Annotated in this window: 55 protein-coding genes and 1 tRNA gene (2 of these 56 only partly in view); 38 read left to right on the top strand and 18 right to left on the bottom strand. The window is 65.4% G+C overall.

Annotated features, from left to right (window positions below; genetic code table 11):
* Positions 1-133 carry the 3' portion of a hypothetical protein gene (locus ED208_RS10595; protein ID WP_123211865.1) on the top strand. The gene continues 74 nt to the left of window position 1, outside the view, so only the last 133 of its 207 coding nucleotides appear in the window; the start codon falls outside the window, past its left edge; its stop codon occupies positions 131-133.
* Positions 134-162: 29 nt separating this feature from the next.
* Here ED208_RS10595 and ED208_RS10590 read toward each other — a convergent pair whose 3' ends face one another.
* The 3 genes from ED208_RS10590 to ED208_RS10580 are packed head-to-tail and all read right to left on the bottom strand — an operon-like array spanning position 163 to position 3,581.
* A complete protein-coding gene (locus ED208_RS10590; protein ID WP_123211864.1) occupies positions 163-1,248 on the bottom strand; it encodes a hypothetical protein in 1,086 nt (361 codons plus the stop codon).
* Positions 1,235-1,813 carry a sigma-70 family RNA polymerase sigma factor gene (locus tag ED208_RS10585; protein WP_123212019.1) on the bottom strand — a complete coding sequence of 193 codons (579 nt, stop codon included), beginning with the start codon at positions 1,811-1,813 and terminating at the stop codon, positions 1,235-1,237. The genes ED208_RS10590 and ED208_RS10585 overlap by 14 nt, the downstream gene beginning before the upstream one ends.
* 52 nt (positions 1,814-1,865) lie before the next feature.
* Positions 1,866-3,581 (bottom strand): vWA domain-containing protein, encoded by a 1,716-nt coding sequence (locus ED208_RS10580; protein ID WP_123211863.1) that lies wholly within the window; start codon positions 3,579-3,581, stop codon positions 1,866-1,868.
* A 197-nt stretch (positions 3,582-3,778) separates the two neighbouring features.
* Between ED208_RS10580 and ED208_RS10575 the strand changes: the two genes are divergently transcribed.
* The 3 genes from ED208_RS10575 (at position 3,779) to ED208_RS10565 (ending at position 6,424) form a co-directional block, all read left to right on the top strand.
* On the top strand, positions 3,779-4,414 hold the full coding sequence (locus ED208_RS10575) for a TetR/AcrR family transcriptional regulator (protein WP_123211862.1): 636 nt from the start codon (positions 3,779-3,781) through the stop codon (positions 4,412-4,414).
* Between the two features lie 71 nt (positions 4,415-4,485).
* Positions 4,486-5,565, top strand: a complete 1,080-nt coding sequence (locus ED208_RS10570) for an efflux RND transporter periplasmic adaptor subunit (protein WP_123211861.1) — start codon at positions 4,486-4,488, stop codon at positions 5,563-5,565.
* Between the two features lie 43 nt (positions 5,566-5,608).
* Positions 5,609-6,424, top strand: coding sequence for an AIM24 family protein (locus ED208_RS10565; protein ID WP_123211860.1), 816 nt, complete (start codon positions 5,609-5,611; stop codon positions 6,422-6,424).
* 293 nt (positions 6,425-6,717) lie between these two features.
* Here ED208_RS10565 and ED208_RS10560 read toward each other — a convergent pair whose 3' ends face one another.
* The gene (locus ED208_RS10560) at positions 6,718-7,629 is read right to left on the bottom strand and encodes a hypothetical protein (RefSeq protein ID WP_123211859.1); all 912 of its coding nucleotides are present in this window, start codon (positions 7,627-7,629) and stop codon (positions 6,718-6,720) included.
* Between the two features lie 102 nt (positions 7,630-7,731).
* On the opposite strand from ED208_RS10560, the gene ED208_RS10555 reads away from it, so the two are divergent.
* From ED208_RS10555 to ED208_RS10515, 9 genes are all read left to right on the top strand, one after another.
* The gene (locus ED208_RS10555) at positions 7,732-8,826 is read left to right on the top strand and encodes a M48 family metallopeptidase (RefSeq protein WP_123211858.1); all 1,095 of its coding nucleotides are present in this window, start codon (positions 7,732-7,734) and stop codon (positions 8,824-8,826) included.
* 93 nt (positions 8,827-8,919) lie between these two features.
* Positions 8,920-11,505, top strand: coding sequence for an efflux RND transporter permease subunit (locus ED208_RS10550; RefSeq protein WP_123211857.1), 2,586 nt, complete (start codon positions 8,920-8,922; stop codon positions 11,503-11,505).
* 45 nt (positions 11,506-11,550) lie between these two features.
* Positions 11,551-11,781: a DUF8778 family protein gene (locus ED208_RS10545; RefSeq protein WP_123211856.1), complete on the top strand. Its 231-nt coding sequence runs from the start codon at positions 11,551-11,553 to the stop codon at positions 11,779-11,781.
* On the top strand, positions 11,768-12,088 hold the full coding sequence (locus tag ED208_RS10540) for a type II toxin-antitoxin system PemK/MazF family toxin (protein ID WP_123211855.1): 321 nt from the start codon (positions 11,768-11,770) through the stop codon (positions 12,086-12,088). Before ED208_RS10545 ends, ED208_RS10540 begins: the two co-directional genes overlap by 14 nt.
* 21 nt (positions 12,089-12,109) lie before the next feature.
* Positions 12,110-13,465, top strand: a complete 1,356-nt coding sequence (locus ED208_RS10535) for a DUF1329 domain-containing protein (RefSeq protein ID WP_123211854.1) — start codon at positions 12,110-12,112, stop codon at positions 13,463-13,465.
* 171 nt (positions 13,466-13,636) lie between these two features.
* Positions 13,637-14,230, top strand: coding sequence for a glycine zipper 2TM domain-containing protein (locus ED208_RS10530; protein ID WP_123211853.1), 594 nt, complete (start codon positions 13,637-13,639; stop codon positions 14,228-14,230).
* 21 nt (positions 14,231-14,251) lie between these two features.
* A complete protein-coding gene (locus ED208_RS10525; protein WP_123211852.1) occupies positions 14,252-14,596 on the top strand; it encodes a hypothetical protein in 345 nt (114 codons plus the stop codon).
* 24 nt (positions 14,597-14,620) lie between these two features.
* Positions 14,621-15,298: a response regulator transcription factor gene (locus tag ED208_RS10520; protein WP_123211851.1), complete on the top strand. Its 678-nt coding sequence runs from the start codon at positions 14,621-14,623 to the stop codon at positions 15,296-15,298.
* A gap of 41 nt (positions 15,299-15,339) precedes the next feature.
* Positions 15,340-16,665: an ATP-binding protein gene (locus ED208_RS10515; protein WP_123211850.1), complete on the top strand. Its 1,326-nt coding sequence runs from the start codon at positions 15,340-15,342 to the stop codon at positions 16,663-16,665.
* Positions 16,666-16,671: 6 nt separating this feature from the next.
* On the opposite strand, the gene orn is transcribed toward ED208_RS10515, so the two are convergent.
* Entirely contained in the window at positions 16,672-17,217 is a 546-nt protein-coding gene (orn, locus tag ED208_RS10510) for an oligoribonuclease (protein WP_123211849.1), read from the bottom strand.
* A gap of 161 nt (positions 17,218-17,378) precedes the next feature.
* On the opposite strand from orn, the gene ED208_RS10505 reads away from it, so the two are divergent.
* The 4 genes from ED208_RS10505 to ED208_RS10490 all read left to right on the top strand — a co-directional run bounded on the left by ED208_RS10505 (position 17,379) and on the right by ED208_RS10490 (position 20,798).
* The gene (locus ED208_RS10505) at positions 17,379-18,746 is read left to right on the top strand and encodes a pyridoxal-phosphate dependent enzyme (RefSeq protein WP_123211848.1); all 1,368 of its coding nucleotides are present in this window, start codon (positions 17,379-17,381) and stop codon (positions 18,744-18,746) included.
* Positions 18,747-18,872: 126 nt separating this feature from the next.
* On the top strand, positions 18,873-19,253 hold the full coding sequence (locus tag ED208_RS10500) for an endonuclease domain-containing protein (protein ID WP_123211847.1): 381 nt from the start codon (positions 18,873-18,875) through the stop codon (positions 19,251-19,253).
* A 17-nt stretch (positions 19,254-19,270) separates the two neighbouring features.
* Positions 19,271-20,428: a trans-sulfuration enzyme family protein gene (locus ED208_RS10495; RefSeq protein WP_123211846.1), complete on the top strand. Its 1,158-nt coding sequence runs from the start codon at positions 19,271-19,273 to the stop codon at positions 20,426-20,428.
* Between the two features lie 28 nt (positions 20,429-20,456).
* Positions 20,457-20,798: a 4a-hydroxytetrahydrobiopterin dehydratase gene (locus ED208_RS10490; protein ID WP_123211845.1), complete on the top strand. Its 342-nt coding sequence runs from the start codon at positions 20,457-20,459 to the stop codon at positions 20,796-20,798.
* A 100-nt stretch (positions 20,799-20,898) separates the two neighbouring features.
* Here ED208_RS10490 and ED208_RS10485 read toward each other — a convergent pair whose 3' ends face one another.
* Positions 20,899-22,596, bottom strand: coding sequence for a proline--tRNA ligase (locus ED208_RS10485; protein WP_123211844.1), 1,698 nt, complete (start codon positions 22,594-22,596; stop codon positions 20,899-20,901).
* Between the two features lie 129 nt (positions 22,597-22,725).
* On the opposite strand from ED208_RS10485, the gene ED208_RS10480 reads away from it, so the two are divergent.
* The 12 genes from ED208_RS10480 to ED208_RS10425 all read left to right on the top strand — a co-directional run bounded on the left by ED208_RS10480 (position 22,726) and on the right by ED208_RS10425 (position 36,287).
* Positions 22,726-25,647, top strand: a complete 2,922-nt coding sequence (locus ED208_RS10480) for a CehA/McbA family metallohydrolase (protein WP_123211843.1) — start codon at positions 22,726-22,728, stop codon at positions 25,645-25,647.
* A 162-nt stretch (positions 25,648-25,809) separates the two neighbouring features.
* Positions 25,810-27,258, top strand: coding sequence for an alanine/glycine:cation symporter family protein (locus ED208_RS10475; protein ID WP_123211842.1), 1,449 nt, complete (start codon positions 25,810-25,812; stop codon positions 27,256-27,258).
* Positions 27,259-27,307: 49 nt separating this feature from the next.
* Positions 27,308-27,628, top strand: a complete 321-nt coding sequence (gene sugE / locus ED208_RS10470; protein WP_123211841.1) for a quaternary ammonium compound efflux SMR transporter SugE — start codon at positions 27,308-27,310, stop codon at positions 27,626-27,628.
* A gap of 371 nt (positions 27,629-27,999) precedes the next feature.
* Positions 28,000-28,641 (top strand): lysophospholipid acyltransferase family protein, encoded by a 642-nt coding sequence (locus tag ED208_RS10465; protein ID WP_123211840.1) that lies wholly within the window; start codon positions 28,000-28,002, stop codon positions 28,639-28,641.
* 14 nt (positions 28,642-28,655) lie between these two features.
* Entirely contained in the window at positions 28,656-29,618 is a 963-nt protein-coding gene (locus tag ED208_RS10460) for an MBL fold metallo-hydrolase (protein ID WP_199720591.1), read from the top strand.
* On the top strand, positions 29,615-30,448 hold the full coding sequence (locus ED208_RS10455) for a CE1 family esterase (RefSeq protein WP_158608511.1): 834 nt from the start codon (positions 29,615-29,617) through the stop codon (positions 30,446-30,448). The genes ED208_RS10460 and ED208_RS10455 overlap by 4 nt, the downstream gene beginning before the upstream one ends.
* A gap of 11 nt (positions 30,449-30,459) precedes the next feature.
* Entirely contained in the window at positions 30,460-31,233 is a 774-nt protein-coding gene (locus ED208_RS10450; RefSeq protein ID WP_123211838.1) for a glutathione S-transferase N-terminal domain-containing protein, read from the top strand.
* Positions 31,234-31,263: 30 nt separating this feature from the next.
* Complete coding sequence (locus tag ED208_RS10445) at positions 31,264-31,632, top strand: VOC family protein (RefSeq protein WP_123211837.1); 369 nt, start codon at positions 31,264-31,266, stop codon at positions 31,630-31,632.
* Between the two features lie 6 nt (positions 31,633-31,638).
* On the top strand, positions 31,639-32,340 hold the full coding sequence (locus ED208_RS10440) for an alpha/beta fold hydrolase (protein ID WP_123211836.1): 702 nt from the start codon (positions 31,639-31,641) through the stop codon (positions 32,338-32,340).
* Between the two features lie 126 nt (positions 32,341-32,466).
* Positions 32,467-33,843 carry an MBL fold metallo-hydrolase RNA specificity domain-containing protein gene (locus ED208_RS10435; RefSeq protein WP_123212017.1) on the top strand — a complete coding sequence of 459 codons (1,377 nt, stop codon included), beginning with the start codon at positions 32,467-32,469 and terminating at the stop codon, positions 33,841-33,843.
* Complete coding sequence (locus tag ED208_RS10430) at positions 33,840-35,351, top strand: thymidine phosphorylase family protein (protein ID WP_233575008.1); 1,512 nt, start codon at positions 33,840-33,842, stop codon at positions 35,349-35,351. The genes ED208_RS10435 and ED208_RS10430 overlap by 4 nt, the downstream gene beginning before the upstream one ends.
* A complete protein-coding gene (locus ED208_RS10425) occupies positions 35,352-36,287 on the top strand; it encodes a ribose-phosphate pyrophosphokinase (RefSeq protein WP_123211835.1) in 936 nt (311 codons plus the stop codon). It abuts the gene before it with no gap.
* Between the two features lie 131 nt (positions 36,288-36,418).
* Here the strand turns inward: ED208_RS10425 and ED208_RS10420 are convergent, their stop codons facing one another.
* The 4 genes from ED208_RS10420 to ED208_RS10405 form a co-directional block, all read right to left on the bottom strand.
* On the bottom strand, positions 36,419-38,770 hold the full coding sequence (locus ED208_RS10420) for a copper-transporting P-type ATPase (protein WP_123211834.1): 2,352 nt from the start codon (positions 38,768-38,770) through the stop codon (positions 36,419-36,421).
* Complete coding sequence (locus ED208_RS10415) at positions 38,767-39,204, bottom strand: MerR family DNA-binding protein (protein WP_123211833.1); 438 nt, start codon at positions 39,202-39,204, stop codon at positions 38,767-38,769. The genes ED208_RS10420 and ED208_RS10415 overlap by 4 nt, the downstream gene beginning before the upstream one ends.
* Before the next feature lie 54 nt (positions 39,205-39,258).
* Complete coding sequence (gene mgtA / locus ED208_RS10410) at positions 39,259-41,877, bottom strand: magnesium-translocating P-type ATPase (RefSeq protein WP_199720590.1); 2,619 nt, start codon at positions 41,875-41,877, stop codon at positions 39,259-39,261.
* Positions 41,878-42,380: 503 nt separating this feature from the next.
* Positions 42,381-44,027, bottom strand: coding sequence for a MobA/MobL family protein (locus tag ED208_RS10405; protein WP_123211831.1), 1,647 nt, complete (start codon positions 44,025-44,027; stop codon positions 42,381-42,383).
* A gap of 245 nt (positions 44,028-44,272) precedes the next feature.
* On the opposite strand from ED208_RS10405, the gene traD reads away from it, so the two are divergent.
* Positions 44,273-44,644, top strand: coding sequence for a conjugal transfer protein TraD (traD, locus tag ED208_RS10400; protein WP_123211830.1), 372 nt, complete (start codon positions 44,273-44,275; stop codon positions 44,642-44,644).
* 107 nt (positions 44,645-44,751) lie between these two features.
* Entirely contained in the window at positions 44,752-45,597 is an 846-nt protein-coding gene (locus ED208_RS10395; protein ID WP_123211829.1) for a DNA adenine methylase, read from the top strand.
* A gap of 3 nt (positions 45,598-45,600) precedes the next feature.
* Here ED208_RS10395 and ED208_RS17090 read toward each other — a convergent pair whose 3' ends face one another.
* Positions 45,601-46,410: an HNH endonuclease gene (locus tag ED208_RS17090; RefSeq protein WP_148044733.1), complete on the bottom strand. Its 810-nt coding sequence runs from the start codon at positions 46,408-46,410 to the stop codon at positions 45,601-45,603.
* A gap of 762 nt (positions 46,411-47,172) precedes the next feature.
* On the opposite strand from ED208_RS17090, the gene ED208_RS17085 reads away from it, so the two are divergent.
* Complete coding sequence (locus ED208_RS17085) at positions 47,173-47,724, top strand: hypothetical protein (protein ID WP_148044732.1); 552 nt, start codon at positions 47,173-47,175, stop codon at positions 47,722-47,724.
* Between the two features lie 6 nt (positions 47,725-47,730).
* Here the strand turns inward: ED208_RS17085 and ED208_RS17080 are convergent, their stop codons facing one another.
* The 6 genes from ED208_RS17080 to dapA all read right to left on the bottom strand — a co-directional run bounded on the left by ED208_RS17080 (position 47,731) and on the right by dapA (position 51,269).
* Positions 47,731-48,090: a hypothetical protein gene (locus ED208_RS17080; RefSeq protein WP_148044731.1), complete on the bottom strand. Its 360-nt coding sequence runs from the start codon at positions 48,088-48,090 to the stop codon at positions 47,731-47,733.
* A gap of 38 nt (positions 48,091-48,128) precedes the next feature.
* Complete coding sequence (locus ED208_RS17075) at positions 48,129-48,518, bottom strand: hypothetical protein (RefSeq protein ID WP_148044730.1); 390 nt, start codon at positions 48,516-48,518, stop codon at positions 48,129-48,131.
* Positions 48,519-48,521: 3 nt separating this feature from the next.
* On the bottom strand, positions 48,522-49,853 hold the full coding sequence (locus tag ED208_RS10385; protein WP_148044729.1) for a site-specific integrase: 1,332 nt from the start codon (positions 49,851-49,853) through the stop codon (positions 48,522-48,524).
* 99 nt (positions 49,854-49,952) lie between these two features.
* Positions 49,953-50,042 (bottom strand) — tRNA-Ser (locus ED208_RS10380).
* A 28-nt stretch (positions 50,043-50,070) separates the two neighbouring features.
* Positions 50,071-50,388: a hypothetical protein gene (locus tag ED208_RS10375; protein ID WP_123211826.1), complete on the bottom strand. Its 318-nt coding sequence runs from the start codon at positions 50,386-50,388 to the stop codon at positions 50,071-50,073.
* Entirely contained in the window at positions 50,385-51,269 is an 885-nt protein-coding gene (dapA, locus tag ED208_RS10370; RefSeq protein WP_123211825.1) for a 4-hydroxy-tetrahydrodipicolinate synthase, read from the bottom strand. The genes ED208_RS10375 and dapA overlap by 4 nt, the downstream gene beginning before the upstream one ends.
* Positions 51,270-51,396: 127 nt before the next feature.
* Between dapA and ED208_RS10365 the strand changes: the two genes are divergently transcribed.
* The 6 genes from ED208_RS10365 to ED208_RS10340 all read left to right on the top strand — a co-directional run bounded on the left by ED208_RS10365 (position 51,397) and on the right by ED208_RS10340 (position 55,949).
* Positions 51,397-51,933, top strand: coding sequence for a glycine cleavage system transcriptional repressor (locus tag ED208_RS10365; RefSeq protein ID WP_123211824.1), 537 nt, complete (start codon positions 51,397-51,399; stop codon positions 51,931-51,933).
* Positions 51,934-51,950: 17 nt separating this feature from the next.
* Positions 51,951-52,418: a peroxiredoxin gene (locus tag ED208_RS10360; RefSeq protein WP_123211823.1), complete on the top strand. Its 468-nt coding sequence runs from the start codon at positions 51,951-51,953 to the stop codon at positions 52,416-52,418.
* A gap of 133 nt (positions 52,419-52,551) precedes the next feature.
* Entirely contained in the window at positions 52,552-53,994 is a 1,443-nt protein-coding gene (locus tag ED208_RS10355; protein WP_123211822.1) for a PhoH family protein, read from the top strand.
* Positions 53,995-54,021: 27 nt separating this feature from the next.
* Positions 54,022-54,354 carry a hypothetical protein gene (locus ED208_RS10350; RefSeq protein ID WP_123211821.1) on the top strand — a complete coding sequence of 111 codons (333 nt, stop codon included), beginning with the start codon at positions 54,022-54,024 and terminating at the stop codon, positions 54,352-54,354.
* Positions 54,355-54,372: 18 nt separating this feature from the next.
* A complete protein-coding gene (locus ED208_RS10345) occupies positions 54,373-55,149 on the top strand; it encodes a sulfite exporter TauE/SafE family protein (RefSeq protein ID WP_123211820.1) in 777 nt (258 codons plus the stop codon).
* Positions 55,146-55,949, top strand: a complete 804-nt coding sequence (locus ED208_RS10340; protein WP_233575001.1) for an ion transporter — start codon at positions 55,146-55,148, stop codon at positions 55,947-55,949. Before ED208_RS10345 ends, ED208_RS10340 begins: the two co-directional genes overlap by 4 nt.
* Positions 55,950-55,958: 9 nt before the next feature.
* Here ED208_RS10340 and htpG read toward each other — a convergent pair whose 3' ends face one another.
* Positions 55,959-56,020: the final stretch of a molecular chaperone HtpG gene (htpG, locus tag ED208_RS10335; RefSeq protein WP_123211819.1), read on the bottom strand. The gene runs 1,804 nt beyond the window's last position; only the last 62 of its 1,866 coding nucleotides appear in the window; its start codon lies beyond the right edge, outside the window; it ends in the stop codon at positions 55,959-55,961.

Below are 56,020 nucleotides of genomic sequence, written 5' to 3'. Positions count from 1 at the left end.
GCTGCTCTGGCCGCTGGTCTGGCTGATCAGCCTGCCGTTCCGCCTGCTCGGCATCGCGGTGGACGGCGTGTTCGGCCTGCTGCGGGCCCTGCTGACACTACCGGCGCGGGTGCTGGGCGCTAAACCGGGCTGAGCGAGGCCGCCGCCGGGAGCCGGAGCCAGTCAGCGCTCCGGTTCCAGCCGGCGGTACTCGCCCTTGAAGTCAGACTCGCAGTCGCCGGCCAGCAGGCGCCGCCCGGCCTCGGTCTCCAGGGGCTCCAGCCAGAGCCGGCAGTCGCCCTCGCCGCCCAAGCCCAGCAGCTGTTCGCGATCCCCTTCGATGCAGCGGCGCTCGCCGCTCGCCAGCAGCTCGCCGCCGGCCGACCGCAGGCGGTATCGGCCGGGCGGCAACTCCAGCACCCGGCCCTGATCGTCGCGGTAGCGCCACGCGGTTTCCGCGCCGGTGGCGACGGCTGCCTGCGCCAGCGGCCGGGGCGCCGTCTTTGCGGCGACCGGACCGCGCGCCTGCCAGGCCGCAGCCGGCGCTGCCGCGACCGCCGCATCGGCGTTGGCGTTGGCGTTGGCATCGGCAAGGCTCGCCGCCGGACCTGGGCCGTCGGGAGCGGGAGCAGGCGCCATCGACATCAGCGCCGGTGGCGGTGGCGGTGATGGCGGTGCCGGGGTCGAGGTCGGGGTCGGGGTCGGGGTCGGTTCGGCCTGGGCTAGCACCGGCGGCGGCACTGCGGCGACGGCAGCGGCCTGCTTCGCCGACGCCTCCGCCTCCCGCTGGCGCGCCGATGCCATGGCGGCCTGGTTCGCCGACAACGCGGCCCGCGCCCGTGCCCTGTCCTGATCCCGCCGCGCTGCTTCAGCAAGGCTACGCGCGGCCTCGGCAGGCCTAGCGGTCGCCGCAGCCTGCTGCTCGGCCAGTGGCGCCGCCGCCGACCCCGAAGCCAGCATCGCCGCCTCCGCGCCATCCGCCTGCTGCGCCGGCAATACCGCTGGCGGCAGGGGCTCGCGCTGCACGCGGCTCAGCAGACCGAAGCCCAGCACCAGGGTTGCGGCCAGCGACAGCGGCAGGCGCCAGCCTTGCAGCACCCCACGCCGGGCCGGCAGCGCGGCCCGGGCCTGCGCCAGCACCTGCGCATCCAAGGCCGGCGGCGGTTGTTCACGGGAGGCGGCGCGGTAGCGCGCGAGCTGCGGCCCCTGGCCGGCGAGGAACTCCTCCAGCTCGCGGTCGTCCGGAGGCAGATGCTCAGGGCCAGACATCGGCAAGCTCCTTTCGCAGTTTGGCCAGCGCATAGCGCAGGCGGGATTTCACGGTTTCCCGGCCCACGCCCTGCTCGGTGGCGATCTCTTCCAGACTCAAGCCGGCCTCGGCCTGCAACAGAAAAGCCTGGCGCTGCTCCGGCGACAGGCCGGCCAGCGCCGTCAGCAGGCGCTGCGCCTGCTCGGCCTGACCGGCGCGTGCCGGCGGACTGCGGTGTTCGGAATCGGCGAGACGCTCGTCGTCCTCGTCCAGCGCGTCCTGCGGTCGACGCAGGCGCCAGTGATCGACCAGCCGGCTGTGCGCCAGCCGGTAGAGCCAGGTGGCGAAGCGCGCGCTCGGCCGGTAGCTGGTCCGGGTGCGGATCAGCGTCGACCAGACCTCCTGAAACAACTCGGCGGCGCTCGCCTGGTCGCAGCCCTGGCGCAGGAAGTAGCGCCAGAGCCCGTCCTTGTGACGCCGGTAGAGCGGCTCGAAGGCGGCGGCCTCACCGGCGGCGTAACGCTGCATCAGCCCTTCGTCACTAACGGAGTCGTCGGCGGCAGGATCGGCGATGGACGCGGGCATGACCGCATCATCGGCCAAAGACCGCGCCGCCGGAAAGGCGAGCCCGAGACTTTCACTCACCGTTCACGGCGGCGCCGGCCGGCGGCCGCGCCGACAAGCCCTGCGCCAAGCCAAGCAGCTGCAGGAAATCACCGAGATTGTTGCCGGCATCCGCCGCCGAGGCGCCGCGCGCCAGGGCCGCGATCTGCGGGTAGTCGTAGCCCTCCAGATAGCGACCATCGCGCAGGCGCTGACCGAAGGCCGCCACCGCCGCCGCCAGCCGCAGCGAAGCACTGGCCTCGGCGAAGCGCTGATGGGCGTCGGGCCGCCGGACCGGCTGCTCGATCAGACGGCTCTGGTCCTGATCCGGCCGCTTGTAGCGCAGGCGCACGAACGCCAGCTCGGCGTTCTTGGCGGTCAGCGTCGGTGACGGCGCGCTGCCATAGCGCAGCGGCTCGTTGCGCTCGCCGCCCTCGCCGACCAGCGCAATTTCGTAGAGCGCGGTGACGCTGTGGCCGGCGCCGATGTCGCCGGCATCGACCGCGTCGTTGCTGAAATCCTCGCGCCGGAGCGCGCGGTTCTCGTAGCCGATCAGCCGGTACTCGCTGACCTGCGCCGGGTTGAATTCGACCTGCACCTTCACATCGCGAGCGATGGTCAGCAGGGTCGCCGCGCGCTGCGCCACCAGCACTTTCTGCGCCTCCTGCAGGGAGTCGATGTAGGCGTGGTTGCCGTCACCGGCATCGGCCGCCTGCTCCATCAGATGATCGTTGTAGTTGCCGCCGCCGTAGCCCAGCGTGGTGAGCGCGATGCCGGTCTTGCGCTTCTCCTTGATGAGATCAATCAGCGACTCGAAGCGGGTGACGCCGAGATTGAAGTCGCCGTCGGTGGCCAGCAGCACGCGGTTGTTGCCGCCCTTGATATAGGCCTTCTCGGCCTGCTGGTAGGCCAGCGTGATACCGGCCGCACCGGCGGTGCCGCCGCCGGCCTGCAGGCGGTCGATGGCCTGCTCGATGGCAGCGGTCTGGTCGCCGGGGGTCGGCTCCAGAACCACCTCGGTACCGCTGGCATAGGTGACCAGGCTGATGCGGTCGCGCGCCGTGAGCTGGCGGGCCAGGAGCTTGAGCGAGGAACGCACCAAGGGCAGCTTGCTCGGCTCGTTCATCGAGCCCGAGACATCGACCAGGAACACCAGATTCGAAGCCGGCAGCGGTCCAGCCGGCTGATAGCCCTTGAGGCCGATGCGCAGCAGCTTGGTGTTGGCGTTCCAGGGCGTCGGCGCCACTTCGGTATAGACCGCGAACGGGGTCTCCGGCGTGCGCGGCGGCGCGTCGCCGTAGTCGAAGTAGTTGATGAATTCCTCGACCCGCACCGCATCCGCCGGCGGCAGCCGCCCCTCGCCCAGGATGCGCCGGGTATTGCTGTAGCTGCCGGTATCGACGTCGATACTGAAGGTGGACACCGGCTGCTCACTGACCTGCCGCACCGGGTTCTGCTCCGGCGCCTGGTATTTCTCGCGGTCCGCTGCCACCGGTGGCGGCAGCGGCGGCGCGGGCGCCATCAGGTAGGCCGCGCCGACGGCGGCCATGCGCTGGCTGCTGCTCTTGGCCTGGGCGCGGGCATCGGCCTCGGCGCGGGTGGCGGCGGCGAACGCGGCGGGTGCCGGAGCGGCCTCGGGGAGCGGTGGCGGCGGCGCAGCTGGCGGCGGGCTGGCGGTGGTCGAGCAGGCCAGCAGGCTGGCGGTGGTCAGCAGCAGGGCGAGGCGGGGCAGACAGGGGCGTGGCGGCATGGGAGTCTCCGGCAGGGTCATCGCCATAAACGGCGCATGCCGGCAAACGGGGTTAAGTCGGCGGAACACAGGCCGGCTCCCAGCCGCTGGCTGCGGGTGGAAGGCAGCTGCGATAATGCCGACCGAACGATCTCCATTCCCGAACCCCGCCGCAAGGACGCCGCGCCCGCCAGGGCGCCATTCGCCGCTCAAGCCCGATGGCCCGAAAACCCGCACACCTGCAGGAAGACACGCTGGGAACCCTGCGCGCGCACGCCTTCGAACTGTTCGGCCGCTTCGGCTACGAGGGCGTTTCCATCGGCGACATCGCCAAGGGCGCCAAGCTCAGCAAGGGGGCGCTGTACTGGCACTTCCCGGGCAAGGAAGCGCTCTATCTGGACTGCCTGAAGCGCCTGCACGACATCTTCAACGAAGACGTGTTCGCACCCATGCGGCAGTCCCCCGACGGCGCGCTGGGCATCGTCATCATGTTCCAGGGCCTGGTGCGACTGTTCGCCGATCCGCGCATCCAGCACGGCGTCGCGGGCTACTGGCTGATTCCCTCGACCCCGGAGACCGCCGAGCTGATCGCCGCCCAGCGCGCCTTCGAGTCGGAGAGCCAGAAAGCCATCGCCGACGCCCTGCGGCGCGGCGTCGCCGCCGGCCAGTTGGATCTCGGCGACGATCTGGAGGACATGGCAAGGGCGATCATCTCCCTGATCGAGGCCTTCGTGCTGCCGATGCGGCACCTCACGCCGGACGAGATCCGGCCGCTGATCGGGGTGCTGGCGCGGACCCTGTTCCGCGCCTATGCCAAGGGCGAGCAGCTGACCGCGCTGGTGGCCCGCATTTAGCGCCCCGACGCGGAACTAAGCCCCAGGCCCCGGGCTCCATCCGGGGCCCCAATCTCGACCCAGGATTCCCAATGCGCTTGAGCCTGCTGACCACGCCGCTGCTGCTAGGCCTGCTGGCCGCCTGCTCCGAAGGCGGCGGCGCGGCCGCCCCCCAGAGCCCGAAGAAGGCCGCACCGCCGGTGCTGGTGCAAGTCGCCTCGGTGGAAAAGCAGCCGCTGCGGCGCAGCCTGAATGCGGTCGGCAGCCTGGAGTCCAACGAGTCGGTGACCATCGCCGCCGAAGTCGCCGGCCGGGTCAGCCGCATCGGCTTCGCCGAAGGCCAGCCGGTGGCGCGCGGCACCGTGCTGATCGAACTCGACGACATCCTCAACCGTGCCGAACTGGCGCAGGCCCAGGCCAATCTGGCGCTGGCCGAACGCAACGACCGCCGCGCCGGGGAGATCGCCCAGCGCGGCCTGATCGCCGCCAGCGAGCGCGACAGCGTCGCCGCCGCCCTGGCAGTCAATCGCGCGGCGGTGCAGATGGCGCAGGCCAAGCTGGCGAAGATGCGCATCCTCGCTCCCATCGCCGGTGTCGCCGGCCTGCGCACGGTGGCTGTCGGTGACTACGTCTCGCCCGGCCAGGCGCTGGTGAACCTGGAGGCAATGAACCCGATGAAGCTGGACTTCCGCCTGCCGGAATCGGCGCTGCCGCTGCTGGCCCCCGGGCAGAAATTGCAGGCCGAGGTCGATGCCTACCCCGGCGAGCGCTTCGCCGGCGAGGTCTACGCCATCGACCCGCGTATCGCCGACAGCAGCCGCAGCATCGCCGTGCGCGCGCGCCTCGAAAACGCCGGCGGCCGCCTCAAGCCCGGCCTGTTCGCGCGCGTGCAACTGGAAACCTCGGTACGCGAGGATGCCCTGGTGGTGCCGGAGCAGGCGGTATTCCCGCAGGGCGAGCAGCTGTTCGTCTACGTGATCGCTGACGCCAAGGCCGAGCTGCGCACGGTGAAGGTCGGCCAGCGCGAACCCGGCCGCGCCGAGATCACCGAAGGTCTCAAGGCCGGCGAGCAGGTGGCGGTGGCTGGCCTGCAGAAGCTCAGCCCCGGCGCCAGCGTGCAACTGCAAGCCGGCGCCGAACCGCCCTCATCCGGCGGCGACGCGGCGCACTGATTTTTCCCTTTCCCCCCAAAACCGACACACGGAGAACCGGCCCATGGCCATGGACGTCATCGACTACAAGCTCTACGGCGAAGACATGCAGTTCGTCGAGATCGAACTCGACCCGGGCGAGGCCGCCATCGGCGAGGCCGGCGCCATGATGTTCATGGAAGACGGCGTGGTGATGGACACCCTGTTCGGCGATGGCTCGGCGCAGAGCAAGGGCTTCTGGAACAAGCTGGCCGGCGCCGGCAAGCGGCTGATTACCGGCGAGGGCCTGTTCACCACCGTGTTCCAGAACCAGGCGCCGGTCGGCAAGAAGAAGGTCGCCTTCGCCGCGCCCTACCCCGGCACCATCATCCCGGTGAACCTGCCCGAAGTCGGCGGCACCCTGATCTGCCAGAAGGACTCTTTCCTCTGCGCCGCCAAGGGCGTGAGCCTGGGCATCGCCTTCCAGCAGAAGCTGGGCGTCGGCCTGTTCGGCGGCGAGGGCTTCATCATGCAGAAGCTGGAGGGCGACGGTCTCGCCTTCGTGCACGCCGGCGGCACCCTGTACCGCCGCGACCTCGCCCCCGGCGAAGTGCTGCGCGTCGACACCGGCTGCATCGTCGCCCTGCAACCCAGCGTCTCCTTCGACATCCAGTACGTCGGCAAGCTCAAGAGCGCGCTGTTCTCCGGCGAAGGCCTGTTCTACGCCCTGCTGCGCGGCCCCGGCACGGTATGGCTGCAATCGCTGCCGCTGTCGCGCATGGCCAACCGCATCGTCATGGCCGCCCCGGCCATCGGCGGCAGCTCGCGCGACCAGGGCTCGCTGCTCGGCGGCGTCGCCACCGGCGGCCTGCTTGGTGGGCTGCTGGGTGGGGATGAGTGAGGCCGCGGGAAGAACTTCGATCAGTGTGAGCGCCGCGCAGCAGCGCCCCGGTGCGGCCAAGGCCGCCTGAAGAGGCCAGAACAGAGCGCGCGCCGCGCAGCAGCGCCCCTCCGCAGCCCGGTTCAAATGGCACTCCGTCGCCGAACCCGAGTCGCGGCTAGCCCTGAGCCCAGCCCAGCCCAACCGCCCCCACCTCAATCCTCCCCCGCACGCGGGGGAGGAGGGACTTGGGCGCGCTGGCGCAGCGGAGGAGGCCAGGAGCGCCGTGATCGAAGCCTGTGGCAAGCTCGTTCCTAGGGCGCACAAGCAAACACACTGAGATAGAAGTCCGTCCCCGAAGCCGAGCGCCCGGCCGTGAAGCTCTGCCCAGTCGCTTCCTCGCCCAGCAGCGCCAGAGCCTCGGCGATCCGCTCCTCGCTGCGGTCGTCGTCGGCCTGCACCTGATTGCGGCCGGCCGGGTAGCCGCCGCCGGCTTCCTGGGCCAGGCTCAGCCAGCGCAGGCGCACCCGGCCGAGATCGGCATGCGCGATCTTGCCGGTCTGGCTGGATTGCAGCGCCAGACGCGCCGCCAACTGCTCTGCGCGGGTCCGACTGGCCGCCCCGCCGGACTCGCAGGCGAACACGTCAATGTCGTAGCCCAGCGCCTTGCCTTGCGCGACGATCTTCTTGTCTGGCCAGCGCGCCGCCGTTGCCGTTGCTGTGGCTGTGGTCGTGGCCGCCACCATCGGCGCGGCGACCAGCGGTGCAGTGCCGGCCACCATCTTGGCGGCGGCCACCGCCACGGGTTCGGCGCGCTGCTCGGCGGCGTCGCTGAGGCACTCCTTGGCGTAGAGCACGGCGTTGCGCTCGGCCGGCGTCAGCGCGGTTTCGCGGATGTGGGCGTAGTTGAGCACCGCCGCGCACCACACCGCCTTGGCGCGTGGATCGCCAACCAGGGCCACGTAAGTCGCCGCCAATACCAGTGAGCCGTCGCTGGCCTCCTTGAGCAGGCCTTCGATCTTTCCGTAAAGCTCGAACTGCTGCTTGTCGCGGTATTGCAGCTCCGCAAAGGCCCGGCCGGCGGTCTCGGCGGCCAGTTGCGCGTCGCCGGCTTTCTGCTTTGCCAGCTCGGCCTGCCAGGCGCCATAGCTGGCAGCGCCGGTGGACACCAAGCCCAGTAGCGCGGCGATGCCGCTGACCCAGTTGTTGAAGCTTCCCTCTGCCATGATGCTTCTCCCTTGATGGTTGTTGCTTTCTGAGCCGACACCCCTGCCGGCCTCCCGATCCTACGCCCGCCGCCCTGCCCACCCCCAAGCCCGCTCATCGGCATGAACTTCACCGCCCTCGTCCACGGTCCCGGTCTGCCCACGACCGGCGCCCGTCTGCCTGTCCAGCTCGACAGCTACCAGTTGCAACTCGGCCTGCCCGAGGGCCGCCGTCTGTCGCTGCCGCTGGGCGAGTTGCAGCTCTCGGTGGGCGGCTTCAACGACAGCGTCTGGCGCTTCGAGTGGCAGGACGGTCAAGGCCGCTGGTCGCTGGCACTGGAGGATGCCGCGCTGCAACAGCAACTGGCGGCGCAACCACCAGCGGCACTGGCCACCGCCATCGCCGGCTTGCGCGGCCATCAGCGTCGTCACCGCGCCGTCTGGCGGCTGAGCGTCGGCGCCATGCTGCTGTGGTTCCTGCTGCCGGCGCTGCTGCTGGGCCTGCTGCTGTGGAATGCCAGCGCACTCACCAGCCGGCTCGCCGGCCTGGTGCCGGTGGCGCAGGAACAGAAGCTGGGCGAAGCCATCTGGAAAGCGCAGCAGCGCCAATTGCGGCTGATCGAGAACACTGAGGCCAACCGCGCGGTGCAAACCATCGGCGAACGGCTCACCGCCGGCTCGCGCTACCACTACCGCTGGTTTCTGGCGCGCGACAACAGCATCAATGCCTTCGCCATTCCGGGCGGTGTGGTGGTGGTCCACAGCGGCCTGATCGCCGCCGCCGGCAGCGCCGAAGAGCTGGCCGGCGTGCTTGCGCACGAGGTGCAGCACGTCGAGCAGCGGCACTCGCTGCGGGCGATGGCGCAGAGCCTGGGCATCAGCGCCGGCCTGGGGATGATCTTTGGCGATCTCTCGGGGATCGCGCAGATGGTCACCGGGCTGAGCCAGTTGTCCTACTCCCGCGAGGCCGAGCGCGAAGCCGACCTGGAGGGCTTGAAAGCCCTGCGCGCCGCGCGGATCAACCCGGCCGGCATGCCCAGCATGTTCGAGACCCTGCAACGCGAAGCCGGCGATTTGCAGCCGCCGGCGCTGCTGTCCTCGCACCCGGCGACCCAAGAGCGTATCGCCAGCCTGCGCGCCGCCATCGCCGCCAGCGGCGACTGGCCCAGCGAGCCGCTGGAACTGGACTGGCCGGCCGTGCAGGCCAGCCTGCGCTGAGGCGGCTGGCAGGTCGCGGCGCATCGCGTAAGCTTTCCGCCAGATCAGCCAGCAAACGGAGGAGTTGTGGCGGCAGACGGCGCGCGTCCCGGAGTGACCGAGGCGATCCTGCGGGCGGTGATTCCGCTGATCTATGCCCGGCGCTGGCTGAGCTTCTCGGTGCTGCTGCTGCTGAGCTTGCTGTTCGGCCTCCAGGCCCTCCAGTTGAAACCGGATGCCGGTTTCGAGAAGCAGATTCCGCTCGAACACCCCTACATGAAGGTGTTCAAGGAGTACCAGCAGGCCTTCGGCGGCGCCAACCTGATCAGCATCGCGCTGATGCGCGAGGGCGGCGCCGTCGCTCCGGGCGCAGAAAAGCCAACGATCTACGACCCGCTGTTCCTCGACCGCCTGAAGACGCTCAGCGACGCGGTGTTCTTCCTGCCCGGCGTCGACCGCACGCGGGTGTCCTCGCTGTTCACCCCCGACCTCACCTATTTCGAGGTGGTGGAAGGCGGCATCAATCTCGGCAACGTGGTGCCGCGCAACTACACGCCGAGCCCGGAGATGCTCGCCGACATCCGCCAGCGGGTGGCCAAGGCCGGGATCATCGGCCGCTATGTCGCCAGCGACCAGAACGGCGCGCTGATCGTCGCCGAGCTGTTGGAGCATCATCCGGTCACTGGCGAGAAGCTCGACTACAAGCGCCTCGCCGACCTGCTGGAAGACCAGCTGCGCCAGCGCATCGCCTCACCAACGCTCTACGAGTACCGGCTGAAGGCCGACCACGCACCCTACCGGGCCGGCGACATCGTCTGGCATGGCTACACCGACTACGGCTGGAAGCTGCGCTACCAGCGCTTCGAGGCCGAGCAGAAGGACGCCGAGGGCCAGGCGATCTTGGTCGACGGCGACGAGTTGAGCGTGAAGGCGGTTGCCAATCCCGACTACGCGCCGGGCTTGAGCGTGCACATCATCGGCTTCGCCAAGGTGATCGGCGATGTCACCGACGCCAGCACCGAGGTGATCGCCTACTTCTTCGTGGCGATGGCGCTGACCCTGGGCCTGCTCTGGTGGTTCTGCGGCTCGCTGCGGCTGGCGCTGCTGCCGCTGCTGGCGGCGCTGGTGGCGGTGGTCTGGGAGCTGGGCCTGCTGCGACTGGCCGGTTTCGGCCTCGATCCCTTCGCGATCCTGGTGCCCTTCCTGATCCTTTCCATCGGCGTCAGCCACGGCGTGCAGTACGTCAACGGCTGGGCCAACGAGGTGGCGGAGAACCAGTTCACGCCGCTGGAAGCCTCGATCCAGACCTTCCGCCGCCTGGCGATTCCCGGCACCATCGCCATCCTCACCGACGTCATCGGCTTTGCCACGCTCGCTTTCATCCAGATCGACATCGTCCGCGAGATGGCGCTCAACGCGGCGATGGGCATGGCGGCGGTGATCGCCACCAACAAGCTGCTGCTGCCGATCCTGCTCAGCTGGGTGCGGGTGGCCGATCCGGCGCAGTTCGCCGCGCGCCACCATCGCCGGCGCGCGATGGGCGAGCCGCTGTGGCGGCGCCTGAGCGTGTTCGCCACCGCGCGCGGCGCGCTGCCGCTCTTGGCGCTGTGCCTGCTGGCACTGGCCTGGGCGATCCATATGTATCCCAAGCTCACCGTCGGCGACGCCCAGGCCGGGGTGCCGGAGTTGCGCCCCGACAGCCGCTACAACCACGATTCGGCGGTGGTGGTGAACAACTTCGCCATCGGCGTCGATATTCTCAAGGTGATCGCCGAGACCGGCGAGTACGGCTGCCTCGATCACCGGGTGATGGACAATCTCGACGGCCTGGTCTGGCGCCTGCAGAACACCGAGGGCGTGGCCTCGGCGCTGGCGCTGCCGACCGTGGCGCGCGAAGTGCGCGGCCTGTGGAACGAGAACGCGCCGAGCTGGAAGGTGCTGCCGCGCAACCGCGACGCGATGGCGCAACTGGTCGGGCGCATTCCCTCTTCCGCCGGCCTGCAGAACCTCGATTGCTCGCGCATGCCGGTGCTGGTGTTCACCAGTGACCACCGCGCCGAGACCCTCGACCGGGTGCTGGCGGTGGTGAAGGACTACCAGGCGCAGGAGGCGCCAGGCAGCGGCGTCAACTACCGGCTCGCCAGCGGCAATGTCGGCGTGATGGCCGCCACCAACGAGGAGATCCGGGCCCGCGAGGTGGTGGTGATCGTCTGGGTGCACCTGACCCTGCTGATCTTCGTCTGGCTGTCGTTCCGCTCACTGGCCGCGGTGATCTGCATCATCACCCCGCTGGTGCTCTGCTCGCTGCTCACCTACGGCTTCATGGCCAGCATCGGCATCGGCATGAAGGCGGCGACCCTGCCGGTGGCGGCCTTCGGGGTCGGCATCGGCGTTGACGACGGCATCTATCTCTGGGGCGTGTTCGCCCACTACCTCGGGCGCGGCTTGAGCCTGCGCGAGGCCTACATGCAGGCCCTGCGCTCGACCGGCAAGGCGGTGCTGTTCACCTCGCTGACCCTGATCGTCGCGGTGGCGATGTGGCTGTTCTCCGGCCTGCAGTTCCAGGCCGACATGGGCCTGCTGCTGGTGACCATGTTCACCGCCAACCTGCTCGGCGCGCTGCTGATGCTGCCGGCTCTGGCCTGGCTGTGCGCGAAGTTCCTGCCGATGAAACCCTCGGGTGGCCTGACGATCCAATAAACATCGTTGCGATAATATATAGACGATGAAAATTGGAGCCATGCCATGACCCAGCTATTGATGAGCCTCCCCGACGCGCTTGCCGCGCGGCTCAAGTCGGCCGTGCCTGCGCGGCAGCGCAGCAAGTTCATCGCCGAGCTGCTCGAACGCGAACTCGACAAGCAGGAGTCCGCCCTCTACCAGTCGGCGCTGGCCGTGGAGCAGGACAGCCGACTGCGGGAGGAAATGGCCGACTGGGACATCACCAGCCCGGACGGCCTCGATGCAGCGCGGTGAGTTATGGTGGGTCAACCTCGACCCCACGCTCGGCTCCGAGATTCGCAAGACCCGCCCCTGTGTGATCTTGAGCGTCGATGCCCTCAATCGCGCCCGAAGGACCGTGGTCGTGGTGCCCTTGACCAGCAGCGCGACCCCACGCCCACCCATCGTGCTAGCCCTGCCCTCGGCCGGCGAAGGCATTCGTGCGGTCTGCGATCAGGTAAGGACCGTGGACAAGCAGAGGCTCTTGAACAAATCCGGACGCCTGACCACCAAGGATATGAACCAGCTCGAAGCCGCCTTGCGGCAGGTGCTGGGGCTGTAAACCCAACGAGGAGAAAACAACATGACTCGCCATCTGCCGGCCCTGCTGCTGGCCGTGGGACTTATCCAGCTACCACCGGCCCTCGCCAAAGTCAGCACCGCCGAAGCAGCCAAGCTCGACACCGAGCTGACCCCCATGGGCGCCGAGCGCGCCGGCAACAAGGCCGGCACTATCCCGGCCTGGGAAGGTGGCCTGCCGCAGAAGGACTATCCGCGCGGGGCGAATCCCTATGCCGAGGACAAGCCGCTCTACACCATCACCAGCGCCAACCTGAAGCAGTACGAGGCCTTGCTGACCGAAGGCCAGAAGATGCTGTTCAAGACCTTTCCGGACAGCTACCAGATGCCGGTCTACCCGACCCGGCGCAGCGCCAGCTACCCGGCCTGGTTCAACGAGGCAACCAAGAACAACGCCACCAGGGTCGAGCTGACCAACGAGGGTTACGGCTTCAAGGGCGCGGCGCAGGGTTATCCCTTCCCCATCCCCAAGAACGGCACCGAGGTGATGTGGAATCACATCATGCGCTACAACACCAAGGGCTTTAAGGGTTACCTCAACGCGATTCCAACCCAGGCCGACGGCAGCTGGGTGGCCGAGCGCAATTACGTGGAGCTGAGCTTCGTCTACAACAACCCGAAGACCACGCTGGACACGCTCAACAACCAGAACCTCTACGCGCTGATCAAGACCGTTGCCCCGCCGAACAAGGCCGGCACCTCCGACCTGCTGCACGTACCCATCGACCGCAAGGCCGAGAACACCGGCGTCTGGGAGTTCAATCCCGGCTTGCAGCGGGTGCGGCGTATCGGCGAAGTCGGCTACGACAACCCCTTGTTCGACGGCCTGATGACCCACGACCAGTTGGACATGTTCAACGGCCCGCTGGACCGCTACACGATCAAGCTGGTCGGCAAGAAGGAGGTGCTGATCCCCTACAACAGCTACCGCCTCTACGACCCCAAGCTCAAGTACAAGGACATCGCCCAGAAGGGGCATATCCGCCGCGACCTCACCCGCTATGAACTGCACCGCTGCTGGGTGATCGAGGCGGAGGTCAAGCCCGGCTTCAACCACCGCTACAAGAAGCGCACGTTCTGGCTCGACGAGGATTCCTGGATCGTGCACTTGCAGGACATCTACGACGAGCGCGGCCAGTTCTGGCGCACCGCCGAGAGCCATTCGATCAACTTCGCCAACGTGCCGGTGGTGGTCAACGGCGTGCAGGTGCATTACGACCTGCAATCGCGCCGCTACGTCGCCATCAACCTCACCAACGAGGAATCCAAGCTGATCGAGTACGACTGGGAAAAGGACCCCAAGTACTTCACGCCGCAGCAGTTGCAGAAGTTCGCCACCGCCGGCAAGACCGGTGGCTGAGCCGGAGCGTGCTTGCGGAATCCGTAGCAATTCGCGCTCCGGGAGAACCCAGCTTCGACGCCCGCCAGCGAATCCCCAAAACAACGGAAAAAATTCAGGGACAATTCAGTTCACCCGCCTAGTGTGCCTACCAGCCCGCAATCCACGCGGGTGCACGCCCTGGAGCCTTCCATGCACAAGCCCACCCTGATCGCCCTCGTCACCGCCAGCAGCCTGTTCACCACCGTCGCTGAGGCCGGAGGTCGCTACCAGGGCGGCTACGACCGCGACTACCGCGAAACCGACTACGCCCAGGTGATTTCCTCGCGCCCGGTCTACAGCCAGGTCCGGGTCAGCCAGCCGCGCCAGGAGTGCTGGGACGAGCGGGTGACCTACCGCGACAGCTACCGTGGCGGTGGCGGCCGTGGCAACTCGTTCGACAACACCGCCGGCGCGGTGCTGGGCGGCGTCATCGGCGGCGCCGCCGGCCATCAGTTCAGCGAGGGCTCGGGCAAGCAGATCGCCACCGCCATCGGCGCGCTGATCGGTGCCAGCGTCGGCTCCAACGCCGTCCGCAACAGCTACTCGCGCGGCGATGATTACTACCGCGAGCGGGTCGCCTACGAGCCGCGTTGCCGCACCGTCGAAGACAGCCGCTACGAAGAACGCATCGAAGGTTACGATGTGACCTACCGCTACAACGGCCGCAGCTACAGCACCCGCATGCCCTATGACCCCGGCAACCGCATTGCGGTCGAGGTCGAGGTCGCTCCGGCGCGCTACTAACCCCTCAAGACCGCCACCGAAATGCCCCGCCTGCTCCTCACCAGCCTGCTCGCCCTGCTCTGGACCGGCAGCGCGTCTGCGGCCGGAGCGCTGGAGCCGGCCCGGCTGATGCAGGTGCAGGCGCCACTGCCGGCCCAGCCACCGCACTGGCCCTCCAATGGGTCGCAACGGCATCTGCCGGCCGCCGGATTCTCTGCGGCCGAAGACCGGACCGAGGAAGACGACCTGTCTGCAGGCGAGGCCGCCCGGCAGGCGCAGCAGTTGAACGGCGGCGGCCGGGTGTTGTCCGTGGAGCAGGCGCACGACGGCTGGCGGGTCAAGCTGATCAAAAACGGCGATGTCCGCATCGTCTTCGTCCCCGATTGAACCCTCACACCACTGAAACCAGCCATGCGCATCCTGATCGTTGAAGACGAACCCGCCCTGCGTGCCCAGATCAGCCAGGCCTTTGCCGACGAGGGTTACGTGGCCGAGAGCGCCGGCGACGGCGAGCAGGGCCTGTACATGGCTCAGGAGTACCCCATCGACCTGGCGGTGATCGACCTCGGCCTGCCCAAGCTGGGTGGTGTCGAACTGATCCGCCGCCTGCGCAAGGCCGGGCGCACCGTGCCGGTGCTGATCCTCACCGCCCGCGACGGCTGGCAGAACAAGGTCGAGGGCCTGGAAGCCGGCGCCGACGACTACCTGGTCAAGCCCTTCGACACTCCGGAGCTGCTGGCACGGGTGCGCGCCCTGCTGCGTCGCACCGGCGGCTGGGCCAGCGCCACCCTGAGCAGTGGCCCCTATGCGCTGGACACCGGCTCCAAGCAATTGCAGGTGGACGGCGTCACGGTGGACCTCACCAGCTACGAATACCGCGTGCTGGAATACCTGCTGACCCATGCCGGCAAGGTGATCTCCAAGTCCGAGCTGTCCGAGCACCTCTACTCGGAGGAAACCGAGCGCGACAGCAATGTCATCGAGGTATTCATCCGCCGCCTGCGCCAGAAGCTGGACCCGGAGGCGACGATCAACCCGATCACCACCCTGCGTGGCTCGGGCTATCGCTGGGACCTGGCGCGCGCCTGAGCCATTGAAGGCCCCGGCACTGCCGGAGCCGGAATCGAGCCATGGGCTCCCTACGCACTCGCCTGCTGATCGCCGCCTCGCTGACCCTGGTGGTGTTCACCGCCCTGTGCGGCCTCAGCCTGGACCGCGCCTTTGAAACCAGCGCCCGGCAGTCGCAGCTGGAGCGCATGCAGGCGCTGGCCTACGCGCTGCTGGGCGTGGCCGAGCCGAACGACTACGGCGAGCTGAGCTTCTCCTCCTACCAGATGCCGGACCCGCGCCTGGAGCATCCGCAGTCGGGCCTGGAGGCGGCGCTGTTCAGCGACAGCGCCGCCCTGCTCTGGGGCTCGCAGAGCCTGCGCGACAACGTGCCCACCCCGCCCTTGCAGCCGGTCGGCGAATGGCGCTTCGAGGAACTCTCCGACCGCTTCGTGCTGCTGTTCGGCCTGCGCTATTCCGGCGAGGCCGATGTCGAGCGCCGCTACACGCTGCTGCTGATGGAAGACAACGGCGCCTACCGCTCGCAGCTCGGCGTCTACCGCCGCACCCTGGCGCTGTGGCTGGGCGGCGCCGCCGTGGTACTGCTGCTGCTGCAGGGCCTGGTGCTGCGCTGGAGCCTGCGGCCGCTGCGCCGGCTGGTGCGGGAATTGCGCGAGGTGGAAAGCGGCAACCGCGTGCAGATCGAGGGCGCCTACCCGGAGGAGCTGCTGCCGCTGACCCAGGGCCTGAACACCATGATCAGCGCCGAGCGCAATCGGCAGTCGCGCTACCGCAATGCCCTGGGCGATCTCGCCCATTCGCTGAAGACCCCGCTGGCGGTGCTGCGCGGGGTCGCCGAGCGCCCGCTGGCAGCGGACTCCTCGAAGCTGCTGGGCGAGCAGCTGCAACGCATGCAGCACATCGTCGACCACCAGTTGCAGCGCGCCGTCAGCCGTGGCGGCCAGCGGGCGCTGGCGGAAGCGGTGCCGCTACGGCCGCTGGCCGAAAAGATCGCGGCCGCGCTGAGCAAGGTCTACGCCCGTCGCGGGCTGAAGATCCAGCTCGACATCCCCGCCAGCGTGCGCGCCCGCGCCGACCAGGGCGACCTCTACGAGCTGCTGGGCAACCTCATGGACAACGCCGCCAAGTACGGGCGCGGCCGCCTGCAGATCGGCGCGGTGCGCGAACGCGAGCGGCTGCTGCTGACGGTGGAGGACGACGGCCCCGGCTTTCCCGACGAGGCCGACGCCCTGCTGGAGCGCGGCGCCCGCGCCGACAGCCGTCAGGAAGGCCAGGGCCTGGGCCTGGCGGCGGTGCGCGAGATCGTCGAGGCCTACGGCGGCGAACTGCTGCTGCAACGCAGCGCCGGCCTCGGCGGCGCCTGCGTGCACCTGCGCCTGGCGATCTGAGCGACTTCAGACCCGGAACAACTGCGCGCGGTAGTGACGCAGCTCTTCCACCGACTCGCGGATGTCGTCCAGCGCCTGGTGGCTGCCTTCCTTCTTCAGGCGCTTCAGGGTCTCCGGCGCCCAGCGTGCCGCCAGCTCCTTGACCGTCGAGACATCGAGATTGCGGTAGTGCAGGAAGCGCTCCAGCTCCGGCATCCAGCGCGCCAGGAAGCGACGGTCCTGGCAGATCGAGTTGCCGCACAAGGGCGAGCTGCGCGGCGGTAGCCACGGGCGCAGGAAGTCCAGCGTCGCCCGCACCGCGTCGGCCTCCATCACCGTCGATTGCCTCACCCGCTCGACCAGGCCCGACTTGCCGTGGGTGCGCCAGTTCCAGGCGTCCATCATCGCCAGCACCTCCTCGCTCTGATGGATCGCCAGCACCGGCCCTTCGGCCAGCAGATTGAGGTTCTTGTCGGTGACCAGGGTGGCGATCTCGATGATGCGGTCCTGCTGCGGATCGAGGCCGGTCATCTCCAGGTCCATCCAGACCAGGTTGTCGGGGCTGTAGGGCATTGCGGATTGCGGATTGCGGATTGCGGATTGCGGATTGCGGATTGCGGATTGCGGATTGCGGATTGCGCGCAGGGTGGCGGTTCAACTCGAAATCCGCAATCCGAAATCGGAAACAGCCCGTGCTAGCCTCGGGCCCATATCCGTATTGGCAAGGAGCAGACATGCGCCGTGATGGCCGCGTGCTCGACACCATCGGCAACACTCCGCTGGTCGAGCTGAAGAACCTGGACAGCGGCCCCTGCCGGCTGTTCGTGAAACTGGAAAACCAGAACCCCACCGGCAGCATCAAGGACCGCATCGGTCTGTCGATGATCGAAGCTGCCGAGCGCGAGGGCCGCATCCAGCCCGGCGGCCGGCTGGTGGAAGCCACCGCCGGCAACACCGGCCTGGGCCTGGCCCTGGTCGCCGCCCAGAAAGGCTACCGGCTGACCCTGGTGATCCCCGACAAGATGGCGCAGGAAAAGGTGCTGCACCTGAAGGCGCTGGGCGCCGAGATCCACATCACCCGCAGCGATGTCGGCAAGGGCCATCCCGAGTACTACCAGGACATCGCCGAACGCCTCGCCCGCGAGACCGGCGCCTTCTACGTCAACCAGTTCGCCAACCCGGCCAACCCCTACGCGCACGAGGCGACCACCGGCCCGGAGATCTGGGCGCAGAGCCAGCAGATGCTCGACGCCGTGGTGGTCGGCGTCGGCAGCGGCGGCACGCTCACCGGCCTGTCGCGCTACTTCGCGCGGGTCGCTCCGCATGTGGAGATGGTGCTGGCCGACCCCAAGGGCTCGATCCTGGTGGACGTGGTCAAGACCGGAACGATCCAGAAGGAGGCCGGAAGCTGGCTGGTGGAAGGCATCGGCGAAGACTTCATCCCGCCCAACTGCGACCTCGCCCGGGTCAAGGCCGCCTACGAGATCCCCGACGCCGAGAGCTTCTTCACCGCCCGCGAACTGCTGGCCAAGGAGGGCATCCTCGGCGGCTCCTCCACCGGCACCCTGCTGGCGGCAGCGCTGCGCTATTGCCGCGAGCAGACCGCGCCCAAGCGCGTGGTCAGCTTCGTCTGCGACAGCGGCAACAAGTACCTGAGCAAGATGTACAACGACTTCTGGATGTTCGAGCAGGGCCTGCTGGAGCGGCCGAGTCACGGCAATCTGCTGGACCTGATCGTGCGCCGCTACGCCGAGGGCTCGGCGGTGACCGTGCGCCCGGAGGACACGCTGCTGCACGCCTACCGGCGCATGAAGCTGTTCGATGTCTCGCAACTGCCGGTGATGGAGGGCGATGCGGTGGTCGGCATCCTCGATGAATCCGATCTGCTCTTGCAGGTGCACGCCGACCCGGCGCGTTTCAAGGAGCCGGTGTCGGCGGCGATGAGCCGCGAGGTCGTCACCATCGCCCCCGGCGCGCCGGTCGCGGAGTTGCTGCCGATCTTCGCCAAGGATCTGGTCGCGGTGGTCGCCGAGGCTGGGCGCTTTGTTGGGCTCATCACCAAGATCGACCTGCTCAACTATCTGAGGAAGCAGTTGGGCTGAGCGAGAACAAACGCCCCCACCCCAGCCCTCCCCCGCAGGCGGGGGAGGGAGCTACTGCGGTGAGAGGGCTCGGGCGGTATGAAATTCCCTCCCCCGCCTGCGGGGGAGGGCTAGGGAGGGGGCGGTATGCGCAATGCCAATACCCAACAACGCGCGATGCAGTTGCGCAAGCAGCTCACCGATGCCGAACGCCACCTTTGGCAGCGCCTTCGCCTGCGTCAGCTGGCCGGCCACCGATTCCGCCGCCAAGTCCCCATCGGTCACTACATCGCTGACTTCGTCTGCCTAGAAAGCTACTTGGTCGTCGAACTCGACGGCAGCCAGCACATTGAGCAAACCGCCCATGACCAGCAGCGCGAATCGGCGCTGAAGGCACTCGGTTATCGGCTAATACGCTTCTGGAATGACGCGGTCTTCAAAGAGACAGAGGCGGTGCTGCAAGTGATACTCGACGCCCTGAACGAAACGCCCCCATCCCGGCCTTCCCCCGCAAGCGGGGGAAGGTGACAAGACAGCAACAGACCATGAAAGACGACGCCCACTTCGCCACCCGCTGCATCCACGCCGGCCAGGCGCCGGACCCGACCACCGGCGCGATCATGCCGCCGATCTCGCTGTCTTCGACCTACGCGCAGGAAAGTCCGGGCGTGCACAAGGGCTACGAGTACTCGCGCAGCCACAACCCGACCCGCTATGCCTACGAGCGCTGCGTCGCTGACCTCGAAGGCGGCGCGCGCGGCTATGCCTTTGCTTCCGGGCTGGCGGCCACCGCCACCCTGCTCGACACCCTGGAGCCGGGCGCGCATGTGATCGCCAGTGACGATCTCTACGGCGGCAGTTACCGGCTATTCGCGCGGGTGCGCGCGAAGTCGGCGGGGCTCAGGTTCAGCTTTGTCGATCTGCGCGAGCCTAAGAACGTCGAGGCGGCGATCACGCCCGAGACGCGCTTGATCTGGGTGGAAACCCCCACCAACCCCATGCTCAAGCTCGCCGACCTCTCCGCCATCGGCGAGATCGCCCGCCGGCACGGCATCCCGGCCTGGGCCGACAACACCTTCGCCAGCCCCTATCTGCAACGGCCGCTGGAGCAGGGTTTCAGTGGCGTGATGCATTCCGCGACCAAGTACATCAACGGCCATTCCGACGTGGTCAATGGCCTCTTGATCGCCGGCGCCGATAACGAATTGCAGGAGCGCCTGACGTTTTTGCAGAACGCGGTCGGCGCAGTGCTTGGCCCCTTCGACAGCTATCTCGCCCTGCGCGGGGTGAAGACGCTCGCGCTGCGCATGCAGCGCCATTGCGAGAACGCGCAGGCGCTGGCCGAGTGGCTGGAAGCGCACCCGAAGGTGGCAAGGGTCCACTACCCCGGCCTGCGCTCGCATCCGCAGCACGCGCTCGCCCAGCGGCAGATGCCGCGTGGCTACGGCGGCATGATCTCCATCGAGCTGAAGGGCGGCCTGGAGGAATCGCGGCGCTTTCTCGAACGCACGCGGCTGTTCGCCCTGGCCGAATCGCTGGGCGGCGTCGAGAGCCTGATCGAGCACCCGGCGATCATGACCCACGCCAGCGTGCCGGCGGCGCAGCGCGCGGCACTGGGCATCTCCGACTCGCTGTGCCGGCTGTCGGTGGGCATCGAGGATCTGGCCGATTTGCGAGCAGACCTGGCCGACGCACTGGCCTAAACTCCGCGCCGAACTCTTGGAGCCACCCATGACCAGCAAACTCGCCGAAAAGCGCTGCATCCCCTGCGAGGGCAAGACCCCGCCGCTGCCGGCCGCCGAAGCCGAGGCGCTGAAGAAGGAGCTGCGCAGCGAATGGGAGTTCGCCGACGAGGGCCGGAAGCTGGTGGCGACCTTTCAGTTCAAGAACTACTACCACACCACCGCCTTCGTGAACGCGGCGGTCTACGTCGCGCACCGCGAAGACCATCACCCGGACATCAGCTTCGGCTACAAGACCGTGCAGATGAGCTGGTGGACGCACACCGCCAACGGTCTCACCGAGAACGATTTCATCTGCGCGGCGAAGATCGACGCGCTGCTGAGTCGCTGAGGCTTACTCACGGGGAGCGTCTCGCCAGACGCGAACGCCCCCACCCCGGCCCTCCCCCGCCTTGCGGGGAAGGGAATCAGCACCTGGTGGTGAGCCTGGACTAGGCCAGCTTGGCGAGCACCGCCTCGACCGTCGCCGGGATCATCTCCGCCGCTGCGGCCGCGCGCTGCTTGTACTCGTACTGCTGCGTCGCCAGGCCCTTGTCGCCAATGACGATGCGGTGCGGGATGCCGATCAGGTCGGCGTCGGCGAACATCGAACCCGGCCGCTGGCCGCGATCATCGAGGGCAACGTCGATGCCCTTGGCCTGGAGCGCGGCGTACAGCGCCTCGGCGGCATCCTTGACTGCCGGTGAACGGTCGCTGCCAATCGGGCAGATCAGCACGCGGAACGGCGCCACCGCGTCCGGCCAGATGATGCCGTTGGCATCGTGCTTCTGCTCGATCACCGCCGCCGCCAGGCGCGAAACGCCGATGCCGTAGCAGCCCATGTAGGGCGTCACCGCCTCACCCGCCTCGTTGAGCACGCTGAAGCGCATCGCCTCGGTGTACTTGCGGCCGAGCTGGAAGATGTGGCCGCCCTCGATGCCACGGTAGAACTTGATGGTGCCGACGCCGTCCGGCGAGGGATCGCCCTCGACGACATTGCGCAGGTCGGCCTGCTCGACATAGCTGCAATCGCGGCCCCAGTTAGCGCCGCTGAGGTGGTGGTCGTTCTCGTTGGCGCCGCAGACGAAGTCCGCTACCGCCGCCGCCGCGTGGTCGGCGATCACCGGCACCGGGCAACCCACCGGGCCGAGATAGCCGACCTCGGCGCCGAACAAGCGCTGTACCTCGGCCGGGTCGGCGAGCGTCAGCGGGCTGGCGACTAGCGGATGCTTGCCGGCCTTCACCTCGTTGAGCTGGTGATCGCCACGCAGCGCAATGGCGACCAGACCGCCCTCGGCGCCCTTGACCACCAGGAGCTTCACCTTGCCGGTCAGCGGCACGCTCAGGAATTTGGACACCTGCTCGCAGGTCTTCTGACCCGGGGTGCTGACCTTGCTCAGCGTCGCCGACGGCGCGGCCGGCGCCGGCTGCGGCAGGGTCGCAGCGGCCTCGATGTTGGCGGCGTAGCTGCCGCCCTCGGCCACCGCCAGCAGGTCTTCACCAGCGCCGGCGAGGATGTGGAACTCCTCCGAGGCCGAGCCACCGATGTTGCCGCTGTCGGCCTGCACGGGCCTAAAGTCCACGCCCAGGCGGGTGAAGATGCGGATGTAGGCCTGGCGCATGTTGTCGTACTCGCGCGCCAAGTCCTCGTGCGTCATGTGGAAGCTGTAGGCGTCCTTCATGATGAACTCGCGCGCGCGCATCACCCCGAAGCGCGGCCGGCGCTCGTCACGGAACTTGGTCTGGATCTGGTAGTAGTTGATCGGCAGCTGCTTGTAGCTGCGGATGTCCTGGCGGGCGGTGTGGACGATCACTTCCTCGTGCGTCGGCCCGTAGCAGAACTCGGCGCCGTGGCGGTCCTTCAGGCGCAGCATCTCGGCGCCCATGATTTCCCAGCGGCCGGATTCCTGCCACAGCTCGGCGGGGTGGATCGCCGGCATCAGGGTCTCCAGCGCGCCGGCGCGGTTCATCTCCTCACGGACGATGCCCTCGATCTTCTGCAGCACCTTGAGGCCGATCGGCATCCAGGTGTAGAGGCCGGCGCCGAGCTTGCGGATGTAGCCCGCGCGCTGCATCAACTGGTGGCTGATCACCTGCGCGTCGGCAGGCATTTCCTTGGTGGTGGCGAGCGGGAAGCGGGAGAGGCGCATGGCGGGGTCCGGATGGAAAGCGCGCGGATTCTAGCGGACCCGGCGCCGCCACAAGCCGGCGACCGTCATCGAATCGTGACCAAAGCGGCCTACCATGACGGATTGATCAGCCCCGCCGGAGACGACTTCATGCGCCATCTGCTCGCCCTCGCCCTTGCCCTGCTGCTGGCTGCCTGTAGCAACTCGCCCAGCGGTGACAGCGGCCAGCCGGACCCGGGTGGCGAGCCCAGCCGCCGTGCCTTGACGGTTGGCGTCGAGGGCCAGGGACAGGTGGTCTCCGCGCCCGCCGGCATCGTCTGCGGCAGCGATTGCAGCGAGAGCTATGCCGATGGCGCGGTGGTCAGCCTCACCGCCAGCCCGGAGTCCGGCCAGAGCTTTCTCGGCTGGGGCGGCGCCTGCGCCGGCAGCAAGCCGTTGTGCACCCTGGTGCTGCACGCCGACACTGCGGTCAGCGCCCGCTTCAGCAATAACAGCGCGCAGGTTCTCAAACTCGGCCGCGAGGGCCAGGGCTCGGTCAGCAGCGATCTGCCTGGCATCGACTGCGGCACGCACTGCGAAGCCAGCTTCGCCACCGACAGCGAAGTCGCCCTGAGCGCCGAAGCCGCCGCTGGCTGGCAGTTCGCCGGCTGGAGCGGCGATTGCAGCGGCAGCACCGACTGCCGCCTCAGCATGAACGCCGCCCGCAATGTCGGCGCCCGCTTCACCACCCTGCCCACTGCCGCGCCGCAGGGCGGCTGGCTGGCCGGCGACATGCACGTACACACCGACCACTCCGCCGACGGCTCGCTGCCGCGCCAGTTGCTCGATGGCCGCGGCGCCGGCAACGTCAGCGTCAGCGACCAGATCGGTCAGGGCGCCCGCGCCGGGCTGGACTGGATGCCGATCACCGACCATCGCACCTACGACCAGCACTACGACCCGCTGTGGACCAGCGACCAGTTGCTGCTGATTCCCGGCGAGGAGGCCAATGGCAGCCCGCACGCCAATCCCATCGGCGCGGTGGACTGGGTGGTGCAGGGCGCGAACTATCCCGGCCGGCCGGGCTGGGCAGTGCTGCAAACCTCGATCTGGGACGCCCACAGCCAGGGCGCGGTGTGGAGCCACAACCACCCGGACGACGGCCATCTCAATGACGACGGCACGCCCAACGAGCGCGCCAATGCCATCGGCGCCGACGTCATCGAAATCTGGAACCGTGGCAGCGGCATCGAGGCCGAACTCAAGTACGCCGAGGGCCTGTGGAACGCCGGCTACCGCTTCAGCGGCGTCGGCGGCTCCGACAATCACTTCCGCGAACTCTGGCTGCTCGCCGGCCCCGGTCAGCCGGCCACCCAGGCCTTCGCCGGCGAGGCCAGCGAGCGCGCCATCCTGCAGGGCCTGCAACGCGGTCGGGTCTACCTCAACGGCGGCAACAATGGGCTGTTCCCGAGCTTAAGTCTGGAAGCCGATCTCGATGGCGACGGCGTCTACGAGGCAATGGCCGGCGACGAGTTGGTGGCGGCCTCCGGCAGCGCCGGCAAGCTGCGTCTGCGGATCCAGAACGCCATCGGCAGCACCGTCACGCTCTACCGCAATCCGGGCAAGAACGCCGGCGCGGTGGTGGCCAGCTACACGCCGTTCCAGCTCGAACAGATCCACGAGATCGACATTCAGGCCGAGGATGGACAGAGCTGGTACTACGCCGAAGCGCGCGGCCTGGGCTTCGACAGCCTCAACACCAATGACATCGCCAGCATCTTCAACCCGGTGCGCCTGGTCGATGCCCGGCAGGCGATCACCGCGCCGATCTTCATCGGCCCCAGCCTCGCCAGCCCGCAGCCGGCGGAAGCGATCCCGACCGAAATCGCTGGCGACGACGGCGGCCGCCGCCTGTTCGGCAGCCTCGGCCGCTTTGCCGGCTTCCCCGATCTCGCGGTGAGCGAGGGCCTGCGCCATCTGGTCGCGGAAGTGCACGAGGAAGGCAGCACCAAGGTGATGTACCGCCGCGTCGCCGCCGACGGCCGCGCCGGCCCGGCCTTCGATCTCGCCCCCGAAAGCCGCAGCGCGCGCTTTCCGCGCATCACCGCGTTAGGCGAGGAGGTCTGGGTGGTCTGGCAGGACGAGCGCGCCGGCCAGGTGCCGCGCCGGCCTGCGGTCTATCTGCGCCATTCCAGCGACGGCGGACTGAGCTGGCAGGCGGAGCAGGTGATCCGCAGCTTCGCGGGTCGCGCCGAGCGGCCGGTGATCGCGCTACGCCCCGACGGCAAGCCGGTCCTGGCCTGGCAGGAGATCCGCGCCGCCGAGCCGATGGACGTGTTCGCGCAGGTCCTGGGGCTGGATGCCGAGCCGGTGAACGTCAGCCGCATCGGCAAGAGCTTCCAGGCCGCCAACCTCTTCGACAGCCGCAGCGCCATCTACCCGGCCTCGGTGTGGCCGACGCTGGCGGTGCGCGCCGATGGCCGGATCGCCCTGGCCTACCACGACAATCGCAGCGACGCCGACCCGCTGTGGACCGGCCAGACGCTCAGCGGCGACAGCAGCGATGTCGATAACTGGCAGATCCGCATCCACACTCGCGACGCAGATGGCGACTGGAGCGAGGCCGCCAGCCTCGGCGCCGACGACCGCGCCGACCGCCACGCGGCGCTGGCCTACGCCGGCGACGGCAGCCTGATCTGCGTCTGGGACAGCAAGGCGCTCGACGCCGCTGGCGCCAATCTCTCGATCCGCCATGCGCGCTCCAGCGATGGCGGCACCAGCTTCCTCACCGGCGAGACCCTGCTCGGCGGCGAGGAGCAGGCCTTCAGCCAGTACCCGCGTCTGGGCCTCGACGCCGATGGCCGGGTGCGCGCGGTGTGGACCGACAACCGCTCGGCCGACTGGCGCTGGAAGACCATGACCGCCGTGTTCGATCCCGGCCAGGGCTGGAGCGGCGGCACGCTGCTCACCGGGCCGGGCAACAACACCTGGGCGGCGACCAGCGGCGGCGAACTGCTGTTCGCCAGCAGCCGCAACGGCCAGCGCCTACAGCGTGACCCCACCCAGCAGGTGTTCCTGCGTCCGCTGCCCTGAGCTTGCGCGGCAACAGCGCGACGGCGCCGGGGCGAACAGCGCTGGTAATTTTCGCCCGCGCTCCCGATCAGGCCGGGTTTCGCCCCGGTTCTTGCTAGTCCCAGGCCCGCGTCCATACTCTCGGCCGCGACCCGCCCTAGCTAGAACCGGAGCCCCAACCCCGTGGATGCCCTCGTCAATGCCGTCAACGACCTGATCTGGAGCAAGGCGCTGATCGCGCTCTGCCTGGGCACCGGTCTGTACTTCTCGATCCGCACCCGCTTCATGCAGGTGCGCGGCTTCGCCGAGATGCTGCGGCTGATGTTGCGCGGCAGCGCTTCAGCCTCGGGCGTGTCCTCGTTCCAGGCGCTGGCGATGTCGCTGTCCGGCCGCGTCGGCATCGGCAACATCGCCGGTGTCGCCACCGCCATCGCCTACGGCGGTCCCGGCGCGGTGTTCTGGATGTGGATGGTCGCCTTTCTCGGCGCCTCCACCGCCTACATCGAATCGACGCTGGCGCAGATTTACAAGGAGAAGGACGAGCAGGACCAATACCGTGGCGGCCCGGCCTACTACATCGAAAAGGCCATGGGCCAGAAGTGGTACGCCTGGATCTTCGCGGTGGCCACCGTGTTCGCCACCGGCCTGCTGCTGCCGGGCGTGCAGGCCAATGGCATCGCCGCCAGCATGCAGGCCGCCTGGGGCGTGCCGCCGCTGGCCACCGCCACCGGCATCGGCCTGGTGCTGGGCTTCATCATCTTCGGCGGCCTGCGCCGCATCGCCGGCTTCGCGGAACTGGTGGTGCCGTTCATGGCGCTCGCCTACATCCTGGTGGCGCTGGCGATCCTGATCGTCAACGCCGCCAAGGTGCCGGAAGTCATCGCGCTGGTGTTCCGCAGCGCCTTCGGCTTCGAGGCGGCGTTCGGCGCGGTGCTCGGCCTGGCGGTGGAATGGGGCGTGAAGCGCGGCATCTATTCCAACGAGGCCGGCCAGGGCACCGGCCCGCACCCGGCGGCGGCCGCCGAGGTCAGCCACCCGGCCAAGCAGGGCTATGTGCAGGCCTTCTCGATCTACGTGGACACGCTGATGGTCTGCTCGGCGACCGCCTTCATGATCCTCGCCACCGGCAAGTACAACGTCATCAATCCGCACGGCGGCCTGCTGGTGGAAGCCCTGCCCGGCATCGAGCCCGGCCCCGGTTTCGCGCAGCACGCGGTGAGCACGGTGATGGCCGGCCAGGGGCCGGGTTTCGTGGCGCTGGCGATCCTGTTCTTCGCCTTCACCACCATCGTCGCCTACTACTACATGGCGGAAACCAACATCGCCTACATCAACCGCAAGGTGCACCGGCCGTGGATGATCCTGGCGCTGCGTCTGGGCATCCTGGCGGCGGTGGTCTACGGCACGCTGCGCAGCGCCAGCACCGCCTGGGCGCTGGGCGACATCGGCGTCGGCCTGATGGCCTGGCTGAACATCGTCGCGATCCTGATCCTGCAGAAGCCGGCGCTGCTGGCGCTGAAGGACTACGAGGCGCAGAAGAAGGCCGGCAAGGACCCGGTGTTCGACCCCGATGCCCTGGGCATCAAGAACGCCGGCCTGTGGAAAGAGATCAACCCGCCCAAGCGCGACTGAGCGGCGTCGAACCGGTAGTCTCCGGCCATCGCAAACGGAGACGGCGCGCATGGCCTGGGCACTGCTGGTACTGGCGGGACTGCTGGAAATCGTCTGGGCCCTGGGCCTGAAGCACACCGAGGGCTTCAGCCGCCTCTGGCCCAGCCTCTGGACGCTGGCGGCGATGGCCGCCAGCTTCGGGCTGCTGAGCCTGGCCCTGAAGAGCCTGCCGGTGGGCACCGGTTACGCGGTCTGGGTCGGCATCGGCGCGGTCGGCACCGCCATCGTCGGCATCGTCTGGCTGGGTGAACCGGCCAATGCCGGGCGGCTCGTGAGCCTGGGGCTGATCCTGGTCGGCATCGTCGGCCTGAAGCTGTCCACCCCGAGCTAGGGCCTGTCACCAATTAGAACGTCGCTGCGTTGCCGGTCAAAAGCGCGTCAGGCAAGGCGCCGGCCGACGCGAAGGCTGGAGCCTTCGCTAGGCGGGCAACGTGGCATGACGCGCTTTTGGCCAGCAACCCTTCGGGGCGGGACGGTTTTGGGGCATTGCAGCGTCAGCAAGAGTTTCAATAGGCCCGCTATTGCGCACTCTTGCTTCCTTGCACTGCCCCAAAACCGCCTTCCGCCGCAGCAATGTTCTAATTGGTGACAGGCCCTAGCGCGCCGACGCCCCTAGCAGAAAAGCGGGCCGCTGGCTTCGCGCACAATACGCGCGGCTCATTCCCGGCCACCGCCCGACTTCCAACTCATGAGACTGTCCCCATGAACCTGCACATCGGCTCGCAGGTTCCACGACGCGGCAACGCGTTCTCTCGCGGCCTTGCCCGCCTGGTGTTGCGCCTGCTCGGCTGGCGCCTCGAAGGCGAGATTCCCGACCTGCCGAAGATGGTCCTGATCGGCGCCCCGCACACCTCCAACATGGACGGGGTGATCGGCCTCGGCACCCTCATGGCGCTTGGCCTGGACGCCGGCACCATGATCAAGGACAGCGCCTTCAAGGGCCCGATGGGGCCGCTGCTGCGCTGGTTCGGCGCCATCCCGATCAACCGCAAGAGTCCCAAGGGCGTGATCGAGCAGAGTGTCGATGCCTTCAACAGCAAGCCGGCGCTGCTGCTGCTGATCGCGCCGGAGGGCACCCGCCACGCGGCGCCGGACTGGAAGCGCGGCTACTACTTCATCGCCCAGGGCGCCGGGGTTCCGGTGCTGCCGGCGGCGGCCGACTATCGGCGCAAGGTCGTCACCTTCGGCCCGCCGCTGTACCCGAGCGGCGACTACCCGGCCGACTTCGCCAAGCTGCTCGCCTTCTACGGCCAGCATCTGGCGCCGCAGCATCCCGAGCGCCTGTCGAAGCCGCTCTGCGAGCTGGCCGGCCAGCCCTGGCGCCCGGAAGCCGACGACGACTGAACAGGACACCCGCCATGGACATGACGCCTTTCCCCGCCCAGGACCTCGGCCACGGCATCACCTGCCTCGACACCTTGCAGGAGCGGCCCGGCATGGCCTGCTGCTACCTGCTGGAGCGCGGCGACGATCTCGCCTTCGTCGAAGCCGGGACCTCGCCCGGCGTGCCGCGACTGCTCGCCGAACTCGACGCCCGTGGCCTGGCCCGCGAGCGGGTTCGCTATGTCATCGTCACCCACGTGCACCTCGACCACGCTGGCGGCGCCGGCCTGCTGCTCAGCCAGCTGCCGCAGGCCAAGCTGGTCGTGCATCCGCGCGGTGCCCGGCATCTGATCGACCCCTCGAAGCTGATCGCCGGCGCCACCGCCGTCTACGGCGCAGAGGCGATGGCGGCGATGTACGGCGAGATCGTGGCCGCGCCCACCGAGCGCGTGATCGCGCCCGGCGATGGCGAGTCGCTGCCCTTTGGCAATGGCGAGCTGCAATTCATCGACTCGCCCGGCCACGCCCGCCATCACTTCAGCGTCTGGGATGCCGAGAGCCGCGGCTTTTTCACCGGCGATACCTTCGGCCTGTCCTACCGCGACTTCGACGACGCCGCCGGACCCTGGCTGATCCCCACCACCACGCCGGTGCAGTTCGAGCCCGAGGCCTGGTATCAGACCCTGGATCGCTACCTCAGCTACGCGCCGCGACGCATGTACCTGACCCACTACGGTGAGGTAGACCAGGTGTTGCTGCTGGCCGAGCGCCTGCGCGCCGGGATCATCCGCTACGTCGCGCTGGCGCGCGGCCTGGCGCAGGCACCCGACCGCCATCAGGCGATCAAGGCCGCGCTGCGCGCCGACCTGCTGGCCGATCTCGCCGCGCGCGGCCACCGGATGCCAGTGGCGCAAGTCGACGCCCTGCTCGCCACCGATCTCGAACTCAATGCCCAGGGCCTGGGCGTATGGCTGGACAACCAGAAAGGCAGCGCATGAACCATCTCCGCCGCTCCCTGCAGTTACTTGTGCTGGCGCTGACCAGCACCCTGGCACCACCACTGGCCAGTGCCAGTTCGACCTCGCCGGGAGCGCCCCCGGAGACTGCGACCTCGGCCTCCGCCGAGGCGACACCGAAGCCGGCGTCCAGCGAGCGCAACTACGCGCTCTACGTGCCCCCAAAGCTGGAGGCCGCGAACCAACCGTCGCCACTGGTGGTAGTTCTGCACGGCTCCAACCAGCGCGGCGCCGATCTGGTTGCTGCCTGGTGCGATCTGGCCAATGAACAGGGCTTTTTGGTGCTGGGGCCGGACTCCCTGGAACCGCGCAAGTGGAATCTGCAGGACGATGGTCCCGGCTTCATCAACACTGTCATCGACGCCGTGAGGGCCCAGCATCCGGTGGATTCTCGGCGCATCTATCTGTTCGGGTACTCCGCCGGTGGCCTCTATGCCCTGACCCTGGGCCTGGTGGAATCCGAGTACTTCGCCGGAATCGCCAGTTATGCGGCGCTGTGGAAGCAGGAATCCGACCAGGCCGCGCTGCAACTGCTGCGGCGCAAGAAGCTGCCGGTGAAGCTGATCATCGGCGAGGCCGACGCGCTGTATACCAGGGAGGCCCAGCGCAGCATGGAACAGGCCCTGCGCAAGCAAAGAGTCGCGGTCAGCAGCACGGTCATCGAGGGACAGGGACACAGCTACGCCGATGTCAGCAGCGAGATCAATCGCCTGGCCTGGGCTTATCTGAAAGACCAGAAACTCCCAGACGAACCGGTTTACATCGACTACGGTCTCGACGACCAATCAAGCGCGGCACCTCCAGCACAGTAGCCGCCACCGCCATGAGCCTGAAGACCGACGTCTACCTCAACCTGCTGGCCGCCAGCCTGCGCGGCTGGCGCGGGGCCATGGCTCTGGCGCCGGCGCGGCGGCAGCCGGCGCAGTTGCTCAAGCTCTACGACATCGAGGCCAGCCCCTACTGCCGACTGGTGCGCGAGGTGCTCACCGAGTTGGACCTTGACGTGTTGATCCTGCCTTGCCCGGTGGGAGGCACGCGCTTCCGGCCGGAAGCCGAGCAGCTGGGCGGCAAGCAACAGTTTCCGCTGCTGGTCGATGACAACACCGGCACCCGGCTCTACGAAAGCGCCGACATCATCGACTACCTGGGCAAGACCTACGGCCGCCGGCTGCGCGGCCACGGTCCGCTGCGGCCGCTGGCGGTGGCCAGCTCCTTCCTGGCCTCGGCAACTCAATGGCGGCCGCAGGGCGGGATCGCCGGACTCAGGGCAACCGCCTCCAAGGCACCGGCGCAGCCGCTGGAGCTGTACAGCTTCGAGGCCAGCCCGTTCTCGAAACCGGTGCGGGCGCGGCTGTGCGAGCTGGAGCTGCCCTACCTGCTGCGCAATACCGGCAAGGCCGCCTGGAAGGATATCGGCCCGCCGAGCTTCCGCGACCGCCTGTTCAAGGGCGAGAAGGGCACCAGCCGCAACCGCCGCTGGCTGGCCGAGCACACCGGCCAGGTGCAAGTGCCCTACCTGATCGACCCCAATACCGGCACGGCAATGTACGAGTCGCGCCAGATTCTGCGTTACCTCAACCAGAACTACGCGGCCTGAGCCGCAGCCCCCCGCAACCGGAGAACCCTCATGATCAGCTACGCCACCCTCGGCACCCGCGACCTGCCCCGCGCCAAGGCCTTCTACGACGCCCTGCTCGGCGAGATCGGCGCCCAGCGCTACATGGACAGCGAGCGCTTCGTGCTCTGGGGCGTGCAGCCCGGCAAACCCCTGCTCGGCATCGCGCTGCCCTACGACGGCAAGCCCGCCACCGCCGGCAACGGCACCATGATCGCGCTGACCTGCAAGGACAAGGCCGAGGTCGACCGGCTCTACCAGAAGGCGCTGGCGCTGGGCGGCAGCGACGAAGGTCCGGCCGGCGCCCGCAGCGCCAACTTCTACGCCGGCTACTGGCGTGATCTCGACGGCAACAAGCTGGCCTTCGTCCACGTCGGCTGAACAGCCGTGGCCGCGCCCCTGCTGATCCTGCACGGCTCGCGCGGCGCCGCCTCGGCGCTGCAACCGCTGGTGGACGCGCTGCGCCCGGCGGGTGCGGTCGAGGCGCTCAACCTGCTCGGGCACGGCGGCCGCGCCATTCCGGATCAGTTCACGGTCGAGGCACTGGCCAGCGATGTACTGCGGCAGATGGACCAGCGCGGCCTGGAAAGGGCGCTGCTGTTCGGCTACAGCTTCGGCGGCTACATCGCGCTGTGGCTGGCGCGCCATCACCCGCAGCGGCTGGCTGGCATCTGCACCCTGGCGACCAAGGTGCGCTACGACGCCGAGACGGTCTCGCACTTCACCCACCTGTCCAGCGTCGAGCGCATCAGCGCGCCCGGCAGCCCGCAACCGGCGATCCAGGCCAGCCTGCATCCGGGCCAGGACTGGCAGGCGCTGGCCACCCGGCTGGCTGCGCTCTACCGCCGTCTGGGCGAGCAGCCCGCTCTCGGCGAGGAGGATTTCCGCGCCATCCGGGTGCCCAGCCTGCTGATGTCGGCGCACGCCGACCAGTTGCTGCCCTGGCAGGAGCTGCTGGACCTGCACCGGCTGATCCCGGGTAGCCATGCCTTCACCTTCGCCGGCCGGGCGCATCCCATCGACGCCCTGCCCCTGCCCCTGCTGGCCGGCGTGCTGGCGACCTGGCTCAGGGACTGCAACCGGGCTTGACCCAGGTCAATGCCGGCCCGGTGCCGGCGCCGCAGCATGCCGCTCACTCGCCAGCCGCATCGCCAGGAGCAGCCCCATGCCCGCCCACGCCCCATCGTGCCCGCATCCGTCCCGGCTACGGCCATGATGAATCTGGGCTTTTACGGGGCCACCGGCACGGTCACCGGCTCCAAGTACCTGCTGCGCAGCGGTCGCGCCCAGGTGCTGGTGGATTGCGGCCTGTTCCAGGGCTACAAGCAACTGCGCCTGCGCAACTGGGGGCCACCGCCGTTCGACCTCGCCCAGCTCGACGCGGTGGTGCTCACCCACGCCCACCTCGATCACAGCGGCTACGTGCCGCTGCTGGTGAAGAAGGGCTACCAGGGCCCGATCTACTGCACCGAGGCAACGCAGGCCCTCTGCCGCATCCTGCTGCCCGACAGCGGCCGCCTGCAGGAGGAAGAGGCGGAAAATGCCAACCGCCACCGCTGGTCCAAGCACGCGCCGGCGCTGCCGCTGTACACCGAGGCCGATGCCTTCCAGGCGCTGGAACGACTGGAGCCCATGCCCTTTGAGCGCGAGTTCGAGCCCGCCCAGGGGCTGCGCGCCCGTTTTCTGCCCGCCGGGCACATCCTCGGCGCGGCGATGGTGCAGTTCACCGACGGCAAGACCCGGCTGCTGTTCAGCGGCGACCTCGGCCGTCCGCAGGACCCGATCCTGCGCGCACCGGCACCCTTGCCGGAGACCGACTACCTGGTGGTGGAATCCACCTATGGCAACCGTCGCCATGAGGATACCGACCCTCTGCAGGAGTTCGGCGAGGTGATCCGCCGCACCGCCGCCCGTGGTGGCGTGGTGATCGTGCCCTCGTTCGCGGTCGGCCGCGCGCAGGGACTGCTGTGGGCGGTCCATCGCCTGAAAACCGAGGGCCAGATTCCCGCCAGCCTGCCGGTGTACCTGAACAGCCCGATGGCGGTGGATGTCACCGCCGCCTACCGTCGCTTCCGCCGCGAACACCGACTCAGCGTCGAGGACTGCAACGCCATGTGCCACGCCGCCCACTACGTCAACACGGTGGAGGAATCCAAGGCACTGAACGAGCGCCACGGCCCGATGCTGATCATCGCCGGCAGCGGCATGGCCACCGGCGGCCGGGTGATCCACCACCTCAAGGCCTTCGCCGGCGATCCCCGCAACACCATCGTGCTGGCCGGCTTCCAGGCCGGCGGCACCCGTGGCGCGGCGCTGCGCGACGGCGCGGAGAGCATCAAGATCCACGGCCAGTACGTGGCGGTGCGCGCCGAGGTGGTGAGCCTGAGCAACCTGTCCGCCCACGCCGACTACGCGGAGATGCTCGACTGGCTCAAGCCCTGCAAGCAGCCGCCGCTGCGCACCTTCATCACCCACGGCGAGCCGGCCGCCGCCGACGCGCTGCGCCAGCGCATCGAGGAGCAGTTGCACTGGGACTGCCTGGTGCCGGACTACCAGGAACACGCGGAGCTCGCCCCGCGCAAACGCCGGTGAGCGGCAGCGCGCTGCCCAGCCTGCGCATCCAGCGCATGGGCATCAACACCTATCAGGAGCCAGTGGCCTATCTGCGCAGCGACAGCCCCGTCTGTCGCGCGCAGGGCTTCGACGCCCATTCGCGGATTCGCGTCGGCCTCGGCGACCGCGCGGTGATCGCCACCCTCAACATCGTCGATCCGCCGCTGCTGGCGCCGGATCGGGTCGGCCTGTCGGAGGCAGCCTGGCGGGCGCTGGGCGGCGCCGACGGCGACCCGGCCCAGCTCTCGCACCCGGAGCCGCTGGAGTCGTTCTCGCAGGTGCGCGGCAAGGTCTATGGCCACTCCTACTCGCGCAGCGGCCTGCAAATGGTGATCGCCGACATCACCGCCGGCCGCTACTCGGAGCTGGAGATGGCGGCCTTCGTCACCGCCTGCGCCGGCAGCGCGCTGTCGCTGGACGAAACCATCGCGCTCACCGAGGCGATGGTCGATGCCGGCCAGCGTCTGCACTGGCCGTCCGCCGTGGTGGTGGACAAGCACTGCGTCGGTGGCCTGCCCGGCAATCGCACCACCCCCATCGTCGTGGCGATCGCCGCCGCCGCCGGCCTGACCATTCCCAAGACCTCGTCGAGGGCGATCACCTCGCCTTCCGGCACCGCCGACACCATGGCGATGCTGGCCCCGGTCGATCTGGAATTGCCGCGCATGCGCCAGGTGGTGGAGCGTGAAGGCGGCTGCGTGGTCTGGGGTGGGGCCATGGGCCTGTCGCCCGCCGACGACCTCTTGATCCGCGTCGAACGGCCCTTGGACTTCGACAGCGAGGGGCAGTTGGCGGCTTCGATCATTTCCAAGAAGCTCGCCGCCGGCTCCAACCACCTGCTGATCGACATGCCGGTCGGCCCCACCGCCAAGGTCCGCAGCGCCCACGCCGCCGATACGCTGGCCCGACGCCTGCACGGCGTCGGCGAGGCGCTGGGACTGAACGTGCGGGTGACGCGCACCGACGGCAGCCAGCCGGTCGGTCGTGGCATCGGCCCGGCGCTGGAGGCCTGGGATCTGCTGGCGGTCCTGCAGAACCAGGCCGGGGCACCCACCGACCTGCGCGAGCGCGCGCTGCTGCTCGCCGGGCAACTGCTGGAGATCGGCGGCAAGGCCGGCCACGGTGAAGGCCTGCCGCAGGCGCGCGAACTGCTGCGCAACGGCAGCGCCTGGCGCAAGTTCGAGGCGATCTGCCAGGCCCAGGGCGGCCTGCGCGAGCCGCCGCGCGCCGCCCACACGCAGGAGTTCACCGCCGGCCGCGACGGCCGGGTGCAGAGCATCGACAACCGCCGGCTGGCGCGCATCGCCAAACTGGCCGGGGCGCCGGCCTCGCCGGCGGCCGGCATCGAGTTGCAGGTGCATTGCGGGGATCGGGTCGAGCGCGGCCAGCCGCTGTACCGGCTGCACGCGCAGTCGCCCGGTGAACTGGCCTATGCCGCCGCCTACGCCGGAGCGCATCCGGAAACCATCCAGATCACGGAGGACTGAATGAGCCCCATCGTCTTTTCGCTGCCCGGACAGGAGGCGCTGGCCGCCCACCTGAGCAGCGCCCTGGGCGCCGAGCCCGGCGCCCTGAACCTGCGCCAGTTCCCGGACGGCGAGACCTATGTGCGGATCGGCAGCGCGGTCTGGGGGCGCACCGCGATCCTGGTCTGCGGCCTGGACCAGCCCAACGGCAAGAGCCTGCCGCTCTACCTCGCCGCCGCCACCCTGCGCGAGCACGGCGCCCGCCGGGTGCTGCTGGTGGCGCCCTATCTGGCCTATCTGCGCCAGGACAAGATCTTTCAGGAAGGCGAAGGCCTGACCTCGCAGCACTACGCGCGCTGGCTGTCGTCCTTCCTCGACGGGCTGGTCACGGTCGATCCGCACCTGCACCGCATCCGCCACCTCGACGACATCTACGCGATCCCGACCCGGGTCGCCGCAGCGGCACCGGCCATCGCCCAGTGGCTGCGCCAGCATCAGCCGAACAGCCTCTTGATCGGCCCCGACGAAGAAAGCGAGCAATGGGTGTCGCGCATCGCGCGCGAGGCCGGCTGCCCCCACCTGGTGTTGACCAAGGAACGCCTGGGCGACCGCCAGGTCGCACTGCGACTGCCGGAGATGGAGCAGCACCGCGAGCACCAGCCGGTGCTGATCGACGACATCATCGCCAGCGCCGGCACCATGATCGAAACCGTCGGCCGCCTGCGCCAGGCCGGGCTGCCGGCACCGACCTGCATCGGCGTGCATCCGATCTTCGCCGGCAGCGCCTACCAGGATCTGATCCATGCCGGCGCCGCGCGGGTGCTCAGTTGCAACACCATCGTCCACGCCAGCAACGCCATCGACGTGCACAACCTGATCGCCGAGACCGTCGCCGAACTGCTGCTGCCGCCCCCCAGCCTCAAGCCGGCCAGCGCCAGTGCGGCGCTGCCGGCTTAGGGAAGTTCCGCGCAAGTCCCAAGCGCTCAGTCATTCCGGCGAAAGCCGGAATCCAGTACCCGCAAGTTCATCACGCCATCCGGGACTGGATTCCGGCTTTCGCCGGAATGACGATCTAATGCAGGGTTTCCTTAGAGTTTGAGCCTGCGCAAACGCAGCGCGTTGGCGATCACCGACACCGAGGACAGGCTCATCACCGCGCTGGCGATCATCGGCGACAGCAGCAGGCCGGACAGCGGATAGAGCACGCCGGCCGCCACCGGCACCCCGAGCGCGTTGTAGACGAAGGCGAAGAACAGGTTCTGGCGGATGTTGCGCAAGGTGTGGCGCGACAACTGCACCGCCTTGACGATGCCGCGCAGATCGCCCTTCACCAGGGTGATGCCGGCCGACTCCATCGCCACGTCGGTGCCGGTGCCCATGGCGATTCCCACCGTCGCCTGCGCCAGCGCCGGCGCGTCGTTGACGCCGTCGCCGGCCATCGCCACCACCCGCCCCTCGCCTTGCAGGCGGCGCACCGCCGCCGCCTTGTCCTGCGGCAGCACGTCGGCGATCACCTCGTCCAGCCCGAGGCGGGCGGCGACTGCGGCAGCGGTGCCGGCGTTGTCGCCGGTGAGCATGATCAGGCGGATGCCCAGCGCCTTGAGCGCCTGCACCGCTTCCGGCGTGGTCGGCTTGACCGCGTCGGCGACCACCAGCAGGCCGGCGAGCTGGTGGTCGAGCACGACATAGATCGTCGTCGAGCCCTCGGCGCGGTGCTGCCCGGCCGGGACCGAGAACGCGGCGACATCCAGCCCCAGTTCCTCGACCAGATGCTGGTTGCCGACCTGCACCTGCCGACCCTCGACCCGCGCCCAGGCGCCACGACCGGGGTCGGAGCCGAAGTCGCTGGCCGGCGCCAGGCGCAGGCCACGCGCGGCGGCGCCCTCGACCACCGCGCGCGCCAGCGGATGCTCGCTGGCGCTTTCCGCCGAAGCGGCCAGCCGCAGCAGTTCGTTCTCGTCACCCTTCAGCGCCAGCACCTGGCGCAGCGACGGCCGGCCTTCGGTAAGCGTGCCGGTCTTGTCCACCACCAGGGTATCGACCTTCTCCAGGGCCTCCAGCGCCGCCGCGTCCTTGATCAGCACGCCCTCCTGGGCGCCACGGCCGACGCCGACCATGATCGACATCGGCGTCGCTAGCCCCAGCGCACAGGGGCAGGCGATGATCAGCACCGAGACCGCCACCAGCAGCGCATGCGCCAGCGCCGGCGGTGGTCCGACCAGCGCCCAGACCAGGGCGGCGACCAGGGCCACCAGCACCACCGCCGGCACGAACCAGGCGGCGACCAGGTCGGCCAGACGCTGGATCGGCGCGCGGCTGCGCTGCGCCTGGGCGACCATCTGGACGATCTGCGCCAGCAGGGTTTCGGCGCCGACGTGCTCGGCCTGCATCAGCAGGCTGCCGCTGCCGTTGACGGTGCCGGCCGAGACCGCATCGCCGGCCTGCTTGCGCACCGGCAGCGGCTCGCCGGTGAGCATCGACTCGTCGACATGGCTGCCGCCGTCCAGCACCCGGCCATCGACCGGAATCTTCTCGCCCGGCCGCACCCGCAACTGCTCGCCGGCCTGCACCTCTTCGATGCCGACTTCCTCCTCCTGGCCGTCCTTCAGCCGGTGCGCGATGCGCGGCGCCAGCTTGAGCAGGGCGCGCAGCGCGCCCGAGGTCTGCGAGCGGGCCTTCAGCTCCAGTACCTGGCCGAGCAGCACCAGGGTGACGATCACCGCCGCCGCCTCGAAGTACAGCGGCACGCTGCCCATCGGCGTGCGGAACGAGTCCGGCAGCGCTGCGGGGAACACCGTCGCCAGCAGCGAATAGGCCCAGGCGGCGCCGGCGCCGAGCGCGATCAGGGTGAACATGTTGAGGCTGCGGTGGCGCAGCGAGTCCCAGCCACGGACGAAGAACGGCCAGCCGGCCCAGAGCACCACCGGCGTCGCCAGCAGCAGTTGCCCCCAGGCGAGGGCGCGATGGCCGAACAGGCGCATCGGGTCCACCGCCGGCAGCAGCTCGCCGAGCATGGCCCAGAGCAGCGGCAGGCACAGCGCGGCGCTGATCCAGAAGCGCCGGCGCATGTCGTCCAGCTCGCCGTGGTCCTCGGCCTCGGCGCTGGGCGCCAGCAGCTCCAGCGCCATGCCGCAGAGCGGACAGGCGCCGGGGCGGTCGCGGCGCACCTCGGGGTGCATGGGGCAGGTCCAGACCGAGGCGCCCGGGGCAGCGGCGCTAGCCACTGCGGCCGGTACAGTCGGCGGCCGGTGGTCGCCATGCCCGGAGTGCCCGGCCCCGGCGCAGCAGGCCGCCGCAGGCGCCGGAGCCGGAGCCGGAACGATGGACGCAGTGGGCTGGGCGGCAGGCGCGGCAGGCGGCTTGCCGGGCTGATGGCCGCAGCGGCCCTCGCCGCACTTGTGCTCGCCGGACTTGTGGCTACCGGAATGATCGTGGTTCATGCGGCGCTCCGGGTGTCGGCCTGGGCGATGGGCTGCTCAGGCTCCAGCACCGCCTCGATGATCGGACAGCCGGCCAGCCCGCCGTGGCCATCGCAGTGCTGAACCAGCGTCTGCAAGCTGTGTTGCAGGGCCTGCAAGGCGCGCAGCTTGCGCTCGATCTCGTCCAGCCGCTGCCGCGCCAGCGCGCGCACCGAGGCGCGCGAGCCCTGGCCGTCGTTGAGGTGCAGCAGTTCGGTGATGTCGTCCAGCGAGAAACCCAGCGCCTTGGCGCGGCGGATGAAGCGCAGCCGGCGGACCTCCTCGGCCGCGTACAGGCGATAGCCGGCGGCGCTGCGCGCGGGCTTGCGGATCAGCCCGCTGCGTTCGTAGAAGCGCACGGTGTCAACGCCGACGCCGCCGGCTTCGGCGAGCCTGCTGATGGTGAGCCTGTCCATGTCTGCTCCAACGAGGATTCCAGCGCAGCCTAAACCCTGGACCCACCTCCAGAGTCAAGCCCCGGCAGGCGAGGCCGGCCACTGTCGGCGGGCGCTGCCGACACGCGCGTAGAACAGCGTCTTTGCCAGCTCCACCGCCAGCACGTACAGCAGCGTCAGCGCGATCACCGCCAGCAGCAGCGTGGCCGGCAGTGGCACGAAGCCGAGCATCGGACTGAGCGGGGAATAAGGGATCCACAGCGCAACGGCCACCACCGCCAGGGTGCTGGCCAGCAGCCAGTTTCCGGGCCGGCTGCGGTAGAACCGGCGCCGGGTGCGCACCACCAGGGCGATCACCAGCTCGGTGAGCAGCGACTCGATGAACCAGCCGGTGCGGAACTCCTCCGGCGCGGCCTCGAACAGCCAGAGCAGCACGCCGAAGGTGAGCAGGTCGAAGACCGAGCTGAGCAGGCCGAACAGCACCATGTAGTCGCGGATGAACAGCGCGTCCCAGCGGCGCGGCCTGGCCACCCACTCGGCGTCCACCCGGTCGCCGGCGATGGTGGTGGCCGGGATGTCCGACAGGAAGTTGTTGAGCAGGATCTGCGAGGCCAGCAGCGGCAGAAACGGCAGGAAGATCGAGGCCAGCGCCATGCTGAACATGTTGCCGAAGTTGGCGCTGACCGTGGCGAGGATGTACTTGAGGGTGTTGGCGAAGGTGGTCCGGCCCTCGTCGATGCCCTGCCGCAGCACGCCGAGATCCTTGCTCAGGAGCACGAAGTCGGCGGCCTCCTTGGCGACATCCACGGCGGTGTCCACCGAGATGCCGACATCGGCGGTGTGCAGCGCCAGGGCGTCGTTGATGCCATCGCCCATGTAGCCGACCACATGGCCGCTTTTCTGCAGCGCGAGGATGATCCGTTCCTTCTGGTTGGGATCGACCTCGGCGAACACCGCCGTGCGTTCCGCCGCGTGCAGCAGCGCGGCATTGTCCATGGCGTCGAGTTCGCTCCCGGTCAGCAGGCTGGCCTCGGGCAGACCGACCGCCTCGGCGACATGCCGCGCCACCTTGCGGTTGTCGCCGGTGATGATCTTCAGCCCCACCCCGCGCCGTGCCAGGTCGGCGACCGTCTGCCGGGCATCGGGCTTGGGCGGGTCGAGAAACAGCAGGAAGCCGGCAAAGCAGAGTTCACATTCGTCGGCGCGGGTATACGCGGCTTCGCGTGCATCCACCGCGCGCCAGGCGACCCCCAGAACGCGGTAACCCTGCGCGCTCCAGCGCTCGTAGCTCGCCTCGATGCGGGCGCGGCGCCCGGCGTCCAGCGGCAGGCCCTGCGCGCCCTCCCGGGTACACAGGGCCAGGATGCGGTCGAGCGCGCCCTTGGCGATCAACTGTCTCGCGCCCGAGGCGTCGGCGACCACCACCGACAGGCATTTGCGCACGAAGTCGTAGGGAATCTCGTCGATGCGGGCAAGCCCGTCGAGCGCCAGGCCGGCCTGATCGGCGGCGGCGCGCACCGCCGCATCGAGTGGATTGACCAGACCGGACTGCAAACGGGCGTTGACGCCAGCCAGGCGCAGCACTTCGCGGCTGGCCTGCCCCAGTTCGTCGTAGGCGCCGTCGAGTTCGACCACGCCTGCGGTGAGGGTGCCGGTCTTGTCGGTGCACAGCACATCCATGCTGCCGAGGTTCTCGATGGAATTCAGCCGCCGCACGATCACTCCCAGCCTGGCCATGCGCTTGGCGCCGTGCGAGAGGGTGATGCTGACGATCGCCGGCAGCAGCTCCGGCGTCAGCCCGACCGCCAGCGCCAGCGCGAACAGCAGCGAGGCGATGGGCGGCTTGTCCATGAAGATGTTGATGGCGAGCACCGCCACCACCATGGTCAGCATGATCCGGGTCAGCAGATAGCCGAAGCGCTGGATGCCGCGCTCGAATTCGGTCATCGGCGGTCGCAGGGCCAGCTTGCCGGCGATCTGGCCGAACACCGTCGCCTTGCCGGTCCGCACGATCAGCACCCGCGCGGTGCCGCTGCGCACATTGGTGCCCATGTAGACGCAGTTGCCACGCTCGGCGAGACCCGCCTGCGCGAGCGTCGGCCCCGGCTGCTTCTCCACCGGGAAGGTTTCGCCGGTGAGCACCGCCTGGTCAACGTAGAGATCCTTCGCCGCCAGCACCACGCCATCGGCCGGGATCAGGCTGCCCGCCGAGAGCAGCAGCACATCGCCCTGCGCCACCTGGCTCGACGGCAGGGTCTGCGGCTGGCCGTCACGCAGGACACTCGAATGGATGGTGACCTTCGAGCGCAGCTTGTCGATCATGTTGCCGGCGACGTACTCCTGGGTGAAGCCGAGCAGGGTGCTGCCGAGCACGATCACCAGCACGACGCTGGCGTCGATCCACTCCGCCGCCGCCAGCGAGATCAGCGAGGCGGCGATCAGGATCAGAACCAGCGGGCTTTTAAACTGGCTCAGAAACAATCCCAGCGCCGTCGCCTGGCGGGTGGTGACCAGGCGGTTGGCGCCATCGCGCGCCAGACGCCGCGCCGCCTCCGCGTCCGCCAGGCCTTGCGGTTCGCTATCGAGATCGGCAATCAGACGCTCGGCGGACAGGCTCCAGTAGGCCTCGGGCACGGCCTGCCCGCCGGTGCCGGGCGCCGGAGCGCGCTGAAACAGCCTGGCCAGTCGGTACAAGAGCCCTACTCCCGGAAACGGCCGGCGGGCGGCCTGCGGAATCCCTGAGGTTTTTTTCCTTTGCGGCAGGCTAAGACTAGCGCCAGGCGCAGGCGGGCGAGCCCGCCGACTGGTAGCCGCTGGCAGCGGAGCCGCGCCTTGGGGAGCGACAGGCACAAAAAACCCCGGATCACTCCGGGGTTTCTGTACTGCGGACTGCGCAAACTTGGCGGACAGGGCGGGATTTTCTGACCTTTGATGGCTGAAAAATCCAACATCCTGTTTCCATTGCTGTTCTGGAAACCCGGTGGACAAGAAATAAGCAGAAAAGTTGTCCTACCTCTTTGTCCCAGTGATCTTAGCTGGGGTCTTTGTCCACAAGCAACGCCCAAAAACCAGCCCAACGGATAGCTGGTGTTTTTGGGTGGTGGTTGTGGGCAAAGCTGCTGGGTTCGAGGGACAAACGGGGATTTGAATTGCTCAACCTGGCCCCTTTGGTTTTTTGCTAGGTGTGGGGCCTTCACCTAGCGACGATCTTTTGCATCCAGCTTGAGCGTTAGTTCTGGAATGAAGGACGTGCGGGCGGTCATCTGTCTGGCCTGCTCTGCTTCTTGAGCTGCTGCGGCCAGTGCGTTGCTCTTGGCCTCATCAAGTGCCCTGTTGGCGGCCTGTAGCTCCTTGTCTGCTTCCCTGATACGGCCGAGTAGTTCGGCGCGCTGTTCTGGTTTGCAGGTTCTGAGCTGACCTTCTAGCGCTCGCACGGAACTGGCAGCACTGGCAAGCCTTGCCATCAAGTTGTTGCCAACCATTGCTCTTGCTGATGGTGGGAGGCTGGCGGCCTGGTGCTTTGCCTGCTGGATGTTGCAGTGCTCAAAATCAGTTTGAAACATTGGCTCAATGGTTTTTCTGTGTTCCATCTTGCTGATGAGATTTTCTATGCCGGATAAAACGCCATTGGGCTTAAAAGGTTCTGGCACAAATGGTTTTTGATCTTTTAATTCAAACCTGATGCCATTTTCTTTGGCTTGATGGGTAAGCCAGTGTAAAAGGCCAGCTTCTTTCTGCCCTTCGGCTTTATGTGTTTTCAAGTGCTGGCTGGTGTCCTGCTGAATGACTGTGAGCTTTTCAGCTTCGTTCAATGTTCTTTCTTTTAGAACTTGAACTTTTTCCAGCTTATCGGGCGGGAGTCTGTTGTGGCTGAAGTTGACATCAAAGAAAATAGATTTTTCAAGTGGACTTAAAAACGCCAAGTCCAATTGAAGTGCTTTGCTGGCGCCCTTGGTTTGAACAAGTTCAGATAAATAATCATAGGCTTTTATAGCTGTTTTTATTTGCTCTTCGGTCTTATCTTGTTTTGCTTTTAATTGCTGAATGATGTTGCTTCTATTCTGGGCGTCCTCAGCAGTTGCAACCAAAAACTGTCTGATATTTTTCTCATAGCGTTTTTGGTTTTTCTCAATAACTTTCTGTCTTTTCTCTTCGTATTTTTGTTGGTTTTTTCCACGGAAAACATGGGGGACAGGTTCTCTATCCAGCTCAATGATTTTCTTGATGTCTTGCTTTTCTGTGGCTTCTTCTAATTGGGCTTCAAGGGTGCGGTGATCGACTCTCGCTTCATAGCCTCCTTTTTCCAGATGTTTGTTAATGGTGTTTGCAACCATTTCCCTGACTTCTTCAACGGCTTTGCTTCGCATATCCAGTTCTCTGACTTTTGCGGTAAAGCCAGTTTTTTCTAGTTTTCTGGTGGTGGTCAGGATATGGACGTGCTCGTTTTTATCGTCTTTATCTGGATGGTGGATGGAAACCATTGCCGCAAAGCCAAACCTGTCAACAAGGTTTCTTGTGATTTCTTGAGTTAGGGCAAGCCTTTGCTGGTCATCCATCTCATGAGGTAGAGCGATTAAGAACTCGCGAGCTACTGTGCTGTTGACCCTGGTTTCTGCCTTTTCTGCTTCATTCCAAAAGGCTTGAAGGTCTTTGCACCATGCTGGCATTTCCCCTTTGGGAAAAAACATCAAGTTTGCGGCCAAGCCGCCGCGATTACTGTAGTTGGATGTTTTTCCTGAAACAGTGTCCAAAAGGGTAGTTCTGGCTCGGTATGCAGCGGCTTTGACCGAGCTATGTCCCTTGGCTCGGGAGAAGGTGCTAAGGCTGCAACGATAGATTGCCATTAGCTAGACCCTCCACCCTCAACCCCAACAACAAGCAAAACAAAGGGTTTGAGCTTTATTTGGCAAAGCCAAATGGGGTCAAGGGGCCATGCCCCTTGCACGCGCAAACGAAGTTTGCCTAAGCGTGCTTTTAAGACTCGGCTTTGGGGTTGATTTTTGGTTATGCCGCTCACTGTGATTTTTTGCTCCTCTTAATATCTTGACGAATTGACAGAACGAGTCAATATCAAGAGAAAAGGTGAGAAATGAGCAAAAAACTAGAACAGGCTGAAAAAGCGATCAGCAAATATGAGGAACTACTAAAAAGACAAAAAGTGATCCTCGCCAAACAAAAGGCCAGAGTTAAGCTAAAAACAAAAAGAGAAGCCCGAAAAGCCAGAGAGCATAGGATTTATACTCTTGGGGGAAAGGTTGAAAAAATGGGGCTTGATCAGGCTGATGAAAAGTTTTTGCTTGGCTTATTTTGGTTTGGAAACCAACTGCTCGCCGGAAAATCAGCCGATGGTATGCCAGGTCTTGATGCAGAGTATTTGAGATTGCAAGGTGAGACTTATTTGATTGATGGGGTGAAGATGGATAGGCCAAGGGGAGTTGCTACAAGAGACCAGAACGCGTAATACTTCAACCGACCACAGGATCACTGGGGAACGCGCCCTTGGCAGTCTATAGATTTCAGAAACGCGCTAAGACGCTGTTTTTCTAGCTTATAAATGAAAAGTTATAAATGAAAACTAAAGTTCCCCATTTTCTACCGTATCAAGGCAGCAAAAGAAAGTTAGCTCCGATAATTTTGGATAAATTTTCAGGTCGCTATGACTTCATCTATGAGCCATTTGCTGGTTCTGCGGCTGTAAGTCTTGCTGCACTAGCTTGTGGAAGAGTTAGACGAGCGACAATCTCAGATAAACTTGAGCCACTCATGGCTCTTTGGAACCTTGTAATAAATGATCCTGATAAAATAGCAGACCAATACGAGAGGCATTGGAACGCTCAGCTAAAAAGCCCGTCCGATTATTTCATTAAGGTCAGAAATCACTATAATGAAACAAGGCAGCCATCTGAACTTCTATACCTGATAGCAAGATGCGTCAAAAACGCAGTTAGATTTAATGCCAATGGGGATTTTAATCAGTCTGCTGATAGTCGCAGACGTGGAACAAATCCTAGAACAATGAGATCAGAAATAATGATGGTCTCTAAGCTGTGCGCCGGGAGAGTTGAGGCTGTAGGCGCTGATTTTAGGGATGTGCTAAAAGATGCTAAACCCACTTCACTGGTTTACCTTGATCCACCTTGGCAAGGCACTAGTGGAAAAAGAGATCAGCGTTATGCGTTTCCGCTTCTGATTGATGATCTTATTTTGGCCCTTGAAGATTTAAATCGAAGAAAAATTCCGTATCTACTGAGCTACGATGGAACATGCGGAGATAAGTCGTATGGGAAGGATTTGCCAGATTATTTAAACCTGAGAAAAGTTGGACTCAATGCAGGGCGATCCAGCCAAGCAACACTGCTGGGCAGAAACGAAATAACAATAGAGTCGTTATATATTTCACAAGACGTAAAATAAAAATTACCGGCCGCTCAAATGTTTTGAAATTATATCCTTAATAATGTCTTGAACACTTGAGCCGCTTGCACTTGCCATTTCTTCTATTTTTTTATAATCATCAAAATGTGTTGAAGAGAAAGTCAGGCTAAGATTTTTTATATTTTTCATTGCTACGTGCGCGTAGTTATTTGGAAATGCCCAATAGCACGTGGAACATGTTTGTATGTTTTTTATCTGATAGTTGGGGCAATGCTCGCAGGCCCATGATTTTTGTCGCTGCGCTGGCCCTGAGAGCAACATAAATGCGTTTGGGTCTCTTTCATCAGAGACCTTATCCCCTGCTACGGCGTATGGAACTCTGTGGTCTATTTGTAAATATAACGGATCATAGTATTCAGAACTTATCTCGCATTTTGCTCCGTTGCTTTCAATTAGTTTTATTTTAAAGCTTTTTGAGAAAACTTTTCGTCCACCCTGTTTGTGTCCCTCAACTTTATCAGGATCGCCAAAGACATAGGCAGCAATTTCCTTGCCGTCTTTATCCTTGGCTTTGATGCGGATAACAGGGATGCCTTCATCTTTGACATCCATAGCAGCTCTTGGGGCGTGCTTATACCCGTAGGTGTGAAGAAGCTCTTCGGTGGTTATTCGACCATGCTTGATGATGTGGTCAATGACTGTCTTAGCACGCTTGCGCGTGACCCTTTTGGCAGCTTCTAGGATGCGTTTGTCTGTTGTCATGCCCGCATCGTAGCGAGGCATCTTCAGACTGTCGAGCAACTGGCTTGGGCCCGCTTCGACTGGGCCTTGTTCCTTCTTTTTCCTACTCACGAACGATAGTGAGTGTGATTTTTAGACAAGGGGGCCTTTAACATGCCCCCTTCGATTTACTCTATCGAGTAAATCTACCCCCCGGTTGCTGAAAGTGCTTTGCACTTTCAGCCTTGTTCCGCTTTGCAGAGGGGAAAGACTTCTAAGGGCTGAGCCTTGCTCCGATAGTGAGTTTGCCGAAAAGCCCAAGTGTTTTTCTTGGGCTGATAGGCAAAGCTCGGCCATCCCTAGTCCAGCGGACAAGGTTCAAGCACCTTAGAGCCTTCGTTTCCGTCTGAAAATCTGGTGACTTTCAGACCATCGAGGGTCCCTTAGTTCCTTCAAGGCCCATCTTCTCTACCGATGGCTGGCTGATGATTTCCAGCCATCCATAGATGGATAGTGCTGCTGTGCTGAAGGCATTCCTGGCTTCTCACTTTGCCCCGTGCAGATCCCAGCTTTGGGGCTACAAAACAAGCCAAGCTGTGGCACCAGACCTCATCTGGGGACATTTAACTCTTGTTCCGGCGAGTTTTAGGATTTTAGGTATTTGACTTAATTATCTTGACAGCTCGCAAACGTAATCTACAAAAAAAACAAAGCAAGTCAATAGGCAAGAAAAAACCCAGCTACTTAGTGGTGCGAGCCGTCAAGAGAGCTGGGTTTTTGTTTGTCTGTGCGGAGCAGGGAGACAAAATAATAATAGTTTATTTATGGCAAGTCGTCAATATAAATTATTGACTTTCTGAGCTAAAGAGGTATTTTAGCCAAAAGGAGTTAATAATGGGAAACAATAATAATGATAAAAGTATGCTGGATAAGGCATTTGGCCTTTTTTCATCATCTGTAAAAATGGTATTGATGCTTTTTGGGTTGGTTGTAGTTGCCTCAATAGTGCTTGCATTTATTGCAGTGGGTGAAGTAAGCCAAAATGTATCAGGAAATAATTCAGATACTAAAGTCATTCAAACTGCGGCAGCGCCCTTGAACGTTCAAGCTACTATTACCCAGGCAAAAATAACTTCAGATGGCTACAACGAGGTGCTGTCAATGAAATTTCAATTTAAGAATAATTACAGCAAGCCAATAGCGGCAATTAAAGGCAACATTGGTCTGTATGACAATTTCAACAAGCAGCTATCTAATGCGGAGTTTGTTGAATATAAGCTTTCTCTGGCGCCGGGAGCAGCAGTTGAGAAGAAACTTTCTATGGACCTAAATCCATTTATAAGCGAACATCAAGATATAAAAAATGCTACTGAAGGCGGACAGATCAAGTTTTTGATAGAACCCAAATATGTCTCATTCTCTGACGGCACAACGGTCGAGAAATAATTAAAGTTATAAAATGTCAATTATTTTCTTTTTCTTCTTGAGTGGTGGCAAGCCTTCAGTTAGCTTTTTGCCTTCAGCAATGCCCATTGCTTGTTTAAGATGCTCGTCCTTTACATAGATGAAGACTGTGCCTTTACAGCCGTCTTGAGTAGTAAATTTGCGAAAAAAGAAATACTGTTCAACATCCCTATCATAATCAAAATAAACGATCTCCCCCTCAGCGAAAGGGGCTTGAGTCAATGTGTCTTTGTATGATTGAAAACGATCAAGCAAGGCAAAGACTGCAACCTCATTGGGTTCTTCATCATCCCAATGCCTTGGTATATCAATGAAGGGAATGTCTTTAGCAGTTTTCTTCTTGGTCATTATTAAACCGATTTTATGTGAATCTCAATAAAATTGCGCTAAAGAATTTTTGTCTTTTTTTTGATCTTGGCAACGCCAGTGCTTGCCTCTCCCTTCAATGAAGCTTTTTGGAGATCTGAGAACTCATTCCAAAACTCTGAATTATTTCCTTTATGGTTGCGAAATGCGATAGCCAAATAAGGCGACTGGCTATAAATTGCGTTGAATGTTTGCCCAAATGACCTAAAAACTCCGCGATAAACTTTATCGCCCTTCATTTTTATAAAAAGCCTGTATTCAGACATTAATCTCTTAATATATTCCCTGCAATCATTCTCAGTAGAAAATGCAAAGGGTCTCTTTCTTCCTAGCATAATAAATTCGCTGAGAGAATATTTTGCGTTTTTGAACGTGAGATTGTATCCGTTCAAATATCTTTCGTCTTTCATTTCTTATCCGAGAGCTGGGAAGATCACTTCTGCAAGTTCTTTGGGTGTGTATTTTCTTGAATACGCTTGATAGTGCTCATCATCAAGATCATGCCCCATATATTGGGCCCTGATGTCTGGTGGGATTTTGGCAGATTGCATCTTGTGAATGATGGTTTTGCGGAAAGAGTGGAAGCCCTTCATGCCAGTAGTTGGCTTGATTTCCAGCTCATCAAGGTAGCGAGAAAAAGCCTTGGTCACTGCATTGCCATAACCATTGATGGCATTGTTCAGCTTGGGAAATAGCTTGCTCTCCCCTTTGGTTCGCAGTTCTTCCACGTAGGCCAACAGGCCCAATTCGATCAGCTTGGGATGAATGGGGATGATGCGCTTGCTGTCCTGGTTCTTGAGCTTCTGTTCTGCCCCTTCGTCTGTGATGACAAAGCAAGGCAAGCCCTCAACAGTGATGAAGTCGGCAAGCCTGAGCTGTGCTACTTCATTCACACGGGCGCCCGTGTAGTTGCCAATCCACACCGGCCAGTATTTCTGGGGTTTTTTCCGGTCAAGGTTGCTGGTGATCTTCTGGATTTCTTCGGCGGTGAAGGGTTCAAAACCCAGCTTTTTTCTGAAACTTCTTTCCCGCTTGGTGTAGCTGACCTGCCCCGCTGCCGGGTTGTCCTGATTTGGGTAATAGCCAGCGTTTTGGCAATAGGTGAAAAACTGCTTGATAAATCCAAACTTCAAGGCAATGGTGGGCTTGGCCTGCTGCTGGTTGATCAGGAACTGATGGAACTCGGCCAGATCGGTTCTGGTGATGGTGTGCAGTGGGGTTGTGGGCTTTGCCCAATGCACTAGGTCAGCAAGTGCCTTCTGACGGCCGGTGAAGGTTTTGCGCACCGCTGTGGCCTTGATGGTGGCCAGATACTTCCTGCTGGCTTCCTGAAGCTGGATGGCATTGCCTGAAGGCAGTTGGCCCCGTTGGGGCTGGATAGGGGGAGGAAGATTGCTACCGCCCCCATTCAGGAGCTTGAGGGCTTCCATTGCGCGGGCGTGGTCGTCTTCACCATCTGCCTTGATGGTGAAGCCTTGCGGGGTGGTGATGCTGTAAGTCCTCGCCTGCCCCTGCTGTAGAGCCTCAAGAGTTTTCTTGAAGTCCATCCCTGCCCCTGTTCTGAACGTGGGCAGATGGTAAGCAGCCAGCCCATAGGCCAGCAATTTTGCTTCTGTGGGGTTGCGGGTTCCCAGCGATTGCTTGATGACCTTGCGGCCAAGCTGGTGCTGTAGGTGCTTGGGAACAATCAGGCGAAAGTAGTAGATGCCTGATGGATGCTGCTGCAAGTGGTGTGCAAGGTTCAAAAACCGGCCCTCGATGGGCTTATTTTTGTCCTACCTTGTTGTCCTACTTGCGGTTAGATGACCCTTGTAAGTGTTTAATTTACAAGGGCTTTTCTAAGGTGGCGGACAGGGCGGGATTCGAACCCGCGAAACGGTTACCCGTTTACAAACTTTCCAGGCTTGCTCCTTAAACCACTCGGACACCTGTCCAGATTCACTATTTTACCGGCAAATGCCCTTATTTGGCAGCGGGCGCCGCCGGTGGCGGCGCGGTTTCTTCCTGCGGCGGCATCTGCGGCGGCACATCGAGGCAGGCGCCGCGCCGGCCCTTGCCGCGCGGTTGCGGCTCGGCAGCGGCGGCCTTGGCGGCCTCGCTGAGCGGCGGAATGCGCAGGGCCGAGGGCGACTCCGGCAGATGCAGGTCGCCAGTGCCCTGGATCACCGGGATCGACTCCGCCTGCCGGTAGCGGGCCTTGGCGGTGCACTCGCGGTCGGAGGCGCAGCCCACCAGGCTCAGGGACAGCAGGGCGAGAACGGTCAAGCGGGAAACACTCATGCAAGCACTCCAGAAGCGCGCAGCGCCTCGCGAACCACGGGTTGTTGGGCGGACGACAGCGGCACCAGGGGCAGACGCAGGCCGCCGGGAATGCGGCCCATGGCATGCAGCGCCCACTTCACGGGAATGGGATTGGGTTCCACGAACAGCTTCTGGTGCAGCGGCAGCAACTGCGCATCCAGTTGCGCGGCTAGGGCGGCGTCACCGGCCAGCGCGGCGGCGCACATGCGGCTCATCAGTCCGGGTGCGACGTTGGCGGTGACCGAGATGTCGCCGGCGAAACCGGCGAGGATGGCCTCGCGCGCGGTCTCGTCGTCGCCGGATAGCAGCAGAAAGTCTTTGCGCAGGCCGAGGCCGAGCAGCGCCTGGCGGCGCTCCAGGCTGCCCACGGCTTCCTTCAGACCGATGATGTTGGGGATCGGCGCAAGCCGCGCGACGGTTTCCGGCAGCAGGTCGCAGCCGGTGCGACCGGGCACGTTGTAGAGCAGGATCGGCGCGCCGGTCGCTTCGGCAAGCGCCTTGTAGTGCCGGTACAGGCCTTCCTGCGGGGGCTTGTTGTAGTAGGGCGTCACCACCAGGCAGGCATCGGCCTTGGCCGCCTGCGCGGCACGGGTCAGCTCGATGGCCTCGCTGGTGGAATTGGCACCGGTGCCGGCAATCACCGGCACCCGGCCACGGGTCTGCTTGACCACCCGCTTGACCACATCCAGGTGCTCGTCGAAATCGAGGGTGGCGGACTCGCCGGTGGTGCCCACCGCGACCAGCGCGTTGGTGCCCTCGGCGATGTGCCACTCGACCAGCGCATCCAGGCTGGCCCAGTCCACTTCACCATCGTCGTGCATCGGCGTCACGAGAGCGACGATGCTGCCCCGGATTTGCATGGGATCATTGAGTTTCTGAAAAGGGGCGCCAGTATAGCCCAGCCCCCCATGCCGCCGACGCGCCTTGCGCGACGCTCAAAGCGGCTTAAACTCAGAACGCCGCGACTTCGCGGCACGATCACCGCACATGCTCTCTTCCGAATTCCTAAGCATTTCCGTACTGGCAGCCCCGCGTCCGCAGATCGCGCTGGAACTGTTCAGGGCCATCCGCGAACGCGGCGGCGAGGTGGAGGACTGTCGCATTGCCCCCATCGGCGACCGCCTCACCGCCAACCTGGTGGTCTCGGGCAACTGGAGCACCCTCGGCCGTCTGGAAACCGCCCTGCCGGGGATCGCCGAAAAGCTGGAACTACAGGTGCGCTTCGAGCGCTGCGGCGCCCGCGAGCAGAATCCGGCCTACCGTCCCTATGCCGCCGATGTCATCGCTCCCCAGCAGCCGGAACTGCTGGTGCACCTCCTGGAGTTCTTCGGCTCCCAGGACGTGCAGGTGGCGGAGATGAACTCGCAGAAATATTCCTCCGGTCACACCGGCGCCTCGATGTGCAGCGTGCAGATGGTGCTGCATGTCCCGGTCAATCAGCACCCGCAGGCCTTGCGCGAATCCTTCATGGATCTCTGCGACGATCTCAACGCCGACGGCATGCTGGACCCGATCAAGACCTGAAAAGACCGAGCCTGACCATGAGCATCGACATCGGAGACAAGCTGCCCGCCCTGAGCCTGCCGGCCAGCGGCGGCAAGACCATTGCGCTCAGCAAGGACTACGCCGGCCGCAAGCTGGTGCTGTACTTCTACCCCAAGGACAACACCCCCGGCTGCACGCTGGAGGGGCAGGACTTCACCCGTCTCTACCCGGAATTCCAGAAGGCCGGCACCGACATCGTCGGCGTCTCCAAGGACAGCGTGAAGTCGCACGACAACTTCTGCGCCAAGTTCGGCTTCCCCTACCCCTTGATCTCCGACGCCGAGGAGCAGGCCTGCACGGCCTTCGGCGCCATCGTCGAGAAGAGCATGTACGGCAAGAAGTACCTGGGCATCGACCGTTGCACCTTCCTCTTCAACGAGAAGGGCAAGCTGGTGCAGGCCTGGCGCAGCGTGAAGGCCAAGGGCCATGCCGATGAGGTTCTCGCCACCGTGAAGGAGCTGTAAGCGCCTTGGGCGCGGTCGCTCCGCCGTCCGTTTTCCCGAAGGCCGGGACGCTCCGCGTCGCCGGCTTTTTTCTTGCTTGAGTGTTTCCCGTCGCGTCCTCCCCCACCCGATCCGCCCCACGCACCGAGCCCGCATGTCCAAGAAGAAGATCTTCGTCCTTGACACCAACGTGCTGATGCACGACCCGAGCAGCCTGTTCCGTTTCGAGGAGCACGACCTGTTCATCCCGATGGTGGTCCTGGAGGAACTCGATGGTCTGAAGAAAGGCGCCAGCGAGATCGCGCGCACCGCCCGCCAGGTCAGCCGCCTGCTCGACGATCTGGTCGCCGGCAAGGACCACTCGCAGATCGAGAAGGGCATCCCGCTGCCCACCACGGCGCTGAAGAAAAGCGGCAACGGCGGTGGCCGCCACGGCGCCGCCTCCACCGGCAAGCTGTTTTTCCAGACCCAGCCGACCGAGACCTCGCTGCCCGGCATCCTGCCCGGCAACAAGCCGGACAACTCCATCCTCATCACCGCGCTGGCGGTGCAGGCCGCGCATCCGGGCCGGCCGGTGGCCCTGGTGTCGAAGGACATCAACCTGCGGATCAAGGCCGCCATCGTCGGCGTCCATACCGAGGACTACCACAACGACCAGGTGCTGGAAGACACCGACCTGCTCTACACCGGCTACACCACCCTGCCCGCCGACTTCTGGGACAAGCACAGCGACAAGATGGAGAGCTGGCAGGACGAGCGCGCGCGCGCCTGCTACAAGATTCGCGGCCCGCTGGTGAAGCAGTGGCACGTCAACCAGTTCCTGCACCTGCCCGATGACGCCGACGACGAGGGCCTGGACATGGTGGTGCAGGCGGTCGAGGGCAATAGCGCGACGCTGCGGGTGATCCGCGACTACCAGCACGGCAAGACGCCGGTCTGGGGCATCCACGCCAAGAACCGCGAGCAGAACTTCGCGCTCAACCTGCTGCTCGACCCCGAGATCGACTTCGTCACCATCCTCGGCACCGCCGGCACCGGCAAGACCCTGCTGACGCTGGCCGCCGGCCTCGCCCAGGTGCTGGACGAGACCCGCTACCGCGAGATCATCATGACCCGCGTCACCGTGCCGCTCGGCGAGGACATCGGCTTTCTGCCCGGCACCGAGGAAGAAAAGATGACGCCCTGGATGGGCGCGCTGATGGACAACCTGGAAGTGCTCACCCAGCCGCACGGCGGCGGTGGCAGCAGCAACGACTGGGAGCGCCAGGCCACCAACGACATCCTCTCCAAGCGCATCAAGATCCGCTCGCTCAACTTCATGCGCGGCCGCACCTTCCTCAACCGCTACATCATCATCGACGAGGCGCAGAACCTCACTGCCAAGCAGATGAAGACGCTGATTACCCGCTGCGGCCCCGGCAGCAAGATGATCTGCCTGGGCAATCTGGCGCAGATCGACACCCCCTATCTGTCGGAGACCACCAGCGGCCTCACCTACGTGGTGGACCGCTTCCAGGGCTGGCCGCACGGCGGTCACGTCACCCTGGCGCGCGGCGAACGCTCGCGCCTGGCGGCGCACGCCTCGGATATTCTCTAGGGCAAAGACCAATTACCTGGAGTTGACATGCTTTCTTCCCTGGTCCGTGGCGCCAAGGACGGCGCCCTGGCGCTGTCCATGAAGGCCTTCCTCAATGAGAAGCTCGGCATGTACGGCGAGATTCTCGAATGCGCGGTGGACACCAAGGCCAACCGGGTGATGCTCAAGGCCCATCTCAAGGGCGAGGCACATACCGTCACCGCCGCCATCGAGCGCTACGACCTGGAGCGCGAGGGCACGGACCAGTACATCGTGCTCAAGCAGTTCTCCAGCTCGCGCGAGTGGCTGACCCTGGTCTTGCAGCGTTTCTTCACCGACAAGCGCTACAAGCTGCCCTCGGCGGTGACCAAGCTGCTCTAGGCACGACCGGCCGCGACCTTGGGCGCGCTCGACACCACCCTGGCCGCGCTCTGCGGCTTCGCCTTCCTGGCCGGCTTCATCGACGCCGTGGTCGGCGGCGGTGGGCTGGTGCAGGTGCCGGCGCTGTTCGTGCTGCAACCGCAGCTCGCGCCGGCGACGCTGTTCGGCACCAATAAGTTCTCCAGCGTGTTCGGCACCGCCAACGCCGCCTGGCAGTACGCACGCCGCGTGCAACTGCCCTGGCGGGTGCTGGGCCTGACCGCCGCCACCGCCTTCGTGTTCTCGGTGCTCGGCGCGCGCGCGGTCAGCGTCTTCAACCCGGCCTTGCTACGACCGCTGGTGCTGATCCTGCTGGCGGTGGTGTTCGTCTACACGCTGTGGAAGAAGGACTTCGGCAGCCTGCACGCGCCCCGGCTCAGTCCGCGCCAGCAAAGGCTGGCCGGCGCAGCGGTCGGCGCCGTGATCGGCTTCTACGACGGCTTCTTCGGCCCCGGCACCGGCAGCTTCCTGATCTTCGCCTTTGTCGGCCTGTTCGGATTCTCCTTCCTGGCCGCCTCGGCCGCCGCCAAGCTGGTGAACCTGGCGACCAACCTGGCGGCGCTGGCCTGGTTCGTCCCGCACGGGCAGGTGGTCTACCGGCTGGCGGCGCCGATGGCGGCCTGCAACATCGCCGGCTCCTGGCTGGGCTCGCATCTGGCGATCCGCAAGGGCAGCGGTTTCGTGCGTGGCCTGTTCATCCTGATCGTCGCGGCGCTGATGGCGCGCATGGCCTACGACCTCTGGCGCGGCGCATGAGCAGCCTGGAACCGGGACTCGCAGCGACGCCGCCGCCGCAGGCGCCGAAGCCAGCGCGTGCCATCAGCGCGCTCGACTGGCTGATGCTGGTGCTGGCGCTGTTCTCCATCGGCCTCTTGAGCTGGGAAACCTGGGGCACGGTCAGCGAGACGCAGCGCCGCTGGATCCTCGGCGCCGACTACCTGGTGTGCGCGATCTTCGCCGCCGAATTTCTCTGGCAATGGCGGCGCGCCGGCTGGCAGCGCGGCTATCTGCTGCGCAACTGGTACGAGATCCTGGGCATGATCCCGGTATCGAGCCCGGCGCTGCGCGGCTTCCGGCTGTTCCGGGTGATCCGCATCTTGATCCTGCTCAGCCGCTTCGGCATGGCCGCCGACCGCGCGCTCGGTCGTGGCTACACCTACCGCCTGGTCAACCGGGTCAGCGAGCGGCTGATCGAGCTGATCAGCGCCCGCATCACCCTGGCGGTGCTCGACGAGGTCTGCGAGGTGCTGCAGAAGGGCCACTACACCAAGAACGTCGCCCGCGCGCTGGACGAAAACCGCGAGGCGCTGCGGGCGATGGCGCTGGAGAAAGTGCTGGCGGACCCGCAGATGCGCCGCTTCCAGCGCATCCCCTTCTTCAACGACATCAGCAACGCCGCCGTGGAAGCCAGCCTGCGGGTCGCCACCGAACTGCTGCACGACCCGCGCACCGACGAGTTCGTCGCCGACGTGCTGCGCGAGAACATCCAGCAGATCCGCACCGCCGTCGCCGCCAACCACCCGGAGCAGCGGCTGCCGCCGACTCCGGGGAGCTGAGCCGGAGTATCAGAGGATCAGGCGCGGCTTCTCGCTCAGACCATCGAGGATCAGCTTATTGAGGCGCTTCA

The sequence above is a fragment of the Stagnimonas aquatica genome, assembly GCF_003730135.1.
Lineage (GTDB): Bacteria > Pseudomonadota > Gammaproteobacteria > Nevskiales > Nevskiaceae > Stagnimonas > Stagnimonas aquatica.
This window is presented reverse-complemented; position numbering and strand designations above follow the sequence as displayed.

Coding starts and splice junctions, on each gene's coding strand:
- ED208_RS10540 (WP_123211855.1), top strand. CDS start 11,768: ATGCAGCGCGGTGAGTTATGGTGGGTCAACCTCGACCCCACGCTCGGC.
- orn (WP_123211849.1), bottom strand. CDS start 17,217: ATGCCCTACAGCCCCGACAACCTGGTCTGGATGGACCTGGAGATGACC.
- ED208_RS10555 (WP_123211858.1), top strand. CDS start 7,732: ATGAACTTCACCGCCCTCGTCCACGGTCCCGGTCTGCCCACGACCGGC.
- ED208_RS10460 (WP_199720591.1), top strand. CDS start 28,656: ATGGACATGACGCCTTTCCCCGCCCAGGACCTCGGCCACGGCATCACC.
- traD (WP_123211830.1), top strand. CDS start 44,273: ATGAGCAAAAAACTAGAACAGGCTGAAAAAGCGATCAGCAAATATGAG.
- ED208_RS10375 (WP_123211826.1), bottom strand. CDS start 50,388: ATGAGTGTTTCCCGCTTGACCGTTCTCGCCCTGCTGTCCCTGAGCCTG.
- ED208_RS17075 (WP_148044730.1), bottom strand. CDS start 48,518: ATGAAAGACGAAAGATATTTGAACGGATACAATCTCACGTTCAAAAAC.
- ED208_RS10405 (WP_123211831.1), bottom strand. CDS start 44,027: ATGGCAATCTATCGTTGCAGCCTTAGCACCTTCTCCCGAGCCAAGGGA.
- ED208_RS10395 (WP_123211829.1), top strand. CDS start 44,752: ATGAAAACTAAAGTTCCCCATTTTCTACCGTATCAAGGCAGCAAAAGA.
- ED208_RS10495 (WP_123211846.1), top strand. CDS start 19,271: ATGAAAGACGACGCCCACTTCGCCACCCGCTGCATCCACGCCGGCCAG.
- ED208_RS10585 (WP_123212019.1), bottom strand. CDS start 1,813: ATGCCCGCGTCCATCGCCGATCCTGCCGCCGACGACTCCGTTAGTGAC.
- ED208_RS10480 (WP_123211843.1), top strand. CDS start 22,726: ATGCGCCATCTGCTCGCCCTCGCCCTTGCCCTGCTGCTGGCTGCCTGT.
- ED208_RS10450 (WP_123211838.1), top strand. CDS start 30,460: ATGAGCCTGAAGACCGACGTCTACCTCAACCTGCTGGCCGCCAGCCTG.
- ED208_RS17085 (WP_148044732.1), top strand. CDS start 47,173: ATGGGAAACAATAATAATGATAAAAGTATGCTGGATAAGGCATTTGGC.
- ED208_RS10565 (WP_123211860.1), top strand. CDS start 5,609: ATGGCCATGGACGTCATCGACTACAAGCTCTACGGCGAAGACATGCAG.
- sugE (WP_123211841.1), top strand. CDS start 27,308: ATGGCCTGGGCACTGCTGGTACTGGCGGGACTGCTGGAAATCGTCTGG.
- dapA (WP_123211825.1), bottom strand. CDS start 51,269: ATGCAAATCCGGGGCAGCATCGTCGCTCTCGTGACGCCGATGCACGAC.
- ED208_RS10560 (WP_123211859.1), bottom strand. CDS start 7,629: ATGGCAGAGGGAAGCTTCAACAACTGGGTCAGCGGCATCGCCGCGCTA.
- ED208_RS10590 (WP_123211864.1), bottom strand. CDS start 1,248: ATGTCTGGCCCTGAGCATCTGCCTCCGGACGACCGCGAGCTGGAGGAG.
- ED208_RS10425 (WP_123211835.1), top strand. CDS start 35,352: ATGAGCCCCATCGTCTTTTCGCTGCCCGGACAGGAGGCGCTGGCCGCC.
- ED208_RS10445 (WP_123211837.1), top strand. CDS start 31,264: ATGATCAGCTACGCCACCCTCGGCACCCGCGACCTGCCCCGCGCCAAG.
- ED208_RS10340 (WP_233575001.1), top strand. CDS start 55,146: ATGAGCAGCCTGGAACCGGGACTCGCAGCGACGCCGCCGCCGCAGGCG.
- ED208_RS10420 (WP_123211834.1), bottom strand. CDS start 38,770: ATGAACCACGATCATTCCGGTAGCCACAAGTCCGGCGAGCACAAGTGC.
- ED208_RS10505 (WP_123211848.1), top strand. CDS start 17,379: ATGCGCCGTGATGGCCGCGTGCTCGACACCATCGGCAACACTCCGCTG.
- ED208_RS10355 (WP_123211822.1), top strand. CDS start 52,552: ATGTCCAAGAAGAAGATCTTCGTCCTTGACACCAACGTGCTGATGCAC.
- ED208_RS10515 (WP_123211850.1), top strand. CDS start 15,340: ATGGGCTCCCTACGCACTCGCCTGCTGATCGCCGCCTCGCTGACCCTG.
- ED208_RS10360 (WP_123211823.1), top strand. CDS start 51,951: ATGAGCATCGACATCGGAGACAAGCTGCCCGCCCTGAGCCTGCCGGCC.
- ED208_RS10490 (WP_123211845.1), top strand. CDS start 20,457: ATGACCAGCAAACTCGCCGAAAAGCGCTGCATCCCCTGCGAGGGCAAG.
- ED208_RS10535 (WP_123211854.1), top strand. CDS start 12,110: ATGACTCGCCATCTGCCGGCCCTGCTGCTGGCCGTGGGACTTATCCAG.
- ED208_RS10525 (WP_123211852.1), top strand. CDS start 14,252: ATGCCCCGCCTGCTCCTCACCAGCCTGCTCGCCCTGCTCTGGACCGGC.
- ED208_RS17080 (WP_148044731.1), bottom strand. CDS start 48,090: ATGACCAAGAAGAAAACTGCTAAAGACATTCCCTTCATTGATATACCA.
- ED208_RS10575 (WP_123211862.1), top strand. CDS start 3,779: ATGGCCCGAAAACCCGCACACCTGCAGGAAGACACGCTGGGAACCCTG.
- ED208_RS10415 (WP_123211833.1), bottom strand. CDS start 39,204: ATGGACAGGCTCACCATCAGCAGGCTCGCCGAAGCCGGCGGCGTCGGC.
- ED208_RS10465 (WP_123211840.1), top strand. CDS start 28,000: ATGAACCTGCACATCGGCTCGCAGGTTCCACGACGCGGCAACGCGTTC.
- ED208_RS10455 (WP_158608511.1), top strand. CDS start 29,615: ATGAACCATCTCCGCCGCTCCCTGCAGTTACTTGTGCTGGCGCTGACC.
- ED208_RS10570 (WP_123211861.1), top strand. CDS start 4,486: ATGCGCTTGAGCCTGCTGACCACGCCGCTGCTGCTAGGCCTGCTGGCC.
- ED208_RS10500 (WP_123211847.1), top strand. CDS start 18,873: ATGCGCAATGCCAATACCCAACAACGCGCGATGCAGTTGCGCAAGCAG.
- ED208_RS10350 (WP_123211821.1), top strand. CDS start 54,022: ATGCTTTCTTCCCTGGTCCGTGGCGCCAAGGACGGCGCCCTGGCGCTG.
- ED208_RS10545 (WP_123211856.1), top strand. CDS start 11,551: ATGACCCAGCTATTGATGAGCCTCCCCGACGCGCTTGCCGCGCGGCTC.
- ED208_RS10520 (WP_123211851.1), top strand. CDS start 14,621: ATGCGCATCCTGATCGTTGAAGACGAACCCGCCCTGCGTGCCCAGATC.
- ED208_RS10435 (WP_123212017.1), top strand. CDS start 32,467: ATGAATCTGGGCTTTTACGGGGCCACCGGCACGGTCACCGGCTCCAAG.
- ED208_RS10580 (WP_123211863.1), bottom strand. CDS start 3,581: ATGCCGCCACGCCCCTGTCTGCCCCGCCTCGCCCTGCTGCTGACCACC.
- ED208_RS10485 (WP_123211844.1), bottom strand. CDS start 22,596: ATGCGCCTCTCCCGCTTCCCGCTCGCCACCACCAAGGAAATGCCTGCC.
- ED208_RS10530 (WP_123211853.1), top strand. CDS start 13,637: ATGCACAAGCCCACCCTGATCGCCCTCGTCACCGCCAGCAGCCTGTTC.
- ED208_RS10365 (WP_123211824.1), top strand. CDS start 51,397: ATGCTCTCTTCCGAATTCCTAAGCATTTCCGTACTGGCAGCCCCGCGT.